The sequence below is a fragment of the Streptomyces sp. NPDC052114 genome, assembly GCF_040680155.1.
Taxonomy (GTDB): Bacteria; Actinomycetota; Actinomycetes; order Streptomycetales; family Streptomycetaceae; genus Streptomyces.
This window is the reverse complement of sequence record NZ_JBFAWC010000002.1, coordinates 227,090-283,613: the sequence shown is the minus strand read 5'-3', so window position 1 is coordinate 283,613 and position 56,524 is coordinate 227,090. Positions and strand designations below refer to the sequence as shown.

Here is a 56,524-nt window from a genome sequence, read left to right as displayed (position 1 = left end):
GGTTGAGCGTGCCGGAGTGCAGGCTGGGCACCAGCTCGCCGTGGCGCATCTGGAGGAGCACCTTGGTGAGCCCCGCGATGCCGGCCGCGCTCTCGCAGTGGCCGATGTTGGACTTGACCGAGCCGATCGCGCAGCGCTCCGGGCGGACGCCGTGCGCCTCGAACGCCTTGTTCAGTCCGACGACTTCGAGCGGGTCGCCCAGGGCCGTGCCGGTGCCGTGCGCCTCCAGGTAGCCGAGCGAGCGCGCGTCGACGCCCGCCGCCGCCAGCGCCTCGGCGATGACCGCGCCCTGCGCTGCCGGGGACGGCACCGAGTAGCCGGAGGTCCGGCCCCCGTGGTTCAGGGCGGTCGCCTTGAGCACGCCGTGGATGTGGTCGCCGTCGGCGATCGCCCGCTCCAGCGGCTTGAGCAGGACCGCGCCGACGCCCTCGCCCGGCACGTAGCCGTCGCCGCCCTCGCCGAAGCTGCGGCACCGGCCGTCACTGGCGAGGAACCTGCGCTGACTGAGCATCAGGAACTTGTTGGGGTGGGAGTGGAGGTTCACACCACCGGCGAGCGCCGTCTCGCACTGGCCGCTCCTGATGGCCTCGCACGCCAGGTGAATGGCCGTCAGGGACGACGAGCACATGGTGTCGACGGTCATGCTCGGGCCGGTGAAGTCGTAGAAGTACGAGACCCGGTTGGCGACGCTGGACGCGCTGCCCGACAGCGCGGCCTGCTGCCCGCGCTCCTGCGCCTGCGCGCCGTGCAGCTGGTACTCCTGGTACATCACGCCGACGAAGACACCGACCTTGCCGGCCGGTCCCGCGGCGTATCCGGCGTCCTCCAGGGTATGGTGCGCGCACTGGAGGAAGAGCCGCTCCTGGGGGTCGAGGAGTTCGGCCTCGTGCAGCGAGATCTGGAAGAACAGCGGGTCGAACCGGTCGACCCCGTCGAGGAATCCGCCCCACTTCCCGGCGGAGGAGCCGTCGGTGGCGACGTTGCGGCGGTGGTCCCACCGGTCCGCAGGCACCTCCCGGATGCAGTCGCGGCCCGTCCGCAGGTTCTGCCAGAACGCGTCCAGGTCCGGGGACTCCGGGTAGCGCCCGGCGAGTCCGATGATCGCGATGTCGGTGACGGCGGAGGGTGTCTTCGGTGCGGGCGCGACCGGCACGGTCCCGGCCGTCGGGCCCCGGCCCTCTTCCCGCGTGCCTCGGTCATCTTCCCGCGTGCCTCGGTCCTCGGCACGCGCCGCGCCCGCGAGAACGCGGGTGCTCAGTCCGGTCACCTCCGCGCACACCGTGCCGTGCTCGTCGAACACGGTGACGTCGAGGCGCGTCGTGGCGGCGCCGGGCTCGCTGCCCGGCTGATGCCTGATCCAGGCGTACGCCGTGCTGGGCGTCGCGGCGCGGGCCATCACGTGCTCCACCGCGAACGGCAGGGCGGGGCGGGCCTCGCGCCCGTCGTGCGGGCCCTGTGCCAGGCGCAGTCCGACGGTGGCCTGCAGGGCTCCGTCGATGACGCTCGGGTGCAGGAGGCAGTCGTCCAGGGGCGGCGCCGCGGCGGGCATGCGGAGCTCGGCGAGCACTTGGGGGCGGCCGATCTCGTCGGTGCCGAGGCGCAGTTCCACGAGGGAGCGCTGCGCCGGTCCGTAGTCCATGCCGACGGCGGCGTACAGCTCGTAGACGTCGGCGGCGGGGACGACGCGGTCCGCGCAGGCCGCGCGCAGCTCGGCCAGGCGCGGGGCGCTCGGGCCGGCGTCCGTCGGCAGACTGGCCCGGCCCTGGCTGTACGGCGTGCGCTCGCCGTCCGTTCCGATGCCGTGGATGCTGTACTCCCATCCGTGGCCGGGCAGTTCACGGACGTCCACGCTCAGTTCGAGGCCGCGCGGTCCCGCGGTCGCGGGCCGCAGCCACACCACGTCGTCCAGGCGTACGGGGCCGCCGGCGCGTCCCTCGCCGAGGCTGTGCGCGACCGCGGCGCGCGCCATCTCCAGCTGGGCGACGGCGGGCAGGATGCGCTCGCCGCGCACCTGGTGGTCCCGCAGGAACGGCTCGTCGCCCGCGAACCGCGTCCGGTACGCGACGCCGTCGCCGTCGGGCACTTCGGTGTGCAGCAGCGCGTGCGGGCGCACAGCGGAGAGTGTGGCGGTGAGGTCTTCGGCGACGGCCCGTACGGTCCGGTGCGCCGGGAACGCGGCGGGCGGCAGCGGCACACCGAAGCGGTCGGTCAGACGGGCGGCCAGCCGCCCGAGTCCGGTGATGTCGAGCCCGAACTCGGCGAACTCGGCGTCCGGGTCGACCTCGGCGGCGGGGACGTTCAGCTGGGCGGCCACCTCGTCGGTGAGCGCGGCGAGGGCCGCGGCGGTCGTGCCGGAGGTGGGCTCGGAGGCGGGGGTACGGGGGACGGTGACCGTACCCGGCGCCGCATCCTGCGGGGCCGGTTCCCCGAGCCCGGCCGCCACCTCGGCGATCGACCGGTACTCGAACATGACGGTCGGCGAGAGCTGCCGGGCCAGCCGGTCCTCCAGCTCGGGCACGAGGGACACCAGGTCGGCCGAGGCCAGCCCCAGCTCGTAGAAGCTGCCGTGGACGTCGACCCGCGCCGTCGGCACGCCGAGGCGCGCCCCGACCAGCTCCCGCAGCACGGAGCCCACATCGCCGCCGGAGGCCCGCGCGGGCTCCGGGCCACCGGTGTGCGCCACGGCGGACGACGCCGCGGTGCCAACCCCGGCAACCCCGCCAACGGCTTCGCCGGCCGGCTCGCCCCGCACGTCGAGCGCTGACACGGACCGGACCCGCTTGGCCGCGAGCCGGCCGATCTCGGCGACCTTCGCGCCGCTCTCGTCGTAGAACTCCACCGCCAGGCGGATGAGTTCGTCGTCCCTGCGCATCGAGTCGGCGGGGACCCTGACGAAGCAGCGCGTGCCCAGCGGCGCCACCGCCCGGAACGACTCGAAGACGAGCGGAAGATAGAGCCCCTCGGCGCTCTCCCCCTCGTGCAGCATGTGACTGCCCACGCTGCCGCCGAGCAACCCGCCCTCGAACAGCGCCGGATGGAAGAGGAAGGCGTCCGCGGTGCCGTGGTGCGCCGGATCGAGATCCACCTCGGCGACCCAGTCGGCGGCGCGGTGGTGCACCGTGCCGCCGATCCTCATGAGCCCCGAGTGGTGCAGTTCGCGCCCGCGCAGCCAGGCGTAGATGTCGGTGAGGCGGGTGACCCGCTCGACGCCGGTGAGCGGCAGCGGCAGCCTCTCTTCGAAGACCACGGGAGTGCGCCGGTGCGCCGAGACCACCGCGTGCAGGACGTCCGCGGTGTCCTGCGGGCGGCGGCTGCGCACCTCGACGCGCAACCCGCCCGCGGGGGCGGGCCGCCCCGCCACGGTGGTCCTGACCTCCTCGCCGGGGGCGGCGACGAGCGGCGCCAGGATGGTGAGGTTCCGCAGTTCGACCTCGGGCATCGCGTGGCCGTGCCGCGCGAGGACCTGCAGCACCAGATCCACATATCCCACGCCGGGCAGAAGACGGCGTCCGTGCACGACGTGACCGTGCAGCAAAGGATTTTCGGAGGTGACGGTGAAAGTCTCGTCGAATGACGACACGTCGCTCATCGTTATCCATTCAAGAACAGCATCGAGCCAGCCATGGAGCCCGGCCCGGGAGCAACCGCGGAAGATTGGCGAAACCTTTTCCGACGCTTTTTGCGCACGCAGGCGTGAGTCTTCACGCACGCACGCGCGGCTTAGCGCGTAAGGAATCGGGACATGACGCCATCACCCCTGTCCGGTCATGAAGGACCGGTGACATCCGAGTAAGGAAATGGCGTCAGGAAGGCAAGAGGCCCAGACGGTGAAAGAGATCGGCGAAGCCCTGCCCACCATGCAGAACGCAGGGAAGGGGGATCGCTACGACAGCTCGCTGACTATGCTGTCGCAAACATGAGTGGCAAAGTAAAAGTTTCCATAAAATATCCCCCGTTACAGTACTCAAACTGCAGCTTGCACAGCCTTCGGGACTTCCGCGTAGAGACTCGCTCCGCCATTCGCTCACCCATAAGGCCGAGACTGACGCTACCCCTCGGAAGCAACTCGATCAATAAACAGAGTGTGATGATCCATTCCAGCCACGGAACGGAGCGTGACATCCGCCGGGAATCTCTAGTTCCACACCTGCGCAAGATAGGATCACGCCCCTTCCGAACAGCCCAGGAATGGAGCACAAGGTGCGAATCGAAGGAAGCGTCGCGCTGGTCACCGGTGGCACGTCCGGCCTCGGCCTCGCGACGGCCCGCGAGCTGCGCGACCGGGGTGCGACGGTCGTCGTCCTCGGCCGTTCGGCACGGGGCGAGGACGTCGCGGCGGAGCTGGGCGAGCGCGTCGTGTTCTCCCGGGGCGACGTCACCAGCGAGGCGGACGTCACCGCCGCCGTCGATCTCGCCGCGAGCCTCGGCACGCTGCGCATAGCCGTCAACTGCGCGGGAGTCGGCGCCGCGTTCAGGACCGTGGGCAAGAACGGCCCCTTCCCCCTTGACGCCTTCACCAAGGTCGTCCAGGTCAACCTGATCGGCACCTTCAACGTCGTCCGGCTCGCCGCGGCCCGGATGACGCGCTACGAAGAGGCGGGCGAGGAACGCGGCGTGATCGTCAACACCTCGTCGGCGGCGGCGTACGACGGCCAGATCGGCCAGGCGGCCTACGCCGCGTCCAAGGCCGGCATCGCGGGCATGACGCTGCCGCTCGCCCGCGATCTCGCCCATGAGCGGATCCGCGTGGTCACCATCGCGCCTGGCCTGTTCCGCACCCCCATGTTCGACGTGCTTCCGGACTCCGCGATCGACGCGCTCGGCCGCCAGGTGCCGCACCCGGCCCGCCTCGGCCACCCCGAGGAGTACGCCGCGTTCGCCGCGCACGTCGTGGAGAATCCCATGCTCAACGGCGAGACGGTCCGGCTGGACGGCGCCATCAGAATGGCGCCGAGGTAACCGACACTCCGTCGGATCGCGGCCGCCCCCGGCATGGCGGGGACGCACTATCAGCCACACCGGTGTCGCGCACGAGCCCTCGGACATCGATTCCCGGCCAGATTTCCTGAACTGTTCGCACTAGATGGCTGATTCACCACTGTTCACGACGCCGTGCCGTCCCTTTTGATGATCGCTCCAGCCGTTCGGCCCCCCTCTGCCCGCCGCCCCTCTGGGCGCGCCGGGATGCCGCCGGGCTCTCAACCGGTCTGCCCGCCCATGCGCTCGGGCGCCGTTCCTGATTCGGCCACCTCACACGCTGTTCGACCACCTCACACTCTGGAGGCAAGGACCTCATGTCCGGCGCGCCCACTTCCGGCCATCCGCCATCGCCCGCTTCCGGCCGTCTGCCGTCGCTGACCGGCCTGCGCTTCCTCCTCGCCTGTCCCGTGGTCTGGTACCACATGACCTTCTCCTCGGAGATGTTCGACGGGTCGCTGCACAAGGGGCTCGGCACCGTCTTTCCGTTCGCGGCGGGCGCGGTGAGCGGCTTCTTCGTGCTGTCCGGCTTCGTGCTCGCCTGGGTGCACCGGCCCGGCGACCGGCTGGGCGCCTTCCTGCGGCGCCGATGGTGGAAGATCTTCCCGAACCATCTGCTCGGCTGGACCGCGGCTCTGGTGTTCTTCGCCGTCACCGTCGCCCAGGTCCCCCTCGCCGCGCCGCCCGGCCACGACACGACGTCCGCCCTCACCAGCCTCTTCCTGGTGCAGGCCTGGGTGCCGGACGGGGACGTGTTCGGGGGCTTCAACACCCCGGCGTGGTCGATCTCCTGCGAGCTGTTCTTCTACGCCCTCTTCCCGGCGCTGATCGTCCTGGTCCGCAAGATCCCCGCCGAGCGGCTGCGCCGCGTGTGGTCGGGCCTCGCCGCCGTGATCCTGCTCATGCCTCTGGTGTCCACGCTCGTCCCGGGTCCGAAGCTGTACGACTGGTTCCCCATCAACGAGCACAGCATGTGGTTCATCTACAACTTCCCCCCCGTGCGGCTGCTGGAGTTCGTCCTCGGCATCGTGACGGCCCGCATGCTCCAGACCGGCACCTGGCCCCGGGTCAGCCGGTGGGTGATCGCCGGTGGGTTCGTGGTCCTCGTCCTCGCGCTGCCGGCGCTTCCCCCGCAGTACACGTTCTGCACCGGGATGGCGCCGATGTTCGCCGCGCTCATCGCCAAGATCGCCGTCGCCGACCTGGAGGACCGCTCGCGACTGCTGCGCCGGCCCGCCCTGATCACCCTGGGCGACGCCTCGTTCGCCCTCTACATCACGCACTTCCCGCTGATGATGGCCGTGCGCCACGCGCTCGGGGCCGACCCGTCCCTGTCCACGGGCGCTCGTTTCGGGGTCGTGTTCGGGATGATCGCCGTATCGGTGGCCCTGTCCGTGGTCATCTTCCGGTACTTCGAGCTCCCCTTGATGCGCCGCTTCTCCAAGAGCCGCGGCGAGAGGCGGACGACGGGGCGTCCCGCACCGGAGCCCGCTGCCCCGTCGGCCAATCCCGACCCGGAGCAGGAACGCGCCCCTTCGGCGTCCTGATCCGTCCTGCCGACGCGTCGCCGTCGCGTGACCCGCCGGGCCCACCCCGGGCCCTGCGGGTCACGCGACGGCGACCACGTATTTGCCGCGTACGCCGCCCGCCTCCAGCGCACGGTGCGCCGCCGCCGTCTCCTCCAGGGGGAAGACGGTGTCCACCGCCGGCCTCAGCTTTCCCTCGGCCACATGGCGGGCGATGTCGTCGAGGTGCTCGCGCAGGGGGTTGCCGCTGAACGCCCGCACCCGGCCGCGCCCGTGGACCGTGCTGGCCGCGATGTAGCCGAGCGACGCGACGGGCCGTGTCGGGTCGAACGCGATGGTGACCATGCGCCCGCCGGGGTTCGCCAGGCGCCGGAAGGTCCGCAGCTCGGTCCCCACGGTGTCCAGGACCACGTCGAAGCGGCCCAGTTCCGCCGGCGGGACAGCCCGGTGGTCGACGGCCTCGTGGGCGCCGAGGCCGCGGACGAAGTCGAGGTTGGCGGCGCGGGCGAGGGCCGTGACCTCGGCGCCGTACGCCCGGCCGAGCTGGACTGCGGCATGGCCGACGCCGCCCGCCGCGCCCCGCACGAGGAGGCCTTCCCCGGCGCGCAGTCCGGCCTTGTCCCGCAGCGCGGTGACGGCGGTGGTGGCCACCGGCAGCGTGGCGGCGGCCACCAGGTCGAGCCCGTCGGGGACCCGGCCGAGCCGCTCGGCGGGCACGGCCACGTACTCGGCGGCGCTGCCGAACCCCGAGGCGCGCCCCAGGACGCCCCATACCCGGTCGCCGACCGTGACGCCCGAAGCGCCGGTGCCCAGCGCGACGACTTCGCCGGTGAGGTCGAGACCGACGCGCTGGGGGAACTTCCGGCCGGTCAGGAGGCGGACGCGGCCGGCACGGGCCGCCAGTTCGCCGCCGTTGACGCTGAACGCGCGCACCCGCACGAGCGCCTCGCCGGGCGCGGGCTCGGGGCGCGCCACCCGGCCGACGTACAGCACGTCGGGGGTGCCGAAGCGGTCGAAGAGCACTGCCTTCATCGTGCGCTCGCTCATTTCTCTTCCTTTGCTGCCGGGGCGTACGGAGATCAGGCGTCGACCGTAGGCTCGTAAACGGACGAGATCGTCCACTTGGCCCGGAAGTGGGAGACAGCGATGACGGAATCCTCTCGGATCGAGGGCACGGGTACGGGCACGGTCCGGGCCGATGCCCGGCGCAACAGGGAACGCGTCCTCGTCGCCGCACGTGCGGTCTTCGCCGAGCGCGGGATCGACGCGCCGATGGCGACCGTGGCCCGCCGCGCCGGGGTCGGCGTGGCGACGCTGTACCGGCACTTCCCCACCCGGGACGCGCTGGTGCGGGGCGCGTTCACGCGGCAGATGCAGACCTGCGCGCGGACCCTCACCGAGGCGCTGGCCGACCCCGACCCCTGGCGGGGCTTCCAGCGGCTGGTCGAGACGGTCTGCGCGCTCCAGCGGGAGGAGCGGGGGTTCCCGGCCGCGTTCGTCGCGGCCTTCCCGGACAGCACGGCGGACCACGCACGGTCCCGCGAGCGTGCCGAGCCGGACCTCGTGACCCTGATCCGCAGGGCCCAGGCCGCGGGGGCGCTGCGGGCCGACTTCCACCCGTCCGACCTCGCCGTGGCTTTGGTGGCCCACTGCGGTCTGGTCACCGCCCTCCCGGACGACGGCGCGGCCTCCCGGCGCCTGGTCGCCTATCTGCTCCAGTCCTTCCGCGCCGGTCCGGCCAACGAGCCCCTGCCGCCGCCGACTTCGCTGTCCCTGCACAGCCTCCCGATGCCGGCCGACGGCCCCCACGGGCAGCGGCCCGCCAGGACGTGACGCGGCACCGGCCCGGTCCACGGGGGAACTCGCCTCGCGCGGAACGGGATTGAGGCCGCGCGCCCCTCGCGCACCGGCCCCCGCCCGGTCCCCGATCAGGCCCCGGGAACGACCGAAGGGCCGTATCGGATTTCTCCGATACGGCCCTTCGATCCACGACTTCGCAAAGTCGGGACGACAGGATTTGAACCTGCGACCCCTTGACCCCCAGTCAAGTGCGCTACCAAGCTGCGCCACGTCCCGTTGTGTTCGGCGCGGTGCCCCGCGTGATCACAAGAAGAACTCTACCCCACATGCGAGGGTGCTCCGTCCACCGGTGACCGCCGTCAGACACGCGCGACAATCGACGTATGAGCACTGCACCTGGACCGCACGACGCCGGCCGCGAGCGGGACCGCGACGCGGAGGGCCGGGCCCGCAATCAGCGCCCGCGCGACGGTCTCGGGCGTCCGCTGCCGTACGGCACACCCGGGGTGCCCCGGCAGCCGGAGGGCGTCGTCCGCGCCCCCGAGGAGTCCGTCGCCGAGGCGCAGGCCCTGCTGGACGCGGGCCGTCCCTTCCACGCGCACGAGGTGTTCGAGGACGCCTGGAAGACGGGGCCCGGCGAGGAGCGCGGCCTGTGGCAGGGCCTGGCACAGCTCGCCGTCGGCCTCACCCACGCGGGTCGCGGCAACACCACGGGCGGTGCGCGCCTGCTGCTGCGCGGGGCGGGCGCGGTGTCCGCCTGGAGCGCGGCGGCGGGACAGGACCGGCCCTACGGCATCCGGGTGAGCGAACTGGCCGCATGGGCCGAGGAGTTGGCGGGACTTCTGGGGCGCACGGAGACCGCGGTGGACCCGTCGTCCCACGCGCCGCGCCTGCTGGGCGACGGCCCCCGGGAGTAGCTCCCGCCCCCGGCTCGCCCCGTCGGCCCGTCACCGCACCGGCCTCGCCCCGCATGCACCCGCCCCGTCCCGGTGTGAGGGTGGCCGTGTGACCACCACCGATCAGTCGGGCGGCGCCCCCGCCGCCGCTCCCGCGGAGCCGCAGGCGCCGCCCGTCCTGGACCGGCGCCGCCGCAACGTCGTCTTCGTGACGATCATGCTGGGGATGCTGCTCGCCGCCCTCGACCAGACGATCGTCGGCACCGCGCTGCCCACGATCGTGTCCGATCTGGGCGGGGCGGAGCACATGTCGTGGGTGGTGACGTCGTACCTGCTCGCGGAGACGGTCGCCACGGTGCTCGTCGGCAAGTTCGGTGACCTGTTCGGGCGAAAGATCGTCTTCCAGGTGTCCGCGGTCATCTTCATCACCGGGTCGTTCCTGTGCGGCCTGTCGACGAACATGACGCTGCTCATCGCCTGGCGGGCGATGCAGGGCATCGGCGCGGGCGGCCTGATGGTGACGTCCATGGCGCTGATCGCCGATGTCATCCCGCTGCGCGAGCGCGGCAAGTACCAGGGCGCGATCGGCGCCGTGTTCGGTGTCTCCACCGTCATCGGGCCGCTGCTGGGCGGGCTCTTCACGGACCATCTGAGCTGGCGCTGGGCGTTCTACGTCAATGTGCCCATCGCGATCGTCGTGGTCCTCGCGGCCGCCCGGACGATCCCCGTCGTGAAGTCGGCGGTGCGGCCCGTCATCGACTACCTGGGCATCGCGCTGGTCGCGGCCGGCGCGAGCGCGCTGATCCTGGCGACGAGCTGGGGCGGCAACCAGTACGCGTGGGGGTCGCCGACCATCATCGGCCTGTTCGCCGGCGGGCTGGTGGCGCTCGCGCTGTTCTGCGTCGTCGAGACGCGCGCGGCACAACCGATGCTGCCGATGCGGCTCTTCGCCAATCCGGTCTTCACGGTCTGCTCGATCCTCAGCTTCATCGTGGGCTTCGCGATGCTGGGCGCGATGACGTTCCTGCCGACCTATCTGCAGTACGTCGACGGGGACTCGGCCACCATCTCGGGCGTGCGGACGCTGCCGATGGTGGTCGGGCTGCTCATCGCGTCCATCTTCAGCGGCAACGTCGTCAGCAAGACCGGCACGTACCGGATCTTCCCGATCGTCGGGGCGCTGGTGATGGCGCTCGGCCTGTATCTGCTGTCCCTGATGGGGAGCGGGACGAGCGCCTGGCTGGAGTCGCTGTACATGTTCGTGCTCGGCACCGGAATCGGGCTGTGCATGCAGGTCCTGACGATCGCCGTGCAGAACACCGTCGCGTATGCGGATCTGGGCACGGCGACATCGGGCGTCACCTTCTTCCGTACGCTCGGCAGCTCCTTCGGCACCGCCGTGTTCGGCACGATCTACGCCAACACGCTGTCCCCGAACCTCAGGGACGGGGTCGCCGAGGCCGCGCGGGCCGGGGGCGGCGACCCGGCCGTGGTCGCCAAGGCGGCGCAGAGCCCGGAGGGGCTGCACGAGCTGCCCGGGGCGGCCGCGGCGCCGATCGTGAAGGCGTACGCGGACAGCCTGCACACCGTCTTCCTGTGGACGGTCCCGGTCGCGCTCCTCGGGTTCCTGGTGGCGCTGTTCCTCAAGCAGGTGCAGCTGCGCGACAGCGCGCGCATGGGCGCCCCCGACATGGGCGAGGGCTTCGCGCAGCCGACCAGCGGCGACTCGGGGCACCTCCTGGAGCGCGGCGTCGCCAACATCATCCGCAACGTCGGCATGAACACCGCGCGCGGGATCATCCGGGACTCCGACACCCGGCTGGACATCGCGGGGGCCTGGGCGGTCATGCAGGTCGCCCTGTTCACCCGGATGGTCGGATACGCGAGCCTCGGGGTGATCGGGGCGCGGCGCAGGATTCCGCCGGAGGTCCTGGTGCCGGTCTTCGACCGCATGGTCGACGAGGGCTATCTGACGCGCACCGGCACGTACTTCTCGCACACGCCCGCCGGGGAGCGCGAGGCGGAGATCATCGCCGGGGCGTGGGCGGCGTGGCTGGGCGAGGAGATCGAGAAGGACCTGGGCAGGCCGCCGGACAAGGAGCTCACGGCGGCGGTGGACGCGATCGCCAAGCGGCTGCTCGCGGAGGACCTGGAGCAGGGGCTCTCGCCGGAGACGGCGGGCGCCGCGGTCGGTGGGCGCTGAAGCGTGTGTCGACGGGCGCTGAAGCGCGCGTCGGCGGGCTTCAGCGCAGGAGCAGCTGGAGCCCGCCGAGGACGGTGGCGCCGATCACGAGCTGCTCGAAGAGGCGCTGGTTGATCCGGTGGACGGCCGCCTTGCCGAGCAGCGCGCCCGGCACCACGAAGAGCACGAGTGCCGCGTCGAGCAGCAGAGAGTGCGCGTCGATCAGGCCGAGGCCCACGCTGAACGGCACCTTCGAGGTGTTCACGATGAGGAAGAACCACGCCGACGTGCCAAGGAATCCCAGCTTCCGGAAGCCCGCGGAGAGCAGGTACATCGACATGACCGGGCCGCCGGCGTTGGCGACCATGGTGGTGAAGCCGCCGAGCACGCCGTAGGAACCGGCCTTGAGGCGGCCGACGGCGGGGGTGTCCTCGGCCGCCCCTGAGCGGTCCGCGGTCCTGCGGCGGGCGATCGTGACCCCGGCCATGAGCAGCAGGATCGCCCCGATCGAGGTCCGTACGACCGCGTCGTCCGCCCACATCAGGAACACCGTGCCCACCACCACTCCCCCGGCGACGGCGGGGAACAGCCGCCAGAGAGTGGGCCAGTGGGCGTGTCTGCGGTAGGTGAGCACGGCGAGGACGTCGCCGGCGATCAGGATCGGGAGCAGGACGCCGGTCGAGCCGCGGGCCGGCAGGACGGCGGCGAAGACCGCGAGGCTGACGGTGTTGGCGCCGCTGACGGCGGTCTTGGAGAAGCCGACGAGCATCGCCGCCGCGGCGAGCGCGGCGAACTGGCCCGCCGAGAGGTCCCACAGAGATATGTCCATGCCGAAAACAAATGCTAGGCCCCATGCCCTGCGGACCGTGCGCCGACCGCACGGTCCACGGGCCGGGGATTCAGTCGCGCTCGACCAGGAGCGCGCTGCCCTGCCCCACGCCGACGCACATCGTGGCGAGTCCGCGGGTGGCTCCGGTGCGGCGCATGCGGTGCAGCAGAGTGGTGAGGATGCGGGCGCCGGAGCAGCCGAGCGGGTGACCGAGCGCGATGGCGCCGCCGGAGGGGTTGACCAGCTCGGGGTCGATGCCGAGCGCGTCGACGCAGGCCAGCGCCTGGGCGGCGAAGGCCTCGTTGAACTCCGCCTCCTGGAGGTCGGCCACGCTCCAGCCGGTCCGGCCGAGCGCCTTGCGGGTGGCGGGGACGGGCCCGATGCCCATGACGTCGGGGTGCACGCCCGCCGAGGCACCGGCCGCGTACCGACCGAGGGACTCCAGGCCGAGGTCGTTGAGGGCCTCCTCGCTGACGAGGAGCAGTCCGGCGGCGCCGTCGTTCATCGGTGAGGCGTTGCCCGCCGTGACCGTGCCGCCCTTGCGGAAGACCGGCCGCAGGCCGCTGAGCTTCTCGTACGAGGTGTCCTCGCGCACGCACTCGTCGGTGTCGACGACGACGCCGTCGGGCCGGGTGACGGGCAGCAGTTCGTCGTCGAAGTGGCCGTCCTTGCGGGCGGCGGCGGCCCGCTGGTGGCTGCGGAGCGCGAAGGCGTCCTGGCGCTCGCGCGAGACGCCGTGGCGCTCGGCGACCTCCTCTGCGGTCTCGCCCATGGCGAGGACGCCGTGCAGGTCCTTCATCCTCGGGTTGGTCAGACGCCAGCCGAGGCGGGTGTCGGCGGTCTCCATACGGTGCGGCAGGGCCTCGTCCGGGCGGGGCAGGACGAAGGGGGCGCGGCTCATCGACTCCGAGCCGCCCGCGAGGACGACGTCGGCCTCGCCCGCGGCGATGGTGCGCGCGGCGGTGGTGACGGCTTCGAGGCCGGAGGCGCACAGCCGGTTCACGGTGGCGCCGGGCACGGATTCCGGGAGGCCCGCGAGGAGTGCGGCCATGCGGGCGACGTTGCGGTTGTCCTCGCCCGTCTGGTTGGCGGCGCCCCAGTAGATGTCGTCGATCCGGGCGGGGTCCAGCTGCGGGATGTCGGCGAGGAGGCCGCCGACGACGGCCGCCGCGAGGTCGTCGGGGCGGACGGTGGAGAGGGCGCCGCGGAGCTTGCCGATGGGGGTGCGGCGGGCGGCGGCGAAGTGGACGGTGCGCACGATACGGCTCCGGATCGTTCTGCGGGGTCTCGCTGCTTCGGATCTTGCGGGGTGCTGCGGATCTTGCGGGTCGTGCGGGCTTCCGCGGACGGCTGGCTCCGCGGACGGCTGCCCACACGTAAATTAGCGCTGCTAGTTTTGGAGTCTATGCGGGAGGCGGGGACCAAGGGAAGGGGGACCTCCGCCGGCCCCGGAGCCCGCCCCGGAGCCCGCCCCGGAGCCCGCCCCGCGTGCCCGGTCCCTCAGGCCAGCTCGATCCGCACCGCGCCACCCGCGAGATCCACCCGTCCCGTCCATCCTCCGGACAGGCGGAACGGCCGGTTCGGGATCGCGGGGCGGAGCAGGCGTACGCGGTGCAGGGTCCTGCCGCCCTGCGTGATCACCAGCACCGGGCGCGGGACGAACGCGGTCGTCCGCAGGGTGAAGCCGTCGCCCGGCACGTCCGGGGTCAGCCGGTTCGGCGCGACCCAGGCGAGCGGCCCGGCGACCCGCAGCGGCACCGACGCCGCCGGCCAGTCGCCGTCGGCGAGGTGGCGCCACACGGCCATCGCCGCCAGCGCGCCCTCCCGCGCCACCGCGCGCGCCGGTTCGGCGCCGTGCAGCACGTTGCCCACCGCGAAGACCCCGCGCTCGGTCGTGCGGAAGGACCCGTCGACCGCGGGCCCCCGGGTGCCGGGGTCCAGCGCCAGGCCGCCGCGCCGGGCCAGTTCGTGGTCGGGGACGAAGTCGCCGGTGAAGACCACCGTGTCGCACGCGACGTGCGCCGTCCTGCCGTCCCGGTGGCGCAGCCGGACCCCCGACAGGCGCCCGCGGCCGAGCAGTTCCGTCACGGTGGCGTCCGTGAGCAGCGGGACGCCCTGCCGCAGCCGGGCGTCCAGGGCGCGCACCGCCGGGCCCTGGTGGCGCGGGTGCTCGGTGACCAGCGCGGCGACGGCGACCCCGGCCCGCCGCAGGGTGTCCAGGGCCGCGAAGGAGACCGGCGCGGCGCCGACCACGACGGCCCGGCCGCCGATCGGCTGCCGGTGCTGGTGGACGGCCCGCTGGAGCTCGCCCGTGGTGAAGACGCCGGCGGGCCGTGTGCCGGGCACCAGCCTGGCGGCACGCGACCGTTCGCGGGCGCCCGTGGCGAGGACCACGGCGCGGGCCGTGATGCTCTCCAGGCCCCGCGGGCTCGTGGTGTCCAGGGTGAGCGGTCCGGCCCAGCCGGTCACGGTGACGCCGGTCCGCAGCACCGCGCCGGTGCCCACGGCCGCCGCCACGCACCGCTCTGCGTACTGCGGCCCGGTCATGCCGAGGCGTCCGAAGCCGCCGTGGGCGCAGTGCCTCGGGACGCCGCCCGCCTGCGGCTCGCGGTCGACCACCTCGACCTCGCCGACGCCGGTCGCGGCGAGCAGCGCGGCGGCGGTGAGACCCGCGGGCCCCGCCCCGACGACCAGTACGTCGACGATGCGCTGCCGTCTCATCGCTCCCCCAACTCCCGTCCGCTCTCGAACAGTTCCCGTACGTCGGCGCCGCAGTAGAAGCCCTGGCAGCGCCCGCCCCGCGCCCGCGTGCGGCGCCGCAGGCCGTCCGGCGAGCCGGGCGGCACGGTGGACGCGAGGGCGTCGCGGATCTCGCCGCGGGTCACGCGCTCGCAGTGGCAGACGACCGTGCCGTAGGCGGGGTCTGCGGCGATGAGGTCGGCGCGCTGGTAGGGGCGCGGGAAGGCCTCGCCGATGTTCGGCATCCGCACGGGCTCCGGGTCCCGCGGCGTGGGCAGGTCGAGGCCCGTGGCGGCGAGGAGTTCGGTGACGTGGGCCGCGATGGCCAGGGACGCGGTGAGGCCGGTGGAGCGGATGCCGCCGACCGTGACGTAGCGCTGTTCCTTGTGGGCGCTGATGCGGTAGTCGTCGTGCGCGGTGGCGGCGCGCAGTCCGGCGTAGACCGCGGTGACCTCCTCGTCGAGCAGTTCGGGCAGGATCCGGCCGCCCTTCTCGCGCAGCGTGGCGATGCCCTCGGCGGTGGAGCCGGTGGCCGCCTTGTCGTCCAGGTCCTCGGCGGTGGGCCCGAGGAGCACGTTGCCGTACACCGTCGGGGCGACCAGGACGCCCTTGCCGAGCGCGGTGGGGACGGGCAGCAGGATGTGCCGGACCAGGCCGCGGGCGAACTTGTCGAAGACGAGGAGCTGGCCGCGGCGCGGGGTGACGGTGAAGTCGTCGTGGCCGAGCAGGCGGTCGATCGCGTCGGCGTGCAGCCCGGCCGCGTTGACGAGGTGGCGGGTGCGGAGCGTGCCGCGGCTCGTGGTCAGCGCGTGCAGGCCGTCGTCCGTCGGATCGACTCCGCGCACACGGCAGTTGAGGAGCAGGTCCACACCGGAGCGGACCGCCTGGGTGGCGTAGGCGAGGGTGGTGGTCCAGGGGCAGATGATGCTCTCGCCGGGGACGTCGAGCGCACCGAGGGCGCCGGGGCCCAGGTGCGGTTCACGGGCGCGGGCCTCGGCGGCGTCGATGATCCGCGCCTCCCGGTAGCCGTTGCGCTCCGCCTTCGCCAGCAGCCCCGGCAGCGCGTCCAGTTGCTCGGTGTCCCAGGCGACGAGCAGCGCGCCGACCGGCTCCACGGGGATCCCGGACTCGGCGGCGTACGCGGCGAGCAGCCGCTGTCCCTCGCGGACGAGGCGGGACTCCAGGGAGCCGGGCACGGCGTCGAAACCGGTGTGCAGGATGGCGGTGTTCGCCTTCGACGTGCCCTCGCCGACGTCGTCGGAGGCCTCCACCAGGGCGACGCGCAGGCCGCGGTGACGGGCGAGCTCGCGGGCGACGGCGCAGCCGACGACTCCGGCGCCGACGACGGTCACGTCGTAGGTCGCCTCGGGCGGCGCGCCGCGCCTGGTCACGGCCATCAGGAGGTACGTTCCGTCAGGGCCGCGACCGCGGCGCGGAAGCCCGCGAGGCGTTCGGCCGCCCGGTCGGCGTCGATCCGCGGTTCGTACACGGCGGCGGGCCGCCACTCGGGCACGGCGTCGGCGACGGTGAGCGCGGGGTCCAGGCCGATGCGGGCGACGGCGGCCGCGCCGAGGGCGGTGACGTCGGGCAACGCGGAGACCTCGACGGGCAGTTGCAGCAGGTCGGCCTGGGTCTGCATGAGCAGCGCCGAGCGGGTGAGGCCGCCGTCGACCCGCAGGCTCTTCAGGGGCTCCCCCAGGTCCTCGGCGACCGCGTCGGCGAGGGCGGCGACCTGCGCGGCGATGCCCTCGCACAGGGCGCGCACCAGATGGCCGGCGGTGGTGTCGAGGCCGAGCCCGGTCAGCGAGCCGCGCAGGTCGCCGCGCCACCAGGGTGCGGCGAGCCCGGCGAGGGCGGGCACGAAGGTGACGCCGCCGTTGTCGGGGACGGCCGAGCCGACGGGGTCGAGGTCCTCGGCGCCGCCGATCACGCCGAGGTCGGTGAGCCAGCGGACGGCGGACGCGACCGTGTAGACCTGCCCGTCGAGGCAGTAGCTGCTCTTTCCCCCGAGGCGCCAGGCGACACAGCTGACCAGGCCCGAGGTGCCGCGGCGGGGCTGTGCGCCGGTCTGCGCGAGCAGGAACGCCCCGGTGCCGTAGGTGCACTTGGCGCTGCCGGGCTCGGTCACGTCCTGGGCGAGCAGGGCCGCCTGCTGGTCGACGAGAAGTCCCGTGAGCGGCAGTTCGGGGCCGAACGCGGTGGTCGTGCCGACCGGCCCGGCGGCGTCGACGACCCGGGGCAGATGCTCGTCGGCGAGGCCGTAGAGGTCCAGGGCGCGCGGTGACCAGGTGGCGGTGTCGAGGTCCAGGAGCTGGGTGCGTCCGGCCGTGGCGGCGTCGGTGACGTAGGCACCGGTGAGGCGGTGGACGAGCCAGGCGTCGCTGGTCGTCACCACGCCGTGCCGGGTGAGGTTGCGGCGTATCCACGCCATCTTGGGCGCGGCGAAATACGGATCCAGGGGAAGGCCGGTGAGCGCCCGCAGTTCCTCGGCGTGGCCGGCGAGCCCGGCACAGACGGACTCGGCCCTGCGGTCCTGCCAGACGAGGGCGTCGGTGAGCGGTTCGCCGGACGCCGGGTCCCAGGCAAGGACCGTCTCGCCCTGATTGGCGAGGCCGACGGCGGCCACGGGTTCGCCCGCGTCGGCCAGCGCCGCGCGGCCCGCGTCGACGACGGAGGACAGCAGTGCGGCGGGGTCGACCTCCACGAGGCCGCCCGGCAGGAAGCGGGGGCGCACCGGCGCCGTGCCCGAGCCGATCACGCCGCGCTCCGGGCAGACGACGAGGGCCTTCGTCCCGGAGGTGCCCTGGTCGACGGCGAGCACGGGCCGCCGCGCCGCGGACCGGTCATAGGTGATCACCGCGGCAGCCTGCTACAGCGGGCGCGAGGGCGTCAAGAGTCCGAAGTGCGCCGCCCCGAGGGCGAAATGACAGCGATGTCACACCAAATGAACGTCCGGTGCGCCGTGTTGACAAAACCGGGTCGGAAAGAATCCACGAACCGCCGTGGAAACGGAAGAGCCGGATCTACACTGACCGCCGAGCAACATCATCAACGCCCGCCCGGAGGACGCCAGTTCGCCCACCACGCACCTGACACACCCCGCAGACCCCCGCCTTCGTCACCCCACAGAGGACACATGCCCATGCCGTTAGGCCGCCCCGTGTATCACCCGGCGGGCCACGACGAAGCGCTGCGCGCGGTGCTCCAGGACCTCAAGGCCGGCCGCTGGGTCTCCACCCGCAATCTGCTCACCGAGACACCCGACTGGGGCCTGTGGACCCAGCGCACACAGGTCCTGGCGGCCGCCGTCGCCGGTTCCGACGTGGTGCGGGCCTGGCGCGCCGAGGAGCCGCACAGCGCCTCGGCCGCCGTGCTGTACACCCGTGTCCTGGTGGAGCGGGCCCTGCGCGCCCACCGGGCCGGGCACCGGCAGACCAACGACCTGTGGCGCGAGGCCGTGGCGGAGTGCGGCGCCGTGTCCGCCATGTCTCCCGAGGACCCCGTGCCGTGGATCTGCCTGCTCTCGCTGGCGCAGCTCGACGAGGGGCAGCGGTGGGACGAGCACCGGATGGCGCCGCCCGAGCCCATGCTCTTCCCCGGCCCCTGGCAGCTGCTCGCCGAGGCCGACAAGCGCGATCCGGGCAATCGCGAGGCGTACCACCGGATGCTGCAGTTCGTGTACGCCCGCCGCCCGGGAGGCCCGCTCACCGAGGCGTACAACTTCGTGCAGTGGGCGTCGGCCGCGGCGCCCGCGGGCTCGCCGCTGCATCTGCTGCCGCTGTACGTCCGGGTCGAGCGCTACCGCAGGGAGTCCGGCCACGAACGCGCCCTCGACCTCCACTGGGTCTCCGAGGACGCCACGCGCGGCGCGCTGCGGGCCCTGCAGCTGTGGTTCGACCACTCGCTGCCCGCCGCGGCCTCGCTCCTCGACCTGAACCACCTGGCGCACGCGCTGTGGGGAGCGCACCAGTTCCACGACGCGGCCCGGGTGTTCCAGGCGCTCGACCCGTTCTTCGCGGTCGTGCCCTGGACGTACCGCACCTCCTCCCCCGGTGACGCCGACGCGGCCGCCGAGGTCTTCGTCCAGGCCCGCGCCCGCTGCTTCAACGCCGCCCGGGACAGCCGTCGTCCGGGGTAGGCCCCGCAGATCCCGCACCCGCACCGCACCCCCAACCCCCCGCTCCCTTCCCGGAGGTCCATCCGTGTCCCGCACCACCTGGTCGTCGACCAGCTCCGTCCCAGCGCCACGCCAGGACGAGGAGGAACGGCTCAGAGAGCTCGGCTACCAGCCCGTCCTGGCCCGCCGCATGGGCGGTTTCGGCAACTTCGCGATCAGCTTCTCCGTCATCTCCATCCTCTCCGGCTGCATGACGCTGTACGGCTTCGGCCTGACCACCGGCGGCCCGGCCGTGATGCTCTGGGGCTGGGCCGGCGTCGGTCTGTTCGTGCTCTGCGTGGGCCTCGCGCTCGCCGAGGTCACCAGCGCGTACCCGACGTCGGGCGCCCTGTACTACATGGCCGACCGGCTCGGCGGGCGGCGCTGGGGCTGGTACACCGGCTGGCTGAACCTGCTCGGGCTGCTCGGCGCCATCGCGGGCATCGACTACGGCGCGGCGCTGTTCACCGGCGCGTTCCTGAACCTCAAGTTCGGCTTCGAGCCGACCGCGGGGAAGACGTTCCTGATCTTCCTGTGCATCCTGCTGCTGCACGCCGTCCTGAACCTGTTCAACGTGCGTCTGGTGAGTCTGCTCAACTCCATCAGCGTGTGGTGGCACGTGGCCGGTGTGACCGTGATCGTCGGCGTCCTCGCGATCGTGCCGGACCACCACCAGTCGCCGTCGTTCGTCTTCGGAGAGTTCTTCAACGGCACCGGCTGGGAGAACCCGCTCTACGTCACCGCGATCGGCCTGCTCCTGGCCCAGTACACGTTCTCCGGGTACGACGCCTCCGCGCACCTGTCCGAGGAGACCTCCAACGCCTCGGTGACCGCCGCCCGCGGCATCGTGCGCGCCATCTGGGCGTCGTGGATAGCCGGCTTCGTGCTGCTCGCCGGTCTGACCTTCGCCATCCAGGACTACACGGGCACGTTGGAGACGGACACCGGTGTGCCGCCCGCCCAGATCATGATCGACGCGATCGGCGAGTCCGGGGCGACGGCGCTGCTGCTCATCGTGATCGTGGCCCAGCTGTTCTGCGGCAACGCGGAGACGGCCGCCGCGAGCCGCATGGTGTTCGCGTTCAGCCGCGACAACGCGCTGCCCGGCTCCGCCCTGTGGCGCAAGGTCAGCTCCCGCACCCAGGTGCCGGTGCCCGCGGTGTGGCTCTCGGTGGGCCTGGCCGCGGCGATCGCACTGCCGTCCCTGTACTCGTCGACCGCGTACACGGCCGTGACCGCGATCAACGTCATCGGCATCACCCCCGCGTACGCCATCCCGATCTTCCTGCGGCTGCGCGCGGGCGACCGCTTCCAGCAGGGGCCGTGGAACCTGGGCCGCTGGAGCAAGCCCATCGGCTGGATCGCCGTCGTCTGGGTGGCGTTCGTGACGGTGCTCTTCTGCCTGCCGCAGGCCTCGCCGGTGACGGTCCAGTCCATGAACTACGCGTCGATCGCGCTGGCCGTGGTGCTCGCCCTGGCGACCGTGTGGTGGTTCGTGGCGCGCCGCTCCTACAGCACGCCGCAGGCGTACGGCTCGGACCGCGAGCAGGCCGAGGTCGCGGAGAACATCGTCTGATCCGGGCGGTGAACCGCCCTACGCCGGGCGGTCGTTGAGGATCTTCTGGAAGAGCCGGTGGTCGCGCCAGGCACCGTTGATGTACAGGTAGCCCGGCGCGAGACCGTACTCCTCGAAGCCGCACTTGATGAGCACCCGCTGCGACGCGGTGTTGTGGAGCAGGGTGCCCGCCTCCACGCGGTGCAGGCCGAGCCGGGTGTCCGCCTGCGCGCAGGCGTACCGGGCGGCGGCGGACGCGAGGCCCTGGCCCTGCCGCCCGGCGTCGATCCAGTAGCCGAGGTTGGCGCTGCGGACCGGGCCGAGCACGACGTTCGACAGGGCGGTGTGACCGACGATCTCGCCGTCGCCGACGAGCACCCAGTGCGCGGACCGGCCCGCCCGGCCGTCCGCCAACTGCGCCCGGACCCGGTCGGCCTGGCCCTGCGTGGTGAAGAAGGCCTCGGGCCTGGCCGGGTCCCAGGGGTCCAGGTGCGCGCGGTTGCGCCGGTAGGCGCGCGCGAGCGCGGGGGCGTCGTCGAGCGTGACGGGCCGGATCACGACGTCCGGGGTGAGGGTGGCCGCTCCACTGATCATGCGCCCAGCGTACGAGGGGCCACCCCGGGGCGTCAGCGCCCGCCCGCGACCCTCAGCACCGTGCCCGTCGTGTACGAGGCGTCCTCCGACAGCAGCCAGGAAACGGCCGCCGCGATCTCCGACGGCAGGCCCGAGCGGCCCAGCGGAATGCCGGACGCGAGCTTCGCGGGACGCTCGGGGTCGGCGTGGAACTCGGTCCAGATCACGCCGGGGGCCACGGCGTTGACGCGGATGCCGTCGCCCGCGACCTCCTTGGACAGGCCGACGGTCAGCGTGTCGACGGCGCCCTTGGCGGCGGCGTAGTGGACGTACTCACCGGGCGAGCCGAGGGTGGCGGCGGCCGAGGAGATGTTCACGATCGCGCCGCCGCCGTTCGCCGTCAGGTCCCGCACCGCGCGCCGGGCGCAGAGCAGATAGCCGAGCACGTTCACTTCGAGCGCGCGGCGCATGCCCTCGGCGTCGGCGTCGGCGAGCGGGCCGACGGGGCCGCTCACCCCGGCGTTGTTGACCAAGCCGGTGACCGGGCCGAGTGCGGCGGCGGAGTCGAAGAGGCGGTCGACGTCCGCCTCGTCTGCGGTGTCGACCCGGACGGTGACGCAGCGGCGGCCGGCGGCGCGGACCGCCTCGGCGGCCTTCTCGGCCGCGGCCTCGTCCGAGCGGTAGCCGATGACGACGTCGTGGCCGTCCTCGGCGAGACGGGCGGCGACAGCGGCGCCGATGCCTCGGCTGCCGCCGGTGACGACGGTGACGGGGTGGTGCTGCACGGGAGACCTCCGGCTGTGGGTGGCTGACTGTCGCGCCCGCCCGGACGCGGGGATCACCCGCGTCCGGTGCGCCGCCATCCTACGAACCGGTGATCTTCGTCAGCGGCCGGGGGCGTGCGGGGCCACGCAGACCAGCGTGGTGGCCGCCCCGTCGCCGCGCAGCCGCAGCAGGTTCCAGCGGGGCTGCCACTGCGCCAGGCCCCGGTGCTCGCGCAGCAGGCGGCGCAGCCGCTCGGGGTCGTGGGTCCACAGGGCGGCGGGCACGCCGCGGGTCGGGCCGAGCACATGGAGGGTGATCCGGCCGTCGTCGGCCACGTCGTGCGAGGACAGCAGGACGTCGGTCACGGTGCCGGGGTCGGCCGCGCTCTTGCGGGCCTGGATCCAGTGGACCCGATGGCCGGGCTCGTAGGTGTCGCAGGTGTCGTGCGCGTGCGTCATGGAACGCCTCCGGAGTCGTGGACCCCGGGTGTCACCGACCCGGCGATCCGCCGTTCCCCGTGCGCGTCGCACGGGGCGGGTCGTCACCCGGGGCACCCGCGACGGAGCGGGGTGCCGTCCAGCGAGCCGGGGCTTGGCGCTGGAACTCGTGACCCGCCCCGACCGTAACACGGGGCTCCGGAGGGCGGCGCGGAGTTTCCGGCGGGCCCGCGCGGGCCCGCCGAGAACGGTCTCAGGCGGCTCTCAGTCGGCCTTCGCCGGCACGACCGCGTCCTCGGGAGCGGCCGCCTCCGCGGGCAGGCTGTCCATGAAGGAGCTGACCGAGAAGACCGCGTTGCCGGGTCCCGCGGGGCCGTAACCGGGCGGCGAGGAAAGGCCGTTGGACTCCATCGTCGCGCGGTAGGCCTCAAGGAGCCGCACGTGGTACTCCAGCGGCGCGCCCTGCGGATTTGCCTTGCCGAGCGGCGTCGTGGGCTCCGGGCACCAGGTGGTGAAGCGGGGCGTGATGCCGCGCGACATGAAGTACTCAAGACCTTCGACGGTGGAGTCGATGGCCTCGTCGACGGTCTTGAAGCCGAACGGCTCGGCCATCTCCACGCCCGCCACGAAGTTGGGGATCACGTTGCGCGGGCCGAACACCTCGGCGGAGTCCAGGATGCGGCGGTGCCACTCGTCACGGCCGACGTAGCGCTCCTTGCCGGGGCAGTAGCGCTCGAAGAGGTACGGGTCCCACACCTCGTAGTTGGGGTGGTAGATCCGCACGCCGTAGTCGTGGAAGCGCTGCACGTCCGCCTTGGGCAGGGCCTGCGCGACGACCTTGCCGATCCAGCGGCCGGGGAAGCGCTCCTCGATGGCCTTGGCGTACTGGCCGTAGAAGTCGGCCTCGTCCTTGCCGCCGACCTTCGAGGTGACGGCGCCGCCGGTCAGCGTGTACGCGGTGGAGGACTTGTTGGTGTCGTACTTGTCGATGATGGCGAGCGCCTCCAGGACCTCCTCCACCGGCTTCACTCCGGTGTAGGGGCGTCCCGCCGCCTTGTGCTGGCGCCAGTTGTGGTTGATGTCGCAGTACTGGCACTCCTCCTTGGCGCCGAAGTACTGGCAGACCCGGAAGACCGTCAGATAGATCAGGTAGCCCCACTGGATGGTGGGTGCCACCTCCATCACGGACTTGCCGTTCTCCAGCGTGTGCCGGTAGTAGTCCGGCATCGGCGGCAGGCCGACGTCGGAGATGCGCACGCCGTCCAGGTAGAGGCCGAGCACGCCGTTGTCGTCGGCGGCGACGCGGTAGGGCGAGGACGGGTTCACGCGGACGGAGACGACGGTGCGGCGCAGTTCGTAGGGGCCGCCGGTGAGGACGATCTCCTCCGGCGGGCGGCGCAGCGCGGCGGCGCCCAGCTCGGGCAGCGTGCCGTGGTCGAAGGAGAAGATGAAGTACGACTTCGGCTTGACGTCACCGTCTTCGTTGTCGCTGAGTGCCGACTCGTCGAAGGCGATGCCGCCGCGCAGCAGATCCTCCTTGATCACGGCTTCCCGCGGCACGTGCGGGAACCGCTCCATGAGTGACTCGATGAGCTGGGTACGGCTCTCGCTGCGGCTTGGCATGGGCCGGGCACCTCGGATCCTTGTCGTCGATCTGTCCCGTCCACGCTAATACCCGAGCGATCCGCCGCGGATCCGACTCCGGTCGCACGGCGCCTCCGCCCCGGGTCTATGCTGCGCGGCCCGTGTCCGTGCCGTGCGGCTCAGCGCCGCTTCAGGACGACGTCCTTGTCCTGCCAGGCGTACAGGACGCCGTCGACCCGGGCGCCCGACCACGTACCGCAGTTCGTGTCGGCCTTCGCGACCAGATCCGCGGGGAACCAGTCGGCCTTCAGCCGCGGCTCGCCCTGCGCCTCGCCCTTCACGCACTGCTCGGGGAACTCTCCGCCGGGCGTACGGAACGTGATGATCCGGTCATCGCCCGTGGTGGACATCACGTACTTGATGTCGCTCGCGTCGTCCGGCAGCCAGCGCGGCACGGAGTCGCGGGCGCTCTTGGCCGCGGCGCCCTCCCCGTAGGACGCCTTCTCCTCGTGGTCGTCGAAGGGGTTCATCGAGCCGCCGCAGGCGGTCAGGGCGAGGGCGAGGGCGGCCGTGCCGAGCGCGCAGAGGGCGGCGCGGGGGCGGAGGGGGGTCGTGCGGGGCATGGGGATCACTTTCTCGGAGGAGCAACAGGAGCCTACGTGGAGTCCGGACTCTCTCCACGGTCGCCGCCCGCCGGTCGCCGGCACCTCGGCCCTTCGGCGGATCCCCGACACCCCGATCAGGCTTTCGGCTGATCGGCCGGATGCGACCTCCTCCGTACATTCAGTACGTGGACGATCACCGCTCGCCGCCCGGCACCGCACGGGCCCGTATGCCGAGGGCCCTGCTGTTCGCCGTGCCCGCCGTGCTGCTCTGGCTCCTCGACCTGGTGTCGAGCCGGCCCGACGGCGCCTGGCCGCCGCTCGTTCTCGGCCCCCTGGCCGTCGCCGTGCTCTGCGTGCGGGGCGGGCCCGGCATCGAGGCGCGGGCCCTCGGGGCCGCCCTGGTCTCCGGGGCGCTGACCCTGGGCCTGGCCCTCGGTCCCCTCCGGGTGAGCAGCTGGGGGCTCCTGGAGTCCTTCGCGCTGCTGGCCCTGCTGACGGTCACCGCCCGCACGGCCCGGCTGCCCGCCGCGTACGTCCTGTGCGTGCTGCTCGCCGCGGCCGTCGTGGCCGCACCGGTGCGCGTCGGCGTGCACTCCGACACCGAGACCTTCGCCTTCATGCTCACCGTCGCGGCCGGCGGCGCCCTCGCGCTCGGCGGCTATCTGCGCTCCCTGGACACCCGGCGGGCCCTCGCCGTGACCGCCACCCAGGAGGAGGAGCGCCGCCGGATCGCCCGCGACCTGCACGACTTCGTCGCCCACCACGTGACCGGCATCGTCGTGCAGGCCCAGGCCGCCCGCGCCATCCGCGAGAGCGCCCCCGACCAGCTCGACCCGCTGCTCGCCGGGATCGAGCAGGCCGGCGGCGAGACCCTGGACTCGATGCGGCGTCTGGTGCACGTGCTGCGCGCGGAGCCGGGCGCCACCACCCGGCCCGCCGACCTGCTCACCGAGCTCGCCGCGCTGGTGGCCGCCTCGCCCGGCGACGCGGCCACCCTGGAGGTGTCCGCGCGGGCCCGCGCCGCCGCGCTCGCCCCCGAGGTGGAGACGTCCGTGCACCGCGTCGTGCAGGAGGCGCTCACGAACGTCACCCGGCACGCGCCCGGCGCGACGGACGTCCGGGTGCGGATCGGGACGGAGGCGGCGGGCCTCGTCGTCGAGGTCGCCAACGGCCCCGGCGCGCACGGCCGTGCCACGGACCGCACCCCGCCCGGAGGGCACGGCGGCCTCGGTCTGATCGGGCTCCGTGAGCGGGTCGCGGCGGTCGGCGGCAGCCTGGAGGCGGGGCCGCTGCCGGGCGGGGGCTGGCGGGTCCGCGCCGCGCTTCCCGTGCTGGGCCTGCCAGAATCGGGGTCATGAGCAGCGGTGTTGTGCGGGTCCTGATCGCGGACGACCAGGAGATGGTGCGGACCGGGTTCCGGCTGATCCTGTCCGCGCAGCCGGACATCGAGGTGATCGGTGAGGCCGCCGACGGTGCCGCGTGCGTGGAGCTCGCGCGGCGGCTGCGGCCCGACGTGTGTCTGGTCGACGTCCGGATGCCGAGGCTGAACGGCCTGGAGGTGACCCGGCACCTCGCCGGTCCTGGCGCGGCCGACCCGCTGCGCGTCGTGGTCGTCACCACCTTCGACCAGGACGACTACCTCGACGAGGCGCTGCGCGGCGGGGCCGTCGGCTTTCTGCTCAAGGACGCGGGGCCCGGCCTCCTCGTGGAGGCGGTGCGTGCCGCCGCCCGCGGCGACGCGCTGGTCTCCCCCGCCGTGACGCTGCGGCTCCTGGAGCGCCTCGCGGACCGGCACGGCCCCCAGTGCGGCGCCGCGGCCGCCGGCACCGCGCCGACGGGCCTGTCCGAGCGCGAGCTGGACGTGGTGCGGCTGGTCGCGCGCGGGCGCACCAACCAGGAGATCGCCGGGGAGCTGTTCATCTCCCTGGCGACGGTCAAGACCCATCTCGCGCACGTCCAGGCGAAGCTGGCCGTGCGCAACCGCGTGGAGATCGCCGCGTGGGCGTGGGAGGCGGGCCAGGTCCGGCCGCACTGACCCGCCGTGGGCCCTCAGTTTCCCGGTACTCCGCCTCGGCCCACCGCGACCGGGACGCCGCTGCGGGCCGAGGCGTAGGCGGCCTCGACGATCCGCAGGGTGCGCAGGCCGCCCTCCCCGTCGGCGACGTCCGTGCCGCCCTCCTGCGGGCCGTACAGGAACGCGCGCAGCATCAGCTCGTCCAGGTCGACGCCGAACGGCACCTCGACGCCGTGCCCCCGGCGCTCGCTGAAGCCGTGGACCTTCTGGTCGAAGGCGTCCATCTCCAGGGTGGCCCGCTCGCCGACGACGGTCATCTCCAGGCCGCCCCAGGAGTGGTGCGAGCGCGGGTGGGACCAGCTGCAGTCGATGGTGGCGACGGCGCCGTTGGCGTACGTCACGCTGACCAGGCCGCTGGTCTCCGCGGCGACCTCGTCGGCGTACAGGAGGTTGTTGGTCTGCGCGTACACCTCGACGGGTGCGGCGGCGCCGAAGAGGTCGTCGAGGAGGTCGGCGATGTGGACGGTGTGGTCCATCAGGGCGCCGCCGCCGGAGAGTTCGGGCTCGGCGAACCAGCGGCGGGCCCGGGTCGGCATGGCGCCGTTGTTGGCGCCGTTCACCGCGAGGACCCGGCCCGCGTCACCGGAGGCGACGGCGGCCTTCACGGCGGCGTAGGCGGGGCTGAAGCGGACCGGGAAGGCGACCGCGAGCCGTACGCCCGCGGCGCGGCAGGCGGCGACCATCGCCTCGCCGTCCGCGACCGAGGCGGCCAGCGGCTTCTCGCACAGGACGTCCACGCCGTGCGCGGCGGCCTGTTCGACGAGTGGGCGGTGGCGGGCGTTCTCGGAGCAGACGACGACCGCGTCGGGGCGCCAGGCGAAGGCTTCTTCGTACGTCGGCGCGTACGCGACGCCCAGGTCGTCGGCGAGCGCGCGGCCGCGCACCTCGCCGGGGGCCGCGTGCTCGGTGTCGGGGTCGCAGCCGAGGACCTCGATGCCGGGCAGCCGGGCGAGCAGCCGCAGGTAGGCCGTCGCGTGGACGTGGGCGAACGACAGGACGGCGACCTTCATCGCGCTGCCTCCTCGATCTCGACGACACGGCCGGTGCGGCTGGACTCCACGGCGGCCTCGGCGATGCGGACCGCCTCGACCCCGTCCCGTGCGGTGACCCGCGGCTCGGGGCCCCCGTCCTGCCACGAGGCGGCGAACTCGCGCAGTTCCGTCAGGTAGGGGCTCTCGTGCAGAGGGCTGGAGGGGATGCCTTCGTTCGCCGGGCGCACGCCCTGTGCCGTGATGCGGAAGCCGGGCACGGCCGCGGAGTCGTGGTGCAGCAGCCCGTCCGCGCCCGCGACCCGGAAGGTGGTGCGGAACATCTGGTCGGGCAGGCCCCACAGCCCGCTGATCCGGCTGACGGCGCCCGAGGCGTGGGTGAGGACGGCGGTGGCGGTGACGACCTCGCCCGGGGCGCCGGTGGCGAGCTCGACGCCGCGGGTGCGGGCGTGCACGCGGACCACGTCGCCCGCGAGCCAGCGGGCGATGTCGATGTCGTGCACCATCAGGTCCATGATCACGCCGCCGGACTGGGCCGGGTCGCCGAACCACGGCGCCCACTGGGGCCGCGCCCCGCCGCGTGTGAAGCGCAGCACGGCGGGCTCGCCGAGGTCGCCGCGGACGACGGCCTCGCGCAGGGCCGCGTACGCGGGGAAGTAGCGCACCACGTGGGCGGGGTGGAGGCGCACGCCCGCCGCGTCGGCGGCGGCCACGATCTCCTCGGCGTCGCGGGCGGTGAGGGCGAGCGGCTTCTCGCAGACGATGTGGCGGCCCACGGCGACGGCGGCGAGGGCGAGGTCCTTGTGGGTGGGGGTGGGGGTGCAGATGTCGACGGCGGTGACGGCCGTGAGGAGGGCGTCGAGGTCCTCGGCGACCCGTACGTCGTGGCCCCGCCCGGCGTGTTCGGCGGCGAGCTTCGCCGCGGAGCCGTCGACGGTGTACACGCTCACGCGGGCGCCGAGCGCGAGCCAGCCGGGCAGATGGGCGCGGGCGATGCCGCCGGCGCCGAGCAGTCCGATGTGAAGCGGTGGCATACGGAAGGGGTGCCTTTCCGGTGGGAGGGGGTCAGCTCTTCGAGCCGGACAGGGCGACGCTCTGGACGAAGTGCCGTTGCAGGAAGACGTACACGAGCAGCATGGGCAGGCTCGCGATGAGCGAACCGGCCATCATCACCGGGTAGTTGGTCTCGAACTGGCCCTCCAGCGAGGTGAGTCCGGCGCTGATCGGCATCTTGTGGGGGTCGGTGTTGACGATCAGTGGCCAGAGCAGGTCGTTCCAGGACCACATCGAGGTGATGACGGCGAGGGCGGCGAGCGCGGGCCGGATCAGCGGCAGCATGATCGACCAGAAGATGCGGAAGGAGCCGGCGCCGTCGATGCGGGCGGCCTCCTCCAGCTCCTTGGGCAGGCCGAGGAAGAACTGGCGCAGCATGAACGTGCCGAAGGCGCTGAACATGCCGGGCAGGAACAGCGCGGGCGCGGTGTTGAGCAGGCCGAGGCGCTGGATGATGTCGTACTGCGGCAGGACGAGCAGCGAGCTCGGCACCATGAGCACGGACAGGAACAGCGCGAACAGGACGTTGCGGCCACGGAATTGCAGGCGCGCGAACGCGTAGGCGGCCAGCGAGCAGAACACCAGCTGTCCGAGGGTGCGCCCGACGGTGTTGAGCACGCTGTTGGTGAGCATGTCGCCGAACGGCAGCGCGGTGAAGACCTCGGTGAAGCTCGCCCAGTTCCAGGTGTCGGGCAGGAACGTGGGCGGCACGCGCGAGGTCTCGGCGAGGGTCTTGAGGGCGGTCAGGAGCTGCCAAAGGAAGGGGAAGACCATCACGAGCGCGCCCAGCGAGAGCGCCGCGTGGGTGGCGAAGGACCCGGCGTCGAAGCGCCGCCTCGGGGCCGGTGCCCCGGCGGGTGTGCGGGCGGACTCAGGCATGGTGCACCCACTTCCTCTGGAGCCGGAACTGGAGGAACGTCAGGGCGGCGATGAGCAGCATGAGCAGGAACGCGAGCGCGGCGGCGGCGCCCTGGGCGTTCTCCATGAACGCCCACTTGTAGAAGAGGCCGACGACGGACTGCGTATCGCCGATCGCGGGGTTCTTCTCCGCCATCATGATGTAGATCAGGTCGAAGGTCTGCAGCGAGTTGATCATGCAGATGACGGAGGCGAAGAAGATGGTCGGGCTGAGCAGCGGCAGGGTGATGGTGAAGAACCGGCGCAGCACCCCGGCGCCGTCGAGCTCCGCGGCCTCGTAGTAGTCCTGGGGGATCCCCTTGATGCCCGCCATGAAGATGACGAGGTAGTAGCCGGTGGTCGACCAGACCATCACCGTGCCGATCGCGTAGACCGCGGTGGACGGGTCGGAGACCCAGTAGTGGCGCTCGACGCCGAGGTGGCCGAGGACTTCGTTGAGGAGGCCGAAGTCGCCGTTGTAGAGCCAGTTCCAGACGAGTCCGACGGCGACGGGCAGGGTCACGAACGGCACGAAGTACAGCGCGCGGTAGACGGCGACGCCGCGCAGTCCGCGCCGGTCGAGGAGGGCGGCGACGACGATCGCGACGGGCAGCGCGGTGAGCCCGATGAGGCTGTAGATCAGGGTGTTGCCGAGCGCCTGCCAGACGGTCACGTCCTTGAGGACGCGCGCGTAGTTGTCGGTGCCGATGAAGGTGTGGCCGCCGAACGCGCCGAACTCGGTGAAGCTGAAGTAGAAGGTCTGCAGCAGCGGCCAGAAGTAGAAGACGGCGAAGCCCAGTCCGAGCGGCGCGATGAACCAGTACGCGGCGCGCTGGTGGCCCTTGCGCGGCCGGGTGCCGGTCCCGGGCGCGGCGCGGCGCTCGGCCGACTTCGCGGCCGCGGTGGCGGGGAAGACACTCATGAGGCGCGTTCCTCCTTCAGGGCCCGGTCCATCTGCCGGCCCAGGGTGCGGGCGGCGTCCTCGATGCCGCCCTTGCCGCTGAACGCGGCGCCGAGCAGCGGGTATTGGAGGTTCTCCCAGACGGCGGTGTTCTTGGAGCTCGGGTAGGGGACGGCGTACTCCTGCATCTCGATGAAGTGCTTGAGGTCGAACTCCGGCATGGACGTGAGCCAGGCGTCCTGCGTTCCTTCGTACGAGGAGATGGTGACGCCCGCCTTCGCCTGGATCCCGGCGGCCTCGCGGCCCGCCATGAAGTGCACGAACTCCCAGGCGGCCGCCTTCTTGTCGCTCTTGGCCGAGATGGCGTTGGCGAGGCCGTGGATGACGGTGGCCCTGCGGCGCCCCTTGGGCAGGACGGCGATGCCGCCGTGGTCCCTGATCGCGGGCACGGCGTACATCTGGCCGGCCATCGCGGAGACGTCGTAGTTCATGGCGACCTTCTCGTTCCAGTAGCGGACGCGCCCGATGGACTCGACCATCGCGCTCTGCGGGGGCGACCAGCCGCGGTCGATCATGTCGGTGAGGAAGCGCAGGCCCTCGATGGACCGTTCGTCGCCGAAGCCGGAACGGCCGTCCTCCAGGACGTATCCGCCGGCCGCGCAGACGGACGGATAGATCTTGAACTGCCGGTCCATCTCGGCGGCGAAGCCGTGTACGCGCTCGCGCGGGTCGGTGAGTTCGGCCGCCGCGTCGCGCACGTCGTCCCAGGTCCAGCTCGCGTCGGGGTACGTGATGCCCGCCTTGTCGAACAGCCGCTTGTTGTACCAGAGGCCGATGGTGTCGAAGTCCTTGGGCAGGGCGTACTGCGTGCCGCGGTAGGAGTAGAGCTTCACCAGGGACGCGGGGTGGCGGTCCACCGGGGTGGCGTCGGCCTCGATGTGCCCGGAGAGCGGTTCGAGGACGCCGCTCGCCGCGTACAGCTGGAAGTTGACGGCGTTCATCCAGAACACGTCGGGGGCCGTGCCGCCGCGCATCGACGTCTTCAGGGTGGTCCAGTAACTCGCCCAGGGCGTCAGCGCGATCCGCACGGAGATGCGCGGATGCCGCTTCTCGAACGCGGCGATGACCTTCTCCATGCCCGGCACCTGCGCCGGGTCCCACATGCCGTACGAGAGCGTGGTCCTGCCCCCGCCGTCCGTGCCGCCGCCCCCGCCGGAGCAGGCGGCGAGCGCCGGGGCCGCCAGCGCCCCGCCGAGCAGAGTCCTTCTGCGCATCTGCGCCTTCGCCTCCCAGGAAGTCGTCGGGCGCCGTCGCGGCGCACCCCGGTCGCGGGGCGGGAGGGCCCCGGTGCGGGGTGGGTCGTCAGGGCGCCTGGTCCGCGAGCAGTTCCTCCTCCACCCGGTCGAGCGCCTTGCGGACGGCGCCGATGGCCACGCCCCGCTCGCCGAGCGTGCTCAGGGCGATGCGCGGGACGTGCAGGGTCATGGGGCGCAGCCGCTCTTCGAGCAGCGGCACCAGGTGCGGGCCGATGGGGGTGGCCCCGCCGGTGAGCACGATCAGTTCGGGGTCGACGGTGAGCGTGAGGGCCGCGATGCCGGGGGCGATGCGATCCGCGAAGTCCGCGACGGCGGCCAGCGCGCGGGGGTCGCGGGCGTCGGCGGCGCGGGCGAGGGCGGCCATCTCGGACTCGTCGGTGCGCCGCGGGCCCGTCCAGCGCAGGGCCTCGTGCGCGGTGTCCATGCCGAGCAGCGGGTGCGTGCCGAGTTCTCCCGCGCCGCCGCGCCTGCCCCGGTGCAGCCGGCCGCCGAGGGTGAGGCTGCACGAGATGCGGCGCCCGATGAGCACACAGGCGACGTCACCGGCGAGGGTGGCGGCGCCCTGCCAGCGCTCGGCGAGGACCGCGAGGTTCACGTCGTTCTCGACGAGGGTGTGGCCCACCGCGCCGTCGGAGAGGAGCCGTCCGAGGCCGACGCCCGACCACTCGGGCACCACCACCGAGACGCTGACCCCGCCCGCGTCCACCACACCGGGGACGCCCACGCAGCGGGCCAGGACGGCGGCGCGGCGCGGCACATGGGCGTCGAGCAGGGCGTCCATGCCGCGCCGCAGCACGTCGAGCCGCTCGGCGCCGCCGAGCCCGGGGTCGACGTCGCTGCGCCGGGCGGCGAGGACGGTGCCGCCGAGGTCGGCGAGGAGCAGCACCATCTTGTGCAGCCCTATGTCGGCGCCGAGGACGTAACCGGCCTCGGTGCGGAAGCGGAAGCGGCGCGCGGGCCGTCCGGGCGTGCGCTCACCGGCCTCCTCCGCGGCTGCGCCGACGAGGCCCCGCTCCACCAGTTCCTCGACGGCGGCCTCCACGGTGGGCCGGGACAGGCCGGTGGCCGCGGCGAGTTCGGCGAGGGTGCGGGGGCTGCCGCGGTGCAGGGCGCGCAGGACGACGGTGGTGTTGAGCCGCCGCAGCGCGATCAGGTCGTGCCCCCGCGCTTGGTTCCGCATCACTTCTGCACCTCGCATACGCACGGTGGCAGGCCTGTTGACGGGCCCGAACGTGCACTGGTCCCCGGAATTAGAGAGGAGGTTTGCATAACTTTCCGAGCCCCGGAACCCCTTGGGACGACTTGCTTGCGGCGGGGTGCCGGCCTCGCTCCGCGGCCCGGCGCGTTCCGGAGCACCGGAATTCTTTTTTGGTCGCCTTGACTATAAAGATGAACGCCCATACCGTCGGGGCGACGAGAAGAGAGGGGTTCCACCGTGCCCGACATCACCCGCCGGTTCGGACTGCACCACCTGCGCTCCGCACCCACCGCCCACGTCCGCCACCACCGGCGCGGCAAGCTCGTGCACGACGGCCCCGGGCTCAGCTTCTGGTTCCGCGCGCTCAGCGCCGCGCTCTCCGAAGTGCCGGTCGACGACCGGGAGTTGGCGGTCGGATTCCACGCCAGGACGGCCGACTTCCAGGACGTCTCCGTGCAGGCCACCGTCACGTACCGGATCAGCGACCCGGCGCTCGCCGCCGCCCGGCTCGACTTCTCCGTCGACCCGGACACCGGCGCCTGGCGCGGCGCCCCGCTGGAACAACTCGCCTCCCTGCTCACCGAGTCGGCGCAGCAGCACGCGCTGGCGGTGCTGGCCCGCACCGACCTCGCCACCGCGCTCTCCGACGGCGTCGCCACGGTCCGCGAGCGCATCGCCGAGGGGCTCGCCGACGAGCCGCGCCTGCCCGCCACCGGCATCGACGTGGTCGCGGTCCGCGTCGTCGCGATCCGCCCCGAGCCCGAGGTGGAGCGGGCCCTGCGCACCCCCGCCCGGGAGCGCATCCAGCAGGACGCGGACCGGGCGACGTACGAACGGCGCGCGGTGGCCGTCGAGCGGGAGCGCACCATCGCCGAGAACGAACTGGCCAGCCGCATCGAACTGGCCCGCAGGGAGGAGCAGTTGGTGGAGCAGCGCGGCACGAACGCGCGGCGCGAGGCGGAGGAGGACGCCGCCGCCGACGCCGTGCGCGCCGAGGCCGAGGCCGCCCGCACCGTGCGCCTGGCCCGCGCCGAGGCCGAGTCGGCGCGCACCGTCGGCGAGGCGCGCGCCCAGGCGCAGGCGGCCTGGCTGCGCGTGCACGCCGACGTGGACGCCACCACGCTGCACGCGCTGGCCGCGGGACGGCTCGCCGAGAACGTGCCGCGCATCGAGAGCCTCACCCTCTCCCCCGACGTCCTGACCGGGCTGCTCGCCAGGCTCGGCGCGGCGCGGGGGGACGAGCGGCCGTGACCCTCGCGCCGCGCGCCGTCCTGGTCCACCGCACCACCGAGTACGAGGAGTTGCTCGCCCGGCACGGCACGCACGGGCAGGCCGCGTTCTTCCTCTCCTCGCGCGGGCGGAGCATCGAGGAGGTCGCCGAGCGGCACCACCGGGCGCGGCGCGCGCTGGACGAGACCGCCGCCGCGGTGCCGCTCGCCTGGCGGCAGAGCCGGGTGGAGCGCGCCGACCTGGACCGCTTCCTCTTCGGTCCCGAGGACGTGGTGGTGGTCGTCGGGCAGGACGGCCTGGTCGCCAACGCCGCCAAGTACCTGTCGGGACAGCCCGTCGTCGGCATCGACGCGGACCCGGGGCGCAACCCCGGTGTGCTGGTACGCCATCGGGCGGCCGACGCCGTGACGTTGCTCCCGGCGGCCGTTCACCGGCGCACGTCCGTCGACGAGCTCACCATGGTCGAGGCGGCCACCGACGACGCCCAGCGCCTGCTCGCCCTGAACGAGATCTACGTGGGCCCGCCCGGACACCAGACGGCCCGCTATTCGCTGGGCGGCGACGGCGAGCGGACACCCGCCGAACCCCAGGCGTCCTCGGGCGTCCTGGTCGGCACCGGCACCGGCGCCACCGGCTGGCTGCGCTCGCTCTGGCAGCAGCGCGGCAGCGCCCTGCCGCTGCCCGGGGCCGTCGAGCCCCGGCTGGTCTGGTTCGTGCGGGAGGCCTGGCCCTCACCGGCCACCGGCACCTCGCGCGTGGAGGGCCTCCTTTCGGCCGGTGAACGGCTGCGCGTCACCGTCGAGTCGGACCGGCTCATCGCGTTCGGCGACGGCATGGAGGGCGACGCCCTGGACCTCGCCTGGGGGCAGACCGTGCGGCTCGGGGTGGCCGACACCGCGCTGCGGCTTGTCGGTTGACGGATCAGGCCAACCTGTGAAGATCCAGGCGGGGGTATGTGCGACCGTCGTGCACAGATGCGGCAGGATGGCTCAGCGCCGGACCGAGCCCTCGTCCCGGCGTGACCGCGTTCCCCGGAATCGAGCAGGTATCACAAGGTGACGACACATCACATACGCCGCGTACGGGCGTATTCGCCGCGCTTCCTCTCCCGTGCGGCGGGAGCGGGCCGATGACGCGCGCGCTCACCCCGCACGACTGGATCACGGCGGGCATCGCGGTGCTCGCGGGCGTCGCGGCGGGGGTGCTGCTGCGGATGCTCCTGCGGTGGCTCGGCGAACGGGCCAGCCGGACCCGCTGGAGCGGCGACGACGTCATCGTCGACGCGCTGCGCACCCTCGTCCCCTGCGCCGCCATCACCGCCGGACTCGCCGCCGCGGCGGGCGCGCTGCCGCTCACGCCGCGCACCGGGCGCAACGTCACCACGGCGCTCACCGCGCTGCTCATCCTGGCGGCCACGCTCACGGCGGCCCGGATCGTCACCGGTCTGGTCAAGGCCGTGGCCCAGTCCCGCTCCGGCGTGGCGGGGTCGGCGACCATCTTCGTGAACATCACGCGGGTCGTGGTGCTCGCGATGGGCTTCCTGGTCGTCCTGCAGACCCTCGGCATCTCCATCGCGCCGCTGCTCACCGCGCTGGGCGTCGGCGGTCTCGCGGTCGCCCTCGCGCTGCAGGACACCCTCGCGAACCTCTTCGCGGGCGTGCACATCCTCGCGGCGAAGACCGTGCAGCCGGGCGACTACATCCGGCTCAGCAGCGGCGAGGAGGGCTATGTCGTCGACATCAACTGGCGCAACACCACGGTGCGCCAGCTCTCCAACAACCTCGTGATCATCCCCAACGCCAAGCTCGCCGGCACCAATATGACCAACTACAGCCGCCCCGAGCAGGAGCTGTCGATCATGGTGCAGGTCGGAGTGAGCTACGACAGCGACCTCGACCAGGTCGAGAAGGTCACGATCGAGGTCGTGGACGACGTGATGACCGACATCACGGGCGCCGTCCCCGACCACGAGGCGGCCATCCGCTTCCACACCTTCGGCGACTCGCGGATCAGCTTCACGGTGATCCTCGGCGTCGGCGAGTTCAGCGATCAGTTCCGCATCAAGCACGAGTTCATCAAGCGCCTGCACCAGCGCTACCGCGCCGAGGGCATCCGGGTCCCCGCACCGGCCCGCACGGTCACCGTCCAGCAGGGCGAGCTGCCGCCCCCGCTGGGCATCCCGCACCAGCGCGACGCCGGCGCACCGCCCCGGGTGCACTGAGCCGACTGGCCGACCCTTCGGTGGCGGCCCCCGTGCCCGCGTGTTCCACTCGCGGGCATGGGGCACGACCACGGCCCGTCCGCGGCGGGCGGCACTCTCAGCGGGACGTACCGCAACCGCCTGCTGTGGACCATCGGCATCAGCGGCTCGATCACCGTCATCCAGGTGGTCGGCGCACTCCTGTCCGGCAGCCTCGCGCTGCTCGCCGACGCCGCGCACAGCCTGACCGACGCGGTCGGCGTCTCACTGGCGCTGGGGGCCATCACGCTCGCCCAGCGGGCGCCGACGCCGCGGCGCACCTTCGGGTTCTACCGGGTGGAGATCTTCTCCGCGGTCCTCAACGCCCTCCTCCTCGTCGCCATCTTCATCTGGGTCCTCTGGTCGGCGATCGGCCGGTTCAGCGAGCCGGTGGAGGTCAAGGGCGGCCTGATGTTCGTGGTCGCGGTGGGCGGCCTGCTCGCCAATCTGGTGGGCCTGTGGCTGCTGCGGGACGCCAAGGACAAGAGCCTCAACCTGCGCGGCGCCTATCTGGAGGTCCTCGGCGACGCGCTCGGCTCGGTCGCGGTCATCGTGGGCGGCCTGATCATCCTGCTCACGGGCTGGCAGGCCGCCGACCCGATCGCCTCGATCGTCATCGGGCTGCTGATCGTGCCGCGCGCGTACGGCCTGCTGCGGGACTCCGTGCACGTCCTCATGGAGGCCACCCCGCAGGACGTCGACCTGGAGGAGGTGCGCTCGCACCTCCTGGCGGAGCCGGGCGTCGTCGCCGTGCACGACCTGCACGGCTGGACGGTGACCTCGGGGATGCCGGTGCTCACCGCCCACGTGGTGGTGACGGAGGCGGCGCTCGCGGGCGGGTACGGCGAGCTGCTCGGCCGGCTCCAGCGGTGCGTGGGCGACCACTTCGACGTCACGCACTCGACGATCCAGCTGGAACCGGAGGGCCACGAGGAGGAGGACGGGGCCCTCCACAGCTAGGCGCCGCCCGCACTCCGCCGGGGATGCCCCCACCGGGGACACCCTCCTCCGATGGCCCCCTATTATTCGGACATGTTTGCCTATATCGGCGCCGCGCTGTTCTTCGTGCTCTTCGCCGTCGGCGTCCTGCGCGACCGCCGCCGCTTCAGCAACGCGGTCTTCCTCGGCATCGCCCTCGCCTTTCTGGGCATCAGCTTGATCTACGAGCTCAACAGGGCTCCCCTGGGCGTCGCGGAGGTGGTCACGGTGCTGATCCTGGTGGTGCCCGCGCTGGGCACCCTCGCCGTCGCCGTCTTCCTGGCGGTCAACGGCGTGAAGATGGTCCGCAAGGAGGGCCGGAGCCCCACCAACTTCCTCTCCCTCTTCGCCGGCCTCTCGATCTTCGGCGTCATCGCCCTGCTCATCGCCGCGTTCGGCAGCGATTCGCGCCCGCTGATCATCATCACCGGCACCACGTTCCTCCTCGTCTGCTACGTCTCCTTCCTCTTCCTGTGCTTCATCGCGTACGCGTTCCTCTACAGCCGCATGCGGGTGCGCGGCACCGTGGACTTCGTGATCGTCCTGGGCTCGGGGCTGATCGACGGCCATCGCGTGCCGCCGCTCCTCGCGAGCCGGCTGGACCGGGGGCGGGCGGTGTACGAGGCGCAGCGGGCGCGCGGCGCCGATCCGCTGCTGATCACCTCGGGCGGCCAGGGGCCCGACGAGCAGCTCCCCGAGTCCCACGCGATGGCCGACCACCTCGTCGAGGGCGGCTTCCCCGCGGACCGGATCCTGCGCGAGGACCGCTCCAGCACGACCGAGGAGAACCTCGCGTTCAGCAGGGTGCTGATGGAAGAGCGGCGGCCCGGCCACCGCTGCGTGATCGTCACGAACAACTACCACGCCTTCCGAGCGGCGCTCCTGGCCCGTCGCACGGGCGTGAACGGCCAGGTGGTGGGCGCCCCCACGGCCGCCTACTTCTGGCCGAGCGCCACCATCCGCGAGTTCGTGGCGGTCTTCCTCTCCCACAAGACGGTCAACTTCGGTGCCTGCCTGCTGCTCGGGGCGCTCGGCACGGCCGCCTGGTGGGACGTCTGACGCGCGCCGCTACCGCGCCTGCCGCCGCGCACCGAAGGCCCGCGCCACCGCGTCCCGCACCGCGGCCTCCCCGGGCGCGGCGACGTCCCGCTCGGCGGCCATCTCGGTGAGGGAGGTCATCGCCGCATCGGGCAGCCCGCACGCCGTGAAGCGCGTGAACTCGTCGAGGTCGGAGGCGATGTTGAGCGCGAAGCCGTGGCTCGTGACGCCGCCGCGGATCCGCATCCCGATCGAGGCCAGCTTGTCGTGACGCGGCGTCCAGACGCCGACCAGGCTCGGCGCGCCGGACGGGGTGTCGCGGCGCACGGCCTCGAAGCCGAGCTCCCCCACCGCGTCGATGAGGCCGTTCTCGACCCACCACACGATGTCGCCGGGCCCGCGTTCACGCAGGTCGAGGACGAGATAGCCGACGAGCTGACCCGGTCCGTGATACGTCGCCCGTCCGCCGCGGTCGACCTCGACCAGCGGGATCGGCGAGTCGGCGCGGGGCAGCTCGTCGGGCGGGGTGCGGGTGCCGTAGGTGATGACGGGCGGGTGAGTGAGCAGGACGAGCCGGTCGCCGATGGCCCCGGCGCGGCGCTGTTCGACCCAGCCGCGCATCGCCTCCATGGCCTCCGCATACGGCACCTCGCCCAGATCGACACGCTCCAGCTCCTGGGCACCCACCGCGCCGCCTCCTCGGGATCGCTCACTCGCTCCACGGTCCCCAACCGGCGGGGCGGCCCCCGAATTCCCTGGCCGAGCCCCTTGTGCGCCGGTGTTCCGCTCCGCACGCGCGAGTCGTTTCACGACGGTTTGTTCAGGCTTGCCTATGTTGAGCACGATCCCCACCCCGACCTGAACGGACGACACGTTGAAGCTGCACCTGACCCAGAACCGCGCGGCGTACGCCGCCCTCTCCTCGCTCGCCACCGCGGCCGTCCTCCTGGGCCCGGTGGCGGACCTGGCCGCCGCCGCTCCGCCGCCCGCCCCGGCCGCCCCCGCCGCCACGGCCGACGCTCCCGTTCCCACGCTCACCGCGCAGGCCTCGGTGGACACCGTGCGCGCCTCCCAGCAGTTCCGGATCCAGGGCAGCAGCCAGGGCCTGCCGCCCGGCACCCCCGTCACGCTCCAGCAGAAGCAGGGCAATCGCTGGGTCGCCCTGCCCGCGACGGTGAACACCACGGCGCAGGGCACGTACAGCCTGCGGGTCGTGCTCGACCTCACGGGACGCAACGAACTGCGCATGGCGGGCGGCGGCGCGGTCTCGCCCGTCGTGCACGTCACCGTCCTCCCCTAGGGGCGACTCCCCCGCATGCGGCACGGGGGCCGGCGGTCCGGCGCGGGGGCTAGCGCGACAGACAGGCGATCAGCTCTTCCCTGCCGGTCACCCCGGTCTTGCGGTAGACCGCCTTGAAGTGGTCGTTGACCGTGTGCGGCGAGAGGTCCAGGCGGCGGGCGATCTGCTTGACGGCCAGGCCCTGGAGGGCCTGTTCGACGACCGCCCGCTCCCTTCGGGAGATGCCGTACCACTGGGCTAGCGCGGGCAACAGCTCGGCGGCCGGGGCGGGTTGGAGCGTGACGACCACGTCGTCGGCCCGCGCCCCGTCGAGCGGCTGCGCCTGCAGCGAGAACCAGCCCAGCGGGGTGGGGGCGCGGGTGATCGCCGGTGCGGCCGTGCGCCGCGCGGTGTACGTGATGTGCCACAGGAAGCCGAACCGCTCCTGGCCCCCGGTGGGATAGACGCCGGGCAGCAGCCCGCTCAGGGCGTCGCGTCCCGCCGCGGTCGCCCCGGAGACCCGGTCGTCGCCGTCCACGATGAGGACACTGAGCGGAAAGTGCCGGCCGCGCGGGCTCAACGGCTTGCCGGTCACGTACCGCCGCACGGCGTCGGCGAGCGGCCCCGCGAGCTCCGCCGCGCGCGCCGCCTCGGTGGGCGAGAACGGCCGTGCGCCGCGCTCCCGCAGGAGCACCAGCACGGCCCGGGTGACACCGCGCGCGCTCAGCGCGACGCACAGCTCGCTGCCGTAGCTGTCGGCGGCCATGATGCGGTGCAGCCTGCGCGCCTGCGGGCTCTCGTCCCGCGCCCCGGCGCCGAGAACGGTCACCGGGCAGCCGCCGCCGACGAGTTCGGCGACGGGGCTGCGGGTCAGGCCGAGCGCGTCCGCGCGGTCCATGCGGCGGCGCGCCCGTGTGTCGTAGGTGTTCTCGCAGGCGAGGAAGCAGCGCGCCCCGGTGACGGGGTCGAAGCCGGTCAGCAGATATCCGTCGTGCGGGACGGCCCGGCTCAGGAGCCGGGAGAGCTCCCCGCCGAGCTCCCCCACGGTGCCGGCGCGGGCCGCGGCTTCCGGCGCGTCGCGGGCCACCGAGTCCACCGAATACGTCGAGCCCATCGGATCCACCCCCTGCGGCGTGAGACGATTCTGGCACGGTGACCAGCCCCAACTCCTGCGCATTTCAGGGTTGTTCACCCGTGAGGACTACGGAAGACGCCGTCGCGCCATCCCTGATTCTCGGGATGTCGGGGCGCTCCGGCCGCCTCGTATGTTCGGTGCGACGGTCCGGGGCGACCGGTCGGGGGAACCCGGTCACCCCGCCGTCCGCGCGAAGGAATGATGGGTCGCGCGGGGGAGTTCGGGCGGATCGCCGCCGCCGACGGCGGCGGTCCGCCCGACGACGTCGACGTGGATTGTCAGACCCTCCTGTCACGATGCGGACATGGGATTCTTCGACGACCTGGTGCTGCCGGAACAACCCGCCCGGCCGCGTGAGGAGTTGCTCAGGCAGGGCCCGCCCGGGGCGGACGCGGGCCGGGACCGGCCGCCCGTGGACTGGTTCGAGCCGGTGCTCGTGTCGCAGCTCGCGGTGGCCGGTGCGGGTCCCACCGCGAAGGTGGTGGTGCGGGGCTGGTCCGTGTGGCCGCGGTCGGTCACGCTGCATCTGTCGGTCCGCAGGCCGGTGTACGGCGGCGGTGACGAGGCGGGGCGGCAGTCCGGTCTGCGGGTGGGGCTCCTGCTGGCCGACGGGCGCCGGATGACGTCCCTCGACGCGTCGCGTGGCGGTTCCCTGGTCGGACCCGCGGCGATCCGAGCCGCGTGCGCCGGGCCGGAGGAGTCGTCCGGGCTGATCCCGCTGGACCCGGGCCTCGGCCATGTGCGGCGCTCGGTGTTCAAGACGGACGTCGACCTGTATCTGCCGGAGCTGCCGCCGCCCGGCGAGACGCGCCTGGTGGTGGAGTGGCCCGACGAGGGCATTCCGGAGACGAGCACCCCTGTCGACGCGGGCGCCCTGCGCGCCGCCGCGGCGCGGGCCCTCGAGGCCTGGCCGGACCTGCCGGTGCCGGATCCGGCGGCGCAGCCGGAGTCGCTGGCCATGATCCACATGAGCGGGCCGCCGCCCTTCCTCGCCCCTCCCCTGACCCGGCACCAGCGCGCGGAGCTGCGGCGGGAGGAGGAGGCACGGCAGCGCTATGTGCCCCGGGCCGACTGGAGCGGCATCGGGTACCGGGACTGGGGCGACGCGGAGCTGATCCGCGCCCGGCTCTCCGGTGGCGCACCGCCCGACGCCCTGGCCCACGGGGACGGCACACCGCTGCACCGTGCCGCCGAGTGCGGCGGCGCCGAGGCCGTGGCCGCGCTGCTCCCGCACGTCACGCGGGTCGACGCCGTCGACGGCCAGGGGCGTACGGCGCTGTGGCACGCCGTCTGCGCCACGGACGAGAGGAGCGTACGGCTGCTGATCGACGCCGGGGCCGACGTGTGGACGCCGCAGTGCGGCCCCTGGTCGCCGGGCCGGCTGCTCCTGACGACGCCGCTCGCGCCGCTGGTCGCGGGGCTGCCGGGCGCGGTGGCGCTGCCTTCGGACGAGGCGGCCGCCTTCCGCGCGGCGGACGACCTCATCGGGGCGTTCGACAAGGGGGACGTGTGGACCGAGGGCCTCGGCATCGCCTTCGTCCGCGACCTGGACGAGGACGAGGTGATCCGGCGGCTGGGCGGGGATCCGGCACGCTGCCCCCAAGTCGGCCCGGAGGAGACGCCGTTCGACGACGAGCACCGCGCGGGACGCGACGACGCGGACGACGACGTCGAGCTGACCTTCGTGCGGGTGACCGCCCTGCCGGGCTCCCCCGGCGGCTGCGTCGTCACCCAGCAGGCGTACATGCCCGCCGACGCCGACGTGCTGCGAGCGATCTCGGCGGGCACGGCCGCGTACGGGGTGTACTTCAACCCCAAGGGCGGCACGCACGGCACCCTGGCGCGGGACGGCGAGATCGTGCGGCACGAGGAGATCGGGCTCACGCCGGACGAGGCCGACGCGCCCGCGCACTGGCACTTCCGCTTCTGGCAGCACGGCGACCACGCGCCGTACGGGGCGCGGGATCTCGCCTACGCCTGCGGCGCGGCCGGACTGCACACGGGCGACGGCTCGGCGGCCCTCGACCACGACACCCCGCAGCGCTGGGTGGAGCTGGCGCCGGAGCTGCGCCGCTGAGCCGCCGCCCGCCCTGGGTCACCGCGTCGCCGGGTCGCGGGCCTGTTCCGGGGCCGGATCGCGGCCCCGCAGCACCCGGTTGACGCGCTCGGTGTCGAGGACGCCCTCCCAGCGGGCGACGACGAGGGTGGCGACGCTGTTGCCCGCGAGGTTGGTCAGGGCGCGGCACTCGGACATGAACTTGTCGATGCCGAAGATCAGCATGATGCCGGCCGCGGGGACCGTGCCCACGGTGGTGAGGGTGGCGGCCAGCGCGATGAAGCCCGCGCCGGTGATGCCGCCCGAGCCCTTGGAGGTCAGGATCATGACGGCGAGCAGGCCCAGTTGCTGGCCGATGCCGAGCGGGGTGTCGGTGGCCTGGGCGATGTAGACGGCGGCCAGGGAGAGGTAGAGGGAGCTGCCGTCGAGGTTGAAGGAGTAGCCGGTGGGCACGGTGAGGCCGACGATCTCCCGCCGTACGCCGAGCCCTTCGAGCTTGGCCATCAGCCGGGGCAGCACGCTCTCGGAGGACGACGTGCCCAGCACGATCAGGAACTCCTCGCGCAGGTGGTGCAACAGCCGCAGGATGTTGATCCGCAGCAGCGCGGTCACGGAGCCGAGGACGACCAGGACGAAGAAGAGCGAGGTGCCGTAGAAGAGCGCGATGAGCCGGCCGAGGCTGGTGAGCGTCGAGATGCCGTACTCGCCGATGGTGTACGCCATCGCGCCGAAGGCGCCGACGGGGGCGGCCAGCATGATGAAGTGCAGGATCTTGAAGACGACGGCGCTGAGCCGGTTGACCCCCTCGACGACGGGTTGCCCGACGGGGCCGACGGCCTTGAGGGCGACGCCGAAGAGCACCGAGAAGAAGATGACCTGGAGGATGTTGCCCTCGGCGAAGGCGCCGACGGCGCTGGAGGGCACGATGTCGGTGAGGAAGTGCCACCAGCTCTGGTCCCGGCCGTCCTCGACGTACTGCGCGGCGTCGCCCTCGAGGCGCAGGTCGCCGGGGTCGGCGTGCACCCCGGCGCCGGGCTGGAAGACGTTCACCGCGATCAGGCCCACGACGAGGGCCGCGAGCGTGCCGGCCTGGAAGTACACCAGGGACTTCAGCCCCACGCGCCCGACCCGGGCCAGGCTGTCCACGCCGCCGATGCCCGCCACGATCGTCAGGAAGACGATCGGGGTGATCAGCATCTTGATGGCGGACACGAAGGTGGTGCCGACCGGTTCCAGGGCGACGCCGGCCGAGGGCCACAGCCAGCCGGTCAGGATGCCGGCGGCGATGGCGGTGAGGACCCAGAAGTACAGCTGCCTGTACCAGGGCCGGGACGGCGGGCCGTCCGGGGGTGACACGGTGGGCGTGGACGCCGGTGCTGCCATGGCGTACCTCCTGTTACTCCTCGTCGAGGAACGGGGACGCGGGACGCTCAGAGCAGTTCGAGCACCTTGTCGGTGAACTCGGCGGTCGTCGCGGTGCCGCCCAGGTCCGGGGTGCGGACGTCGGTCTTGGCGAGGACCGCGGAGAGCGCGTCGGTGACGGTGGCGGCGGCGTCGGGGTGTCCGAGGTGGTCGAGCATCAGGGCGGCCGACCAGATGGCGCCCATCGGGTCGGCGATGCCGCGCCCCGCGATGTCGGGCGCGGAGCCGTGGACGGGCTCGAACATGGAGGGGAACTCCCGCTCCGGGTTGAGGTTGGCGGACGGGGCGATGCCGATGGCTCCGGCGACCGCGGCGGCCAGATCGCTGAGGATGTCGCCGAAGAGGTTGGAGCCGACGACCACGTCGAAGCGGGCGGGGTCGAGGACGAACTTGGCGGCCAGCGCGTCGATGTGCTCCTGATCCCACGTCACCCGCGGGTGCACGGCGCCCTGTTCGGCGACGAGTTCGTCCCAGAAGGGCAGCGTGTGCACGATGCCGTTCGACTTGGTCGCCGAGGTCAGCCGTCCCTGCCTGCGCCCCGCCAGCGCGAAGGCGTACTCCAGCACGCGCGTCACCCCGGCCCGGGTGAACACGGCTTCCTGGACGGCCATCTCCTCCGGGAACCCCCGGTTCAGGCGGCCGCCGATCTCGCTGTACTCGCCCTCGACGTTCTCGCGTACGACGACGAGGTCGACGTCGCCCGCGGCGGCGGACCGCAGCGGGCTCTCCAGGCCCTCGAAGACGCGGATCGGCCGCAGATTGACGTACTGCCGAAAGCCGCGGCGGATCGGTATGAGCAGGCCCCACAGGGAGACGTGGTCGGGGACGTCCGGGTGCCCGACGGCGCCGAGCAGGATCGCGTCCTTGTCCCGCAGCAGGTCGAGGCCGTCCTCGGGCATCATCGCGCCCTCGCGCAGATGGCGCTCGCAGGACCAGTCGTACTCGGTGAACGTGAGCGTGATGCCGTGGCGTTCGCCCACGGCCTCCAGGACCCGCCGGGCGGGCGGCAGCACCTCGGTCCCGATGCCGTCTCCGGGGATCAGTGCGATGTGGTGGTTCGTCATACGTCGATTCCAGCAACGGCGCCGCTCACGCGTCCAAGACGTGCTGGTGATGTGCCTGATAGGCGGGGCCTTTCACCCGTGCCGGAGTCCGGGGGCGTCGGCGAGAAAGGCCTCGGCGGCCGGTGAGAGCAGCCCGCGGCGGCTGACGAGCGCGATGCTCAGCCTGGTCTCCGGCTCGATGTCCAGGACCCGGGCGCCGACCCGCTCGGCCGTCGTGCGCCAGGAGTCCGTCACCACGGCCAGGCCCACCCCGGCGAGCACCAGCGGCAGGATCGCCACGCGGTGCTCGGTCTCGGCCGCGACCCTGAACGCGATGCCGCGCTCCAGGAGCCCGTCGACGTACGCCCGCATCCCGGTGCCGCGCTGGCCGACGATCAGGCGCCGGCCCGCCAGCTCCTCGCAGGAGACGGCTGTCCGGTCGGCGAACGGCCCGTCGGGCGGCACGACGAGCACGAAGCGCTGCTCGCCGACCGGATGGACGGCGACCTCCTTGTCCGGCAGCGGCTCCGACGCGGCGAGGAGCCCCAGCTCCGCGGCCCCCGTACGGACCATGTCCACGACGTCCCGCGCGGTGAAGGCCGCCTTGATGGCCACGGAGACGTCCGGGTGGCGGCCGTGGAAGGAACGGATCATCGTCGTCAGCGGCTCGACGGCCTGCGAGGGCATCGCGGCCACGTCGAGCCGCCCGGAGCGCAGTTCGCGCACGGCCGCCACGCTGGCCCGCGCCGTCTCCAGACCCCGCACGGCGGCCCGCGCGGGCTCGATCAGCGCCCGCCCGGCCTCGGTGAGCACGGCCCGCCGCCCGATGCGGTGGAACAGGTCGCTGCCCAGGTCGCGCTCCAGCGCCCGGACGGACTGGGACAGCGAGGGCTGCGACAGGTACAGGGCCGACGCCGCCCGGTTGAACCCGCCGTGATCCACGATCGCCAGGAAGTACTCAAGCTGCCGGACATCCATGCCCTGATTCTCACCCGGCCCGGCGCCCGGAGGTGCCGTGGAGCGGGCGGGGTTTGTTGGCTAGGGTGACTCGCCTGAGGGTGGGTGGGACACGACGGGGGGCTCGCGTGGGATCGCCTGACGGCGGACGAGACGGTCACCACGGCAGGTCGACCGGACCCGGTGAGCGGATGGCCGGACCCGGTGAGCCGGTGACCGGACCCGGTGGGCGGGCGACCGGGCGGCCGTCTCCCCCGGTGCTGCCGCCGCCGCTGCGCGCGTGGCTCGGACTGATCGCGGCGCTCGCCGCTCTGGTGGTGGTCGCGCTCGGCGTTCTGTACGCGGGCCACAGCGAGCCCGGCAGGGTGGACAGGTGGCTCGTCGACCCGACGGCGGACAGCGTGCGACCGCCCTGGCGGAGCGTCGCGCTGGCCACGGACTTCTGGGGAGAGCCCGCCGGAGCGGCGCTGCTGATCGTGGCAGCCGTGGCGGGCTGCCTGCTGCTGCGGCAGCCGCGCGCCGCGGTGCTCGTCGTCGCCGGGGTCGGCGCGACCGTGGGCACGGCGACGGTGCTCAAGTCCCTGGCGGGACGCACCATCCACGGCGACAACCTGTCCTATCCGAGCGGGCACACCGCCTTCCTCACCGCGCTCGGGCTCATGGTGGCGCTGCTCGCGGCCGGCCGCCTCGGCCTCGGCAGGGCGGCGGGCACCTCACTCGCGTGCGCGGCGGCACTGGCGGCCGGCGCCGCCATGGGCTGGGCCCAGGTCTCCCTGGGCGCCCACTACCCGACCGACGTCCTGGGGGGCTGGTGCACCGCGCTGGCGGTGGTTCCGGCGACCGCGTGGCTGGTCGACCGGGCCGCCGAGGGCATGGCCGGCCGCTCGGCCGACCGGACCGCCGGCCGCGAGGCCGACGCCGGTCGGCAAAACCCCAGCTGACGCCCCGTCACTGCACCACGTCACACCAGGCGCCGGAACACGGGCTTCACCGGTCGTCCCGCCAGCCAGGGTGTGGGGTCACCGGCGTCCAGTGCCTTGCGGTACACCGCGCACGCCTGGGCCACCACGTCGACGGTGTGCTCGATGTCGGCGTCGTCGAGCGCGCTGCTCACCACGAACGACGGGGCGAGCACCCCGCCCGCGAGGAGCCTGCGCAGGAACAGGGTGCGGTACTCCTGCGAGGGCTGCCCGTCCGCGTCGAGGGTGGCGAAGACCAGGTTGCTGGCCCGGCCCCGGACGACGACGTGGTCACCGACGCCCATACCGGCCGCGGCCTCGCGGACACCGGCGGCCAGCCGCTCGCCGAGGGCGTGCAGGCGCGCCGTGATGCCCTCCTCGACGTAGGTGGTCTGCACGGCCATCGCCGCGGCCAGCGCGTGCGTCTCCGCGCCATGCGTGGTGGACAGCAGGAACACCCGCTCGCCGGAGTGGCGCAGCCCGCCCCGCTCCATCAGTTCACGGCGCCCGGCCAGCGCGGAGACGGCACATCCGTTGCCCAGCGCCTTGCCGAACGTGGAGAGGTCGGGGACGACGCCGTACAGGCCCTGGGCGCCCGCCTCGGACCAGCGGAAGCCGGTGATCATCTCGTCGAAGACCAGGACGCAGCCGTGCCGGTCGGCCAGCTCGCGCAGGCCCGCGAGGTATCCGGGCGGGGGTTCGGTGTGGGCGGCGGGTTCGAGGATCAGACAGGCCACCTCGCCCTGGTACCGGGTCAGTACCTCCTCCGTGGCGGCCAGGTCCCCGTACGGGAACGCCACGGTCAGCTCGGTGGTCTCCGCCGGGATGCCGGCGGACATCGGCGTGGTGCCGATGAACCAGTCGTCGACGGAGAAGAACGGATGGTCGGCGCAGCGGGCCACCCGCGCGCGTCCTGTGGCGGCGCGGGCCAGGCGCACCGCGGCGGTGGTGGCGTCGGAGCCGTTCTTCGCGAACTTCACCATCTCGGCGGTCGGCACCGTGGCCAGGAAGCGTTCCGCGGCCTCGACCTCGACGTAGGACGGCCGGACGAAGTTGCTGCCGCGGTCGATCTCCCGCCGCACCGCCTCGTTCACGCGGGGGTGGGCGTGGCCGAGGCTGACCGACCGCAGTCCCGAGCCGTACTCGATGTAGCGGTTGCCGTCGACGTCCCACACGTGGGCGCCGCGGCCGTGGCTGATGACCGGGGCGAGGTCCTCGGGGTACTGGTCGTCGCCCTTGGCATAGGTGTGCGCGCCGCCGGGGATCATGGCGTGCAGGCGCGCGTTGGCCTCCCGCGACCGGGGCAGGCCGAACTCTTCGGTGTCCACGCTGACTTCAGCTCTCCTTCTGCTTCAGGACCTCGGCGAGGCTCGGCGCCTCCCGGTCCCGCCGGGACGTCGAGGTGACCGGCAGCGGCCAGGGGATCGCCAGCTCCGGGTCGTCGAAGGCGATCGTCACGTCCTCGGCGGGATCGTGCGGGCGGTCGATCCGGTACGAGGTGTCGGCGGTCGCGGTCAGCGCCTGGAAGCCGTGCGCGCATCCCGCCGGGACGTACAGGGTCGTCTGCGTCTCGCCGGACAGCTCGAAGGTGGCCACGTTGCGGTACGTGGGCGAGTCGGGCCGCAGGTCCACGACGACGTCGAAGATCGCTCCGTACGAGCACCGGACGAGTTTGGCCTCGCCGGCGCCGGAGCGCAGGTGCAGGCCGCGCAGCACGCCCTGGACCGAGCGGGAGACGCTGTCCTGGATGAAGGCGTGCGGGTCGAGGCCCACCGAGCGGACCACGTCGGCGTCGAAGGTGCGGCAGAAGAAGCCGCGTTCGTCGGCGTACGGCGTCGGCTCGAACAGGAACGCGCCCGCGATGGCCGGGACTTCGGTCGCTTTCATGGGGTCTCCCGCAGGGCGTGGGCGTGGCTGTGGTCGGTCGCGGGGAACAGGGCCGCGGTCAAGGCGGCGAACTGGTCCTGGAGTTGCCGGGTGGCGACCTCGTTCCGCTCGGCCAGGGTGCGCCGCAGCTCGGCCGATCGCCGTTCGAGGTCCCGGAACTGTTCGAGCAGGCGGTCGGCGTCGACCTCGCGGGCCGGGTGGCAGTACGCGCCGAGGCCCATCCGGTCCATGAGCGCGTCGCTCTTCGCCGCGTAGCTGAGCGCGAGCGTGGGCGTGCCGACCTTCAGCGCGCAGATCAGGTTGTGGTAGCGGGTCGCCACGACGGTGTCGGCGGCGGCCGTCTCCTTCATCAGGTCGGCGAGCGAGGCCGTCTCGGCGGCGGTGACCAGCGGCGAGTCCACCGCGTCGAGGATCGCGGCGACCACCGCCGCGTCGCAGTCGTCGCCGGTGAGCAGCCGGACCGGCCTGCCGTCCTCGACGAGCGCGCGGACGAAGCGGGTCGTCCCGTCGAGGTAGCGCCGGTGGATCTCGTCGGCGCGGGCGCGGTCGTCGTCGCCGCCGTGGAAGTCCATGACGCCGACACAGACCGGGCCCGGCGGGTCCGAGGGCCCGGTCGCCGGGAGCGTCGGCAGGGCGAACGCGAGGTCCGGGTAGACCTCGTCGCGCGTGGTGTCCACGCCCATCGCCCGCATGGCGTCACGGGACTGGGCGTCGCGGTAGGACCGGTACGTGGCGAGCCGTGCCGCCCGGCGCATCAGGGCCCGGGTCGGCCTGCTGCCGATCGCGGCGGCGCCGACGCTGACCAGCGCGACCCGCGTGCCGAACAGCCGGCCGCTCGCGCAGAGCAGGAACAGCGCGTACGGGAAGCCCCAGGGGCGCAGCGGCAGAGTGGCCTCCAGGACGCCCATGCCCGGCACGATCACCACGTCGTGGCGGCGCACCCAGGCGGCGGTGCGGACGGCGTCGACGATCTTGCCGAGGCCCTTGCCCGCGATCGCGCCCGCGCGTGACGCGGTCCGGTACTCGCCGCGGTACCAGTGCAGTCGCGTCGCGGGGATGCGGTAGCGGGTCGCGACGGCCTCGGGTCCGCCGCACATTGCGTCCACCGCGGCCTGTGGGTGCTCGGCGCCGAGGTAGCCGAGGACGGCCTCCAGCGATCCGTCGTTGCCGAGGTTGCCGGAGCCGAGCAGGCCGAACACCCCGACGCGCACCGGGGTTTCGTGCGGGGACGTCATGGCTGCCTCCCCTCGCGGCCGGCGACGAGGGCGTCGACGGAGACGGCGAGCCGGGCCGGGTCGACCGGGGCGCGGTCCTCGACCCGCTCGCCGGCGCCCGGCCGGGCCCGGCTGGTCATCCACGCGGCCAGGTGGCCGTAGCACGCGCGCCGGTCGGCCGAGGACAGCGGCGCCCGCCGGATCGCCGCGACGAAGCCGTGGACGTACTCGGCGAGCAGCCGGGGCGTCGGGTGCAGCGGGCCCGACCGGCGCGGGTCCAGGTTGACGCACCGGGAGCGCTTGGAGGGGTTCGCCCGCTCGGCGCGGGTGGGGTGGTCGCGGCGGAAGTACAGGAGCTCGGGCACCTGGTGGAAGGGCCCGTGCAGGACGATCTCGGCGACGAACGTGCGGTCCGCGTGGTGGTAGCTGTCGTGCGGCTTCACCCGGCGCAGCACGTCGGCCCGCATCACCCCGTAGAAGTCGTCGCCGCCGGGCTCGAACAGGAAGCTGCGGAAGCGCTCCGGCGCGCGGGGCGAGTCGGTGGCGATCCCGTACTCGTAGGGGACCTTCACCTGCCCCTCGCCGTCGATGACCGCCTGGCCGGAGTGGGCGAGGACCACGTCCGGCCGCTCGTCCAGCGCCTGGACGCAGCGCGCCAGCAGGTCCCGGGCGTACAGGTCGTCGTGCGAGGCCCACTTGAACAGCTCGCCGCGGCACTGGGTGAAGACGTAGTTGTGGTTCGGCGCGGCGCCGATGTTCTCGCGCAGCCGGATGTACCGGATGCGCGTGTCCCGCGCCGCGTACTTGTGGCAGATGTCCTGCGTCCCGTCGGTCGAGGCGTTGTCGGTGATGACCAGCTCGAAGTCCTCGTAGGTCTGGCCGAGGAGCGCCTCGAGCGACTCGGCGAGGTACTCCTCGCCGTTGTACACGGGCAGGCCGATGCTCAGCCTGGGCTGGGTGGTCATGGGGTCCTCACTTCAGGGATGTGGTTCTGGCGGCGCTCGCGCAGGGCGGACCGCAGGTGCAGCCACCACACGGCCGAGCCGCAGACGGTCGCGGCGGCGACGCCCCAGGCCGAGCCGAGGGTGCCGGCCACGGCCGCCCCGCCGAGACCGCCGCCGACATAGCAGGTGGAGGCGAAGAGCTGGCTGCGCAGGCTGCGCCGGGCCGCGCCGAGCGCGCGCAGCCCCGCCGCCGCGCCGGTGCCGAGGCCGGCGCCCGCGACGCCGAGCACGGCCGGCACGATGAGCCCCGAGGCGGAGTTCCAGACGTCGCCGAGCGCGAATTCACCGAGCCGGTCCGGCATCAGCAGCAGCGCCACGCCCCACAGCAGCGCGGCGACGGCCTGCACGCCGCCGAGCAGGAGGCAGAACAGGCCGAGGCGGTGCGGGGCCCGCCGCAGGACCCGTGCCGCCTCCGCCACGGTGACCAGCGAAAGACCCATGAGAATGGCCATGAAGGGGCCGAGCAGGAGCTCGGCGCCCCGGACCACGCCCACCGCGCTGACCCCGACGATCACGCCGAGCCCGTACGCGCGCAGCTGGCCCGCGCCACTGGTGCAGACGTTCTCGACGAGGTATCGGTAGCCGAGGTCGCGGTGCGCGCGCAGCCACTCGCGCGCCCCGGTCGGCCGGGGCCGGATGCCGGACTGGAGGCAGCCGTACGCCCCGGCCACGGCGGCCGACACGCCCCAGGCGAGCACGAAGGCGGCCACGCTGCCCACGCGGGCCGCCACCACCATGGCGGGGACGAGCGCGACGCCCCACACCAGGTCGTTGACGAACGCCTTGCGCCCGGCGCCCGCCGCGAAGAACGCGTACCGCCAGGCGTCCTGGAGCAGCAGCCCCGGCAGGACGACGGCGAGGCAGGCGAACGCCGTCCCCACCAGCCCGCCGAGGGCGAGGCCGACCGCCAGGCACACCACGCCGATGGCGGCACCGACGCCGAGCGCGGTACCGGACGACCGGGCCACCGCCGCGCGCCAGGACGCCTCCGGCACCCCGCTGAAGCGCACCACGAGCGGGTCGGTGGCGAGCCCGCGCGAGACGCTGAGCACCACGCCGTAGGTCACCCAGGCCAGGCTGAACACGCCGAACGCGGCGAGGCCCAGCGAGCGTGCCACGTAGATGCCCACCACGAAGTTGGACAGGCTGGAGGCCGCCTGGTCGGCCAGTCCCCAGGACAGCCGGCCGACGATGGCCCGCTTGGCGGTCCGCCCGGCGTCCTCGGCCGGGGCCGCCGGTGTCGTCGTCTTCTCCTCCTCGGTGGGCATCGGTGTCATGCCTTGATCAGTCCGGCGCCGTGCAGGGCGTCGGCCGCGGTGGCGACGGTGTCGAACGGCAGCCCGGACCGCTCGGCGACCTCCAGCAGACCGTGCTCGCCGTCGGAGAGGCTGAGCACCCAGAGCATGGCCATCTCGGCCTGCTTGGTGTCGCTGCGCCCGCCGAGGGCGTCGTACAGCCCGCGCCGGCCCAGCTGGGGTTCGCCGTACGGGCTGAGGTTGACGTACCGCCGGTTGCGGTCGAGCAGGGCGAACGCCTCGCGGCAGACGGCGAGCGTGTCCGCCATCGCCTCCGGGGAGACGAAGTCGGGGTCGTCCGCCGAGGTGTGGTACTCGGGGTAGCCGGCGTAGGGGGTCCGGCTGAGCGAGCCCACCCCGAGGTCGAACCCGGGCGAGCAGTACTGCCGCTCGTCGTAGCCGTAGGGCGTGAACTCGTTGACGGTGTGCGGGCGTTCGGACGCGGCGAGCACGTGCCGCAGCACCTTGTCGATCTCCGCGTCGCCGCGCCTGCTCTGCTTGTACGTCAGTTGCCCCGCATCGCCCGCGCAGGCGAGCACGAGCCCGTGCTTCACGCGTTCCACGCGCTCCGCGTTGCGGGCCAGCCAGGTGATCGCCCCGATGGTGCCGGGCGCGTAGATGAACCGGTACGTGTAGTACGGCGTCTCCTGCGCCAGCGCGCGGGCCAGGAACGTCGCCACCGCGATGCCCGCGAGGTTGTCGTTGGCCAGCGACGGGTGGCAGACGTGGCAGGAGACGATCACCTCGTCGGGGACCTGCCCGGGGACCACGTGCTCGGCGTAGGTGAGGTGGCCGTCCTCGAGTGTCGAGTCGATCCGCACCTCGTAGTCGCCGTCCGGCAGGGCGTCCAGGGTCTCCTGGGCCAGACAGAACCCCCACTCCGGCTTGTAGTAACTGGTGCGGTACGGCACCCAGCTCGGGTGGTCCGGCAGGGTGTGCAGGTGCGCGCGGAGCTCCGCGAGCGGCATGGTCCGTGCCACCGGCACGCTGTAGCCGAGCACGTGCAGGCTGGACGCGGCGAAGTCGACGACCCGGTTGCCCGCGGAGTCGGCGACGTAGGCGTCCCTGATGTTCCACTCCTGCGGCACCGTCCAGTCGAGCACCTGCGTCCCGGTCGGCACCTCGTGCACCGTGAGCGGGACGTACTCGTCGACGATCCTCAGGGTGTCGCGCACACCGTCGCCGGTGATGCTCCGGCAGAGCGGGTACAGCCGCTCCACCAGCGCGTGCATCTCCTCGCCCGGCGTGCTCATCGACGCCACCGCAGGGTGTCGTCGACGGAGCCCGCCTCGGACGCCGCGCGCAGCACGGCCAGACGCGTGAAGCGCCGCTCGAAGTCCTCCCGCGTCAGCCCGTGCTCGCGGTAGGCGTCGGCGAGTTCGAGCGCGCCCTGCTTGACCGACCACTCGCACGCGAAGCCGGGCACCGCGGCGCGGAACCGGGCGAAGTCCACCCGGTAGGACCGCGGATCGGCGCCGGTCTCGCCGGTGATCACCACCTTCGAGCCGGCCACCGCCCCGGCGACCTCCTCGGCGATCTCGGCGACCGTGACGTTGTTGGTCTCGCTGCCGATGTTGAACGCCCGGTCGTGCACGGCTTCGCGCGGCGCGGTGAGCGCGGCCGTGAAGGCCCGTGCGATGTCGGCGGCGTGCACCAGCGGGCGCCACGGGGTGCCGTCGGAGAGCACGAGCACCTCGCCGGAGAGCAGGGCGTGCCCCACCAGGTTGTTCAGCACGATGTCGGCGCGCAGCCGCGGCGAGAACCCGAAGGCGGTGGCGTTGCGCATGTACACCGGCGTGAAGTCGTCGTCGGCCAGCGCGTGCAGGTCGTCCTCCACCCGCACCTTGGACTCCGCGTACGGCGTCACCGGGCGCAGGGGCGCGTCCTCGGCCACCAGGTCGTCACCGCCGGCGGCGCCGTAGACGGAGCAGGTCGACGCGTACAGGAAGCGCCGCACCCCGGCTTCGCGGGCGAGGCGGGCCAGGTGCACGGACGCGTGGTGGTTGATGTCGTAGGTGAGCTCCGGCGCCAGCGCTCCCAGCGGGTCGTTGGAGAGCGCGGCCAGGTGGATCACGGCGTCCACCCCGGCGACGTGTTCGGCCGTGACGTCGCGCAGGTCCACCCGGTGCCCCGGCGGGTCAGCGGGGGCCGGGCCGAGGACCGAGTCGGCGAACAGTCCGGCGTCGAGACCGACGACCTCGTGTCCGGCGGCCGTGAGGACAGGGGCCATGACGGTGCCCAGGTAGCCCTGGTGTCCGGTGAGCAGTACGCGCAAGGTTCAATCCCCCAGAATGGAAGTGCTCAGGTTCGAAGTGCCCAGGTCGAGCGTGAGTTTGGTGACGGCGAACGCCTCGGCGTAGCGCGCGTGGCACTCGATGCCGCGGATCCGCGCGAGGCCGAGGAAGGCCTCCCGGTCGTACCAGGGCCGGTGGCGCTGCGAGGGGTAGTGCTCCTGGAGCAGCGCCACCTTCAGTTCGGCGATCTCCGGCGACAGCGGCTGGTACGCGGCCGGACGGCCGAGATCGCCGTCCCACTTGACGATCTCGTAGCCGAGCACCAGGTGGTCGCGGAACGCCGTGGTCATCAGCCGCGCCAGGCCGCGGTGGTCCTGGTGCGCGTCGTCCGTGCGCGGGGCCAGCAGGAGGTCCGGCTCGGTCTGCGCGCGCAGCTCCTCGACCGCGGCCTTGGCCTCCTCCCAGTGCGCGGGCAGCCGGCCGTCCGGCAGCTTGTGCACGGTCAGCCGCAGGTCGGCGCCGGGGCAGAAGGCCGTGAGCGCGGCCCGCTCCTCCTGCTCGCGCTCGCCGCCACCGCCGGAGAGCACCAGCGCGTCGACGCGGATGCCCGGTCGCGCGAGGCACAGGGCGAGCAGCGTGCCGCCCGCGCCGATGGCGATGTCGTCGCAGTGCGCGCCCACCGCGACGATCCGGTCCAGGGGCCCGGCCCCGAGCCGGATCACGTGCGCGCTCCGGCGGCGTCCCGCTCCCACACGGCCCACGGGCGGTCGCCACGGGCGTAGGCGGCGTCGAGCGCGGCCCGCTCCTTCACGGTGTCGGTCGGCTTCCAGAAGCCGCGGTGCTGGTGGGCCACCAGGCGTCCCTGCTTGGCCAGTTGGGCGCAGCCGTCGGCGACCAGGTCACCGTTCTCCGGGATGTGGTCGAAGACCTCCTGGCGCAGCACGAAGTAGCCGCCGTTCTCCCACAGCGGCAGTTCGCTCACCGCGGTGATGCCGCCCACCAGGCCGTCCTCGCCCAGGTCGACGCAGTGGAACGAGGACTGCGGCGGGACCACCATCATCGACGCGCCGGCGTCACGCCCGGCGAAGGAGTCGATCATCTGGGGCAGCGGCGCGTCGGTGAGCACGTCGGCGTAGTTGGCGAGGAACATCTCGTCGCCGTCCAGGTGGTGGCGCACCCGGCGCAGCCGCTCCCCGATCGGCGACTCGACGCCGGTCTGCGCGAACGTGATCGTCCAGTCCGAGATGTCGGTGGAGAGGAGTTCGGTCTTCCCGCCGCGCAGCACGAAGTCGTTGGACGTCGTCTCCTCGTAGTTGAGGAAGAAGTTCTTGATGTGGTGGGCGCCGTACCCGAGGCAGAGGATGAACTCGGTGTGGCCGAAGTGCGCGTAGTAGCGCATGACGTGCCAGATCAGCGGCCTGGGGCCGACCATCGCCATCGGCTTGGGCACGTCGTCCGCGGCGCCGCTGCGCATCCGCATCCCGTAACCGCCGCAGAACAGG

The 56,524-nt window shown here is 73.1% G+C and carries 49 protein-coding genes, 1 tRNA gene and 1 riboswitch (2 of these 51 cut by a window edge); of the genes, 17 read left to right on the top strand and 33 right to left on the bottom strand.

What is annotated here, in order from left to right; genetic code table 11:
- On the bottom strand, window positions 1–3,589 hold the start of the coding sequence (locus tag AB0L89_RS05410) for an SDR family NAD(P)-dependent oxidoreductase (protein ID WP_365134658.1). Its footprint begins 4,973 nt before the window's first position; 3,589 of the gene's 8,562 nt are visible here — the first part of the coding sequence; the start codon lies at window positions 3,587–3,589; its stop codon lies off the left edge, out of view.
- A 611-nt stretch (window positions 3,590–4,200) separates the two neighbouring features.
- Here AB0L89_RS05410 and AB0L89_RS05405 point away from each other — a divergent pair.
- A complete protein-coding gene (locus tag AB0L89_RS05405; RefSeq protein WP_365134655.1) occupies window positions 4,201–4,959 on the top strand; it encodes an SDR family NAD(P)-dependent oxidoreductase in 759 nt (252 codons plus the stop codon).
- 335 nt (window positions 4,960–5,294) lie between these two features.
- The gene (locus tag AB0L89_RS05400; RefSeq protein ID WP_365134653.1) at window positions 5,295–6,524 is read left to right on the top strand and encodes an acyltransferase; all 1,230 of its coding nucleotides are present in this window, start codon (window positions 5,295–5,297) and stop codon (window positions 6,522–6,524) included.
- Window positions 6,525–6,584: 60 nt separating this feature from the next.
- Here AB0L89_RS05400 and AB0L89_RS05395 read toward each other — a convergent pair whose 3' ends face one another.
- Window positions 6,585–7,550, bottom strand: coding sequence for an NAD(P)-dependent alcohol dehydrogenase (locus AB0L89_RS05395; RefSeq protein WP_365134650.1), 966 nt, complete (start codon window positions 7,548–7,550; stop codon window positions 6,585–6,587).
- Window positions 7,551–7,649: 99 nt separating this feature from the next.
- On the opposite strand from AB0L89_RS05395, the gene AB0L89_RS05390 reads away from it, so the two are divergent.
- Complete coding sequence (locus tag AB0L89_RS05390; protein WP_365134647.1) at window positions 7,650–8,336, top strand: TetR/AcrR family transcriptional regulator; 687 nt, start codon at window positions 7,650–7,652, stop codon at window positions 8,334–8,336.
- A 169-nt stretch (window positions 8,337–8,505) separates the two neighbouring features.
- On the opposite strand, the gene AB0L89_RS05385 is transcribed toward AB0L89_RS05390, so the two are convergent.
- A tRNA-Pro gene (locus AB0L89_RS05385) sits at window positions 8,506–8,579 on the bottom strand.
- A 107-nt stretch (window positions 8,580–8,686) separates the two neighbouring features.
- On the opposite strand from AB0L89_RS05385, the gene AB0L89_RS05380 reads away from it, so the two are divergent.
- Both AB0L89_RS05380 and AB0L89_RS05375 read left to right on the top strand, forming a co-directional pair.
- Window positions 8,687–9,220 carry a DUF309 domain-containing protein gene (locus tag AB0L89_RS05380; protein ID WP_365134644.1) on the top strand — a complete coding sequence of 178 codons (534 nt, stop codon included), beginning with the start codon at window positions 8,687–8,689 and terminating at the stop codon, window positions 9,218–9,220.
- 88 nt (window positions 9,221–9,308) lie between these two features.
- Entirely contained in the window at window positions 9,309–11,402 is a 2,094-nt protein-coding gene (locus tag AB0L89_RS05375; protein WP_365134641.1) for an MDR family MFS transporter, read from the top strand.
- A 40-nt stretch (window positions 11,403–11,442) separates the two neighbouring features.
- Here AB0L89_RS05375 and AB0L89_RS05370 read toward each other — a convergent pair whose 3' ends face one another.
- The 5 genes from AB0L89_RS05370 to AB0L89_RS05350 all read right to left on the bottom strand — a co-directional run bounded on the left by AB0L89_RS05370 (window position 11,443) and on the right by AB0L89_RS05350 (window position 17,806).
- Window positions 11,443–12,210 carry a sulfite exporter TauE/SafE family protein gene (locus AB0L89_RS05370; protein WP_365134638.1) on the bottom strand — a complete coding sequence of 256 codons (768 nt, stop codon included), beginning with the start codon at window positions 12,208–12,210 and terminating at the stop codon, window positions 11,443–11,445.
- 70 nt (window positions 12,211–12,280) lie between these two features.
- Entirely contained in the window at window positions 12,281–13,468 is a 1,188-nt protein-coding gene (locus tag AB0L89_RS05365; protein WP_365134635.1) for a thiolase family protein, read from the bottom strand.
- 242 nt (window positions 13,469–13,710) lie between these two features.
- Window positions 13,711–14,931 carry an FAD-dependent oxidoreductase gene (locus tag AB0L89_RS05360; protein ID WP_365134632.1) on the bottom strand — a complete coding sequence of 407 codons (1,221 nt, stop codon included), beginning with the start codon at window positions 14,929–14,931 and terminating at the stop codon, window positions 13,711–13,713.
- The gene (locus tag AB0L89_RS05355) at window positions 14,928–16,346 is read right to left on the bottom strand and encodes an FAD-dependent oxidoreductase (protein WP_365134629.1); all 1,419 of its coding nucleotides are present in this window, start codon (window positions 16,344–16,346) and stop codon (window positions 14,928–14,930) included. Before AB0L89_RS05355 ends, AB0L89_RS05360 begins: the two co-directional genes overlap by 4 nt.
- On the bottom strand, window positions 16,346–17,806 hold the full coding sequence (locus AB0L89_RS05350) for an FGGY family carbohydrate kinase (RefSeq protein WP_365134626.1): 1,461 nt from the start codon (window positions 17,804–17,806) through the stop codon (window positions 16,346–16,348). Before AB0L89_RS05350 ends, AB0L89_RS05355 begins: the two co-directional genes overlap by 1 nt.
- Window positions 17,807–18,091: 285 nt before the next feature.
- Here AB0L89_RS05350 and AB0L89_RS05345 point away from each other — a divergent pair, with 285 nt between their 5' ends.
- Window positions 18,092–19,087, top strand: a complete 996-nt coding sequence (locus AB0L89_RS05345) for a hypothetical protein (protein WP_365135575.1) — start codon at window positions 18,092–18,094, stop codon at window positions 19,085–19,087.
- 64 nt (window positions 19,088–19,151) lie between these two features.
- Window positions 19,152–20,681: an amino acid permease gene (locus tag AB0L89_RS05340; RefSeq protein ID WP_365134623.1), complete on the top strand. Its 1,530-nt coding sequence runs from the start codon at window positions 19,152–19,154 to the stop codon at window positions 20,679–20,681.
- Between the two features lie 18 nt (window positions 20,682–20,699).
- Here AB0L89_RS05340 and AB0L89_RS05335 read toward each other — a convergent pair whose 3' ends face one another.
- From AB0L89_RS05335 to AB0L89_RS05315, 5 genes are all read right to left on the bottom strand, one after another.
- The gene (locus tag AB0L89_RS05335) at window positions 20,700–21,254 is read right to left on the bottom strand and encodes a GNAT family protein (protein WP_365134620.1); all 555 of its coding nucleotides are present in this window, start codon (window positions 21,252–21,254) and stop codon (window positions 20,700–20,702) included.
- 32 nt (window positions 21,255–21,286) lie between these two features.
- A complete protein-coding gene (locus AB0L89_RS05330; RefSeq protein WP_365134617.1) occupies window positions 21,287–22,018 on the bottom strand; it encodes an SDR family oxidoreductase in 732 nt (243 codons plus the stop codon).
- Window positions 22,019–22,117: 99 nt separating this feature from the next.
- Entirely contained in the window at window positions 22,118–22,456 is a 339-nt protein-coding gene (locus AB0L89_RS05325; protein ID WP_365134614.1) for a hypothetical protein, read from the bottom strand.
- 44 nt (window positions 22,457–22,500) lie between these two features.
- A riboswitch (SAM riboswitch) is annotated at window positions 22,501–22,610 on the bottom strand.
- Window positions 22,611–22,699: 89 nt separating this feature from the next.
- Window positions 22,700–24,058, bottom strand: a complete 1,359-nt coding sequence (locus AB0L89_RS05320; protein ID WP_365134611.1) for a radical SAM protein — start codon at window positions 24,056–24,058, stop codon at window positions 22,700–22,702.
- 140 nt (window positions 24,059–24,198) lie between these two features.
- Window positions 24,199–24,642 (bottom strand): hypothetical protein, encoded by a 444-nt coding sequence (locus tag AB0L89_RS05315; protein ID WP_365134608.1) that lies wholly within the window; start codon window positions 24,640–24,642, stop codon window positions 24,199–24,201.
- A gap of 167 nt (window positions 24,643–24,809) precedes the next feature.
- Between AB0L89_RS05315 and AB0L89_RS05310 the strand changes: the two genes are divergently transcribed.
- Together AB0L89_RS05310 and AB0L89_RS05305 are read left to right on the top strand one after the other, a co-directional pair.
- Complete coding sequence (locus AB0L89_RS05310; RefSeq protein ID WP_365134605.1) at window positions 24,810–25,982, top strand: histidine kinase; 1,173 nt, start codon at window positions 24,810–24,812, stop codon at window positions 25,980–25,982.
- Entirely contained in the window at window positions 25,979–26,659 is a 681-nt protein-coding gene (locus AB0L89_RS05305) for a response regulator transcription factor (protein WP_365134602.1), read from the top strand. The genes AB0L89_RS05310 and AB0L89_RS05305 overlap by 4 nt, the downstream gene beginning before the upstream one ends.
- Before the next feature lie 14 nt (window positions 26,660–26,673).
- Here AB0L89_RS05305 and AB0L89_RS05300 read toward each other — a convergent pair whose 3' ends face one another.
- The 6 genes from AB0L89_RS05300 to AB0L89_RS05275 all read right to left on the bottom strand — a co-directional run bounded on the left by AB0L89_RS05300 (window position 26,674) and on the right by AB0L89_RS05275 (window position 33,034).
- Complete coding sequence (locus AB0L89_RS05300; RefSeq protein WP_365134599.1) at window positions 26,674–27,708, bottom strand: Gfo/Idh/MocA family oxidoreductase; 1,035 nt, start codon at window positions 27,706–27,708, stop codon at window positions 26,674–26,676.
- Window positions 27,705–28,721, bottom strand: coding sequence for a Gfo/Idh/MocA family oxidoreductase (locus tag AB0L89_RS05295; protein WP_365134596.1), 1,017 nt, complete (start codon window positions 28,719–28,721; stop codon window positions 27,705–27,707). The genes AB0L89_RS05300 and AB0L89_RS05295 overlap by 4 nt, the downstream gene beginning before the upstream one ends.
- 31 nt (window positions 28,722–28,752) lie before the next feature.
- A complete protein-coding gene (locus AB0L89_RS05290; RefSeq protein ID WP_365134593.1) occupies window positions 28,753–29,619 on the bottom strand; it encodes a carbohydrate ABC transporter permease in 867 nt (288 codons plus the stop codon).
- Window positions 29,612–30,559: a sugar ABC transporter permease gene (locus AB0L89_RS05285; RefSeq protein WP_365134590.1), complete on the bottom strand. Its 948-nt coding sequence runs from the start codon at window positions 30,557–30,559 to the stop codon at window positions 29,612–29,614. The genes AB0L89_RS05290 and AB0L89_RS05285 overlap by 8 nt, the downstream gene beginning before the upstream one ends.
- Window positions 30,556–31,812 carry a sugar ABC transporter substrate-binding protein gene (locus AB0L89_RS05280; protein WP_365134587.1) on the bottom strand — a complete coding sequence of 419 codons (1,257 nt, stop codon included), beginning with the start codon at window positions 31,810–31,812 and terminating at the stop codon, window positions 30,556–30,558. Before AB0L89_RS05280 ends, AB0L89_RS05285 begins: the two co-directional genes overlap by 4 nt.
- Before the next feature lie 88 nt (window positions 31,813–31,900).
- The gene (locus tag AB0L89_RS05275) at window positions 31,901–33,034 is read right to left on the bottom strand and encodes an ROK family transcriptional regulator (RefSeq protein ID WP_365134584.1); all 1,134 of its coding nucleotides are present in this window, start codon (window positions 33,032–33,034) and stop codon (window positions 31,901–31,903) included.
- Window positions 33,035–33,289: 255 nt separating this feature from the next.
- Here AB0L89_RS05275 and AB0L89_RS05270 point away from each other — a divergent pair, with 255 nt between their 5' ends.
- The 5 genes from AB0L89_RS05270 to AB0L89_RS05250 all read left to right on the top strand — a co-directional run bounded on the left by AB0L89_RS05270 (window position 33,290) and on the right by AB0L89_RS05250 (window position 38,558).
- Window positions 33,290–34,303 carry an SPFH domain-containing protein gene (locus AB0L89_RS05270; protein WP_365134581.1) on the top strand — a complete coding sequence of 338 codons (1,014 nt, stop codon included), beginning with the start codon at window positions 33,290–33,292 and terminating at the stop codon, window positions 34,301–34,303.
- Entirely contained in the window at window positions 34,300–35,199 is a 900-nt protein-coding gene (locus AB0L89_RS05265) for a hypothetical protein (protein WP_365134578.1), read from the top strand. Before AB0L89_RS05270 ends, AB0L89_RS05265 begins: the two co-directional genes overlap by 4 nt.
- Window positions 35,200–35,411: 212 nt before the next feature.
- Entirely contained in the window at window positions 35,412–36,503 is a 1,092-nt protein-coding gene (locus AB0L89_RS05260; protein ID WP_365134576.1) for a mechanosensitive ion channel family protein, read from the top strand.
- Between the two features lie 57 nt (window positions 36,504–36,560).
- Window positions 36,561–37,481: a cation diffusion facilitator family transporter gene (locus AB0L89_RS05255; protein ID WP_365134573.1), complete on the top strand. Its 921-nt coding sequence runs from the start codon at window positions 36,561–36,563 to the stop codon at window positions 37,479–37,481.
- Window positions 37,482–37,553: 72 nt separating this feature from the next.
- Window positions 37,554–38,558 (top strand): ElyC/SanA/YdcF family protein, encoded by a 1,005-nt coding sequence (locus AB0L89_RS05250; RefSeq protein WP_365134570.1) that lies wholly within the window; start codon window positions 37,554–37,556, stop codon window positions 38,556–38,558.
- A gap of 9 nt (window positions 38,559–38,567) precedes the next feature.
- On the opposite strand, the gene lipB is transcribed toward AB0L89_RS05250, so the two are convergent.
- On the bottom strand, window positions 38,568–39,224 hold the full coding sequence (lipB, locus tag AB0L89_RS05245) for a lipoyl(octanoyl) transferase LipB (protein ID WP_365134567.1): 657 nt from the start codon (window positions 39,222–39,224) through the stop codon (window positions 38,568–38,570).
- A 187-nt stretch (window positions 39,225–39,411) separates the two neighbouring features.
- Here lipB and AB0L89_RS05240 point away from each other — a divergent pair, with 187 nt between their 5' ends.
- A complete protein-coding gene (locus AB0L89_RS05240; RefSeq protein ID WP_365134564.1) occupies window positions 39,412–39,837 on the top strand; it encodes a hypothetical protein in 426 nt (141 codons plus the stop codon).
- A 49-nt stretch (window positions 39,838–39,886) separates the two neighbouring features.
- On the opposite strand, the gene AB0L89_RS05235 is transcribed toward AB0L89_RS05240, so the two are convergent.
- Window positions 39,887–40,930, bottom strand: coding sequence for a helix-turn-helix transcriptional regulator (locus AB0L89_RS05235; protein ID WP_365134561.1), 1,044 nt, complete (start codon window positions 40,928–40,930; stop codon window positions 39,887–39,889).
- Window positions 40,931–41,255: 325 nt separating this feature from the next.
- Between AB0L89_RS05235 and AB0L89_RS05230 the strand changes: the two genes are divergently transcribed.
- Window positions 41,256–43,028: an ankyrin repeat domain-containing protein gene (locus AB0L89_RS05230; protein ID WP_365134558.1), complete on the top strand. Its 1,773-nt coding sequence runs from the start codon at window positions 41,256–41,258 to the stop codon at window positions 43,026–43,028.
- 18 nt (window positions 43,029–43,046) lie between these two features.
- On the opposite strand, the gene dctA is transcribed toward AB0L89_RS05230, so the two are convergent.
- The 3 genes from dctA to AB0L89_RS05215 form a co-directional block, all read right to left on the bottom strand.
- A complete protein-coding gene (gene dctA / locus AB0L89_RS05225) occupies window positions 43,047–44,390 on the bottom strand; it encodes a C4-dicarboxylate transporter DctA (protein WP_365134555.1) in 1,344 nt (447 codons plus the stop codon).
- A gap of 47 nt (window positions 44,391–44,437) precedes the next feature.
- On the bottom strand, window positions 44,438–45,493 hold the full coding sequence (locus AB0L89_RS05220; protein WP_365134552.1) for a tartrate dehydrogenase: 1,056 nt from the start codon (window positions 45,491–45,493) through the stop codon (window positions 44,438–44,440).
- Between the two features lie 72 nt (window positions 45,494–45,565).
- Window positions 45,566–46,450, bottom strand: coding sequence for a LysR family transcriptional regulator (locus AB0L89_RS05215; protein WP_365134549.1), 885 nt, complete (start codon window positions 46,448–46,450; stop codon window positions 45,566–45,568).
- Between the two features lie 170 nt (window positions 46,451–46,620).
- Between AB0L89_RS05215 and AB0L89_RS05210 the strand changes: the two genes are divergently transcribed.
- Window positions 46,621–47,370, top strand: coding sequence for a phosphatase PAP2 family protein (locus tag AB0L89_RS05210; protein WP_365134546.1), 750 nt, complete (start codon window positions 46,621–46,623; stop codon window positions 47,368–47,370).
- Between the two features lie 20 nt (window positions 47,371–47,390).
- On the opposite strand, the gene AB0L89_RS05205 is transcribed toward AB0L89_RS05210, so the two are convergent.
- The 9 genes in view from AB0L89_RS05205 to AB0L89_RS05165 are tightly spaced (at most 7 nt apart) and all read right to left on the bottom strand, a layout consistent with a single transcriptional unit that may run on beyond the window.
- Window positions 47,391–48,716 (bottom strand): glutamate-1-semialdehyde 2,1-aminomutase, encoded by a 1,326-nt coding sequence (locus tag AB0L89_RS05205; protein ID WP_365134543.1) that lies wholly within the window; start codon window positions 48,714–48,716, stop codon window positions 47,391–47,393.
- 7 nt (window positions 48,717–48,723) lie between these two features.
- The gene (gene rfbC, locus AB0L89_RS05200) at window positions 48,724–49,275 is read right to left on the bottom strand and encodes a dTDP-4-dehydrorhamnose 3,5-epimerase (protein WP_365134540.1); all 552 of its coding nucleotides are present in this window, start codon (window positions 49,273–49,275) and stop codon (window positions 48,724–48,726) included.
- Entirely contained in the window at window positions 49,272–50,510 is a 1,239-nt protein-coding gene (locus AB0L89_RS05195; RefSeq protein WP_365134537.1) for a polysaccharide pyruvyl transferase family protein, read from the bottom strand. Before AB0L89_RS05195 ends, rfbC begins: the two co-directional genes overlap by 4 nt.
- Window positions 50,507–51,454: a glycosyltransferase family 2 protein gene (locus tag AB0L89_RS05190; RefSeq protein ID WP_365134534.1), complete on the bottom strand. Its 948-nt coding sequence runs from the start codon at window positions 51,452–51,454 to the stop codon at window positions 50,507–50,509. The genes AB0L89_RS05195 and AB0L89_RS05190 overlap by 4 nt, the downstream gene beginning before the upstream one ends.
- Window positions 51,451–52,770: a hypothetical protein gene (locus AB0L89_RS05185; protein ID WP_365134531.1), complete on the bottom strand. Its 1,320-nt coding sequence runs from the start codon at window positions 52,768–52,770 to the stop codon at window positions 51,451–51,453. Before AB0L89_RS05185 ends, AB0L89_RS05190 begins: the two co-directional genes overlap by 4 nt.
- On the bottom strand, window positions 52,767–54,041 hold the full coding sequence (locus AB0L89_RS05180; RefSeq protein WP_365134529.1) for a DUF4910 domain-containing protein: 1,275 nt from the start codon (window positions 54,039–54,041) through the stop codon (window positions 52,767–52,769). Before AB0L89_RS05180 ends, AB0L89_RS05185 begins: the two co-directional genes overlap by 4 nt.
- A complete protein-coding gene (locus AB0L89_RS05175) occupies window positions 54,038–55,063 on the bottom strand; it encodes an SDR family oxidoreductase (protein ID WP_365134526.1) in 1,026 nt (341 codons plus the stop codon). Before AB0L89_RS05175 ends, AB0L89_RS05180 begins: the two co-directional genes overlap by 4 nt.
- A gap of 3 nt (window positions 55,064–55,066) precedes the next feature.
- A complete protein-coding gene (locus AB0L89_RS05170; protein WP_365134523.1) occupies window positions 55,067–55,744 on the bottom strand; it encodes a PIG-L family deacetylase in 678 nt (225 codons plus the stop codon).
- Window positions 55,741–56,524: the 3' portion of a glucose-1-phosphate cytidylyltransferase gene (locus AB0L89_RS05165; protein WP_365134520.1), read on the bottom strand. It continues 11 nt past the right edge of the window; the window shows 784 of its 795 coding nt (coding positions 12–795); the start codon falls outside the window, past its right edge; its stop codon occupies window positions 55,741–55,743. Before AB0L89_RS05165 ends, AB0L89_RS05170 begins: the two co-directional genes overlap by 4 nt.

Coding starts and splice junctions, on each gene's coding strand:
- AB0L89_RS05335 (WP_365134620.1), bottom strand. CDS start 21,254: ATGATCAGTGGAGCGGCCACCCTCACCCCGGACGTCGTGATCCGGCCC.
- AB0L89_RS05255 (WP_365134573.1), top strand. CDS start 36,561: ATGGGGCACGACCACGGCCCGTCCGCGGCGGGCGGCACTCTCAGCGGG.
- AB0L89_RS05380 (WP_365134644.1), top strand. CDS start 8,687: ATGAGCACTGCACCTGGACCGCACGACGCCGGCCGCGAGCGGGACCGC.
- AB0L89_RS05355 (WP_365134629.1), bottom strand. CDS start 16,346: ATGGCCGTGACCAGGCGCGGCGCGCCGCCCGAGGCGACCTACGACGTG.
- AB0L89_RS05230 (WP_365134558.1), top strand. CDS start 41,256: ATGGGATTCTTCGACGACCTGGTGCTGCCGGAACAACCCGCCCGGCCG.
- dctA (WP_365134555.1), bottom strand. CDS start 44,390: ATGGCAGCACCGGCGTCCACGCCCACCGTGTCACCCCCGGACGGCCCG.
- AB0L89_RS05315 (WP_365134608.1), bottom strand. CDS start 24,642: ATGCCCCGCACGACCCCCCTCCGCCCCCGCGCCGCCCTCTGCGCGCTC.
- AB0L89_RS05360 (WP_365134632.1), bottom strand. CDS start 14,931: ATGAGACGGCAGCGCATCGTCGACGTACTGGTCGTCGGGGCGGGGCCC.
- AB0L89_RS05235 (WP_365134561.1), bottom strand. CDS start 40,930: ATGGGCTCGACGTATTCGGTGGACTCGGTGGCCCGCGACGCGCCGGAA.
- AB0L89_RS05390 (WP_365134647.1), top strand. CDS start 7,650: ATGACGGAATCCTCTCGGATCGAGGGCACGGGTACGGGCACGGTCCGG.
- AB0L89_RS05260 (WP_365134576.1), top strand. CDS start 35,412: ATGACGCGCGCGCTCACCCCGCACGACTGGATCACGGCGGGCATCGCG.
- AB0L89_RS05180 (WP_365134529.1), bottom strand. CDS start 54,041: ATGAGCACGCCGGGCGAGGAGATGCACGCGCTGGTGGAGCGGCTGTAC.
- AB0L89_RS05395 (WP_365134650.1), bottom strand. CDS start 7,550: ATGAGCGAGCGCACGATGAAGGCAGTGCTCTTCGACCGCTTCGGCACC.
- AB0L89_RS05370 (WP_365134638.1), bottom strand. CDS start 12,210: ATGGACATATCTCTGTGGGACCTCTCGGCGGGCCAGTTCGCCGCGCTC.
- AB0L89_RS05185 (WP_365134531.1), bottom strand. CDS start 52,770: ATGACACCGATGCCCACCGAGGAGGAGAAGACGACGACACCGGCGGCC.
- AB0L89_RS05305 (WP_365134602.1), top strand. CDS start 25,979: ATGAGCAGCGGTGTTGTGCGGGTCCTGATCGCGGACGACCAGGAGATG.
- AB0L89_RS05320 (WP_365134611.1), bottom strand. CDS start 24,058: ATGCCAAGCCGCAGCGAGAGCCGTACCCAGCTCATCGAGTCACTCATG.
- AB0L89_RS05290 (WP_365134593.1), bottom strand. CDS start 29,619: ATGCCTGAGTCCGCCCGCACACCCGCCGGGGCACCGGCCCCGAGGCGG.
- AB0L89_RS05400 (WP_365134653.1), top strand. CDS start 5,295: ATGTCCGGCGCGCCCACTTCCGGCCATCCGCCATCGCCCGCTTCCGGC.
- AB0L89_RS05220 (WP_365134552.1), bottom strand. CDS start 45,493: ATGACGAACCACCACATCGCACTGATCCCCGGAGACGGCATCGGGACC.
- AB0L89_RS05295 (WP_365134596.1), bottom strand. CDS start 28,721: ATGCCACCGCTTCACATCGGACTGCTCGGCGCCGGCGGCATCGCCCGC.
- AB0L89_RS05250 (WP_365134570.1), top strand. CDS start 37,554: ATGTTTGCCTATATCGGCGCCGCGCTGTTCTTCGTGCTCTTCGCCGTC.
- AB0L89_RS05325 (WP_365134614.1), bottom strand. CDS start 22,456: ATGACGCACGCGCACGACACCTGCGACACCTACGAGCCCGGCCATCGG.
- AB0L89_RS05215 (WP_365134549.1), bottom strand. CDS start 46,450: ATGGATGTCCGGCAGCTTGAGTACTTCCTGGCGATCGTGGATCACGGC.
- AB0L89_RS05195 (WP_365134537.1), bottom strand. CDS start 50,510: ATGACGTCCCCGCACGAAACCCCGGTGCGCGTCGGGGTGTTCGGCCTG.
- AB0L89_RS05345 (WP_365135575.1), top strand. CDS start 18,092: ATGCCGTTAGGCCGCCCCGTGTATCACCCGGCGGGCCACGACGAAGCG.
- AB0L89_RS05280 (WP_365134587.1), bottom strand. CDS start 31,812: ATGCGCAGAAGGACTCTGCTCGGCGGGGCGCTGGCGGCCCCGGCGCTC.
- AB0L89_RS05275 (WP_365134584.1), bottom strand. CDS start 33,034: ATGCGGAACCAAGCGCGGGGGCACGACCTGATCGCGCTGCGGCGGCTC.
- AB0L89_RS05210 (WP_365134546.1), top strand. CDS start 46,621: ATGGCCGGACCCGGTGAGCCGGTGACCGGACCCGGTGGGCGGGCGACC.
- AB0L89_RS05285 (WP_365134590.1), bottom strand. CDS start 30,559: ATGAGTGTCTTCCCCGCCACCGCGGCCGCGAAGTCGGCCGAGCGCCGC.
- rfbC (WP_365134540.1), bottom strand. CDS start 49,275: ATGAAAGCGACCGAAGTCCCGGCCATCGCGGGCGCGTTCCTGTTCGAG.
- AB0L89_RS05190 (WP_365134534.1), bottom strand. CDS start 51,454: ATGACCACCCAGCCCAGGCTGAGCATCGGCCTGCCCGTGTACAACGGC.
- AB0L89_RS05300 (WP_365134599.1), bottom strand. CDS start 27,708: ATGAAGGTCGCCGTCCTGTCGTTCGCCCACGTCCACGCGACGGCCTAC.